Origin of the sequence: Hymenobacter terricola, from assembly GCF_017921975.2 — a bacterium.
GTDB classification, from domain to species: Bacteria; Bacteroidota; Bacteroidia; order Cytophagales; family Hymenobacteraceae; genus Hymenobacter; species Hymenobacter terricola.
This window is the reverse complement of the sequence record NZ_JAGEMO020000039.1, coordinates 1-55141: the sequence shown is the minus strand read 5'-3', so window position 1 is coordinate 55141 and position 55141 is coordinate 1. Positions and strand designations below refer to the sequence as shown.

Below are 55141 nucleotides of genomic sequence, written 5' to 3'. Positions count from 1 at the left end.
GCATCCGTTCCACCACCGGCGTCATCGATCTGGAAATGTCCGTACCCGAAGGCTTGGGCGGTAAAAAGGGAGCTACCAACCCTGAAGAGCTGTTTGCCGCCGGCTATGCTTCGTGCTTTCAGCAGGCGCTGCTCGTCACGGCCCAGCGCGCCGGCGACACCCTTGATAAGGAAAGCTCGGTGCAGTGTTCTGTAACGCTGTTTCAGGAGGGCGAGGGCTACGGTTTGAGCGCCATCCTCGACGTGGATTTGAAGAAGTTTGACGAAGGCAAAACCATTGACATGGTGCGCCAGGCCCACAAAATCTGCCCCTACTCGGTAGGCACCCGCGGCAACATGGACGTGGAACTGCGCGTGATGGGCAAAGCCATTCCAGTGGAAGCCGAAGAAAATGCCGGAGTAGCCGGAAAATAGTTAAAAGTTGAGCGTTAAAAAGGCCCGCCTGGATTACCAGGCGGGCCTTTTTAACGCTCAACTTTTAACTGATGCCTAAGCGGCTGCCAGCACTTCTTTCACGCGGGCAGCGGCATCCTTCAGCAGCACGGCCGAAACCACTTTCAGGCCGCTTTCGTCGATGATGCGAGCGCCTTCTTCGGCGTTGGTGCCTTGCAGGCGCACGATGATGGGCACGCGGATGTCGCCGATGGCTTTGTAAGCCTCCACCACGCCGGCCGCAACCCGGTCGCAGCGCACGATGCCGCCGAAGATGTTAATCAGGATGGCCTTCACGTTCGGGTCCTTCAGGATGATGCGGAAACCCGCTTCCACCGTCTGGGCGTTGGCTCCACCCCCCACGTCGAGGAAGTTGGCGGGTTCGCCACCGCTCAGCTTGATGATGTCCATGGTGGCCATGGCCAGGCCGGCGCCGTTCACCATGCAGCCCACGTTGCCGTCGAGCTTCACGTAGTTCAGGTTGTTCTGGCTGGCTTCCACTTCCAGGGGGTCTTCCTCGTTGATGTCGCGCAGGGCGGCCAGGTCCTTGTGGCGATAGAAGGAGTTTTCATCCAGGCTCACTTTGGCGTCAACGGCCAGAATTTTGTTGTCCGACGTTTTCAGCACCGGGTTGATTTCGAACATGCTGGAATCGGTGTCGTCGTAAGCCTTATAAAGAGCGGTTACGAACTTCACCATTTCCTTCTGCGCCTCGCCTTCCAGGCCCAGGTTGAACGCGATTTTGCGGGCCTGAAAGCCTTGCAGGCCCACCGAAGGGTCCACGTGCTCGTGGTGAATTTTCTCGGGGTGCGACTCGGCCACCTCTTCGATGTCCATGCCGCCCTCGGTGGTGTAGATGATGACGTTTTTGCCCAGGGCACGGTCCAGCAGCACGCTCATGTAGTATTCCTTCGGCTCCGACACGCCGGGGTAGTACACGTCCTGCGCCACCAGCACTTTGTGCACCAGGCGGCCTTCGGGGCCGGTTTGTTTGGTGACGAGCTGCATGCCGAGGATGTTGCCGGCAATTTCTTTCACCTGGTCCAGGTTTTTGGCCAGCTTCACTCCGCCCCCTTTGCCCCGGCCCCCGGCGTGAATTTGCGCCTTGATAACGTACCAGCTGGTGCCGGTTTCGGCGGTGAGCTTTTCGGCGGCAGCCACGGCCTCCTCGGGCGTGTTGGCCACGATGCCTTCCTGCACGCGCACGCCGTATTTTTTCAGGATTTCCTTGCCCTGATATTCGTGAATGTTCATAAAAATGAAAAAGGGGTGGATTTAGCTACGCTGACCTTCGGTTGCTGGCGCGAAAGTACGGCGGCCCGGCGTCATTGCGCATACCACCGCGTCAATACCGTCTCGGCGGGCTTGTGCTGGGGCGTGAAATCGGCGTGGCGGCGGGCCGGGCCGTCGGCTTCCAGGCCGGGGTACCACTTCCAGATAAACATGCCCTTGAGCCACGGCAGGCCCCAACAGGCCCGAAAAAGTGCCTCGTAGCAGCGGGCCTGGGTGGCTTCATCGGGCGTGTCGAAGGCGGCCATGCGCTCGGGCCATTCCCAGGGCCGGACGGCGGCATCGGGCGTGGTTTTGTAGCCTACTTCGGTGAAGACCACGGGCTTTTTGATTTTCTTCTGCCAGGCTGCCAGCTTCTGCAAATGCGGCTGCCAACCGCGCAGCAGCGTATCGAGCGGCGGGCTGGTGGCCGTGTTCAGCGGGAAATAAGCCTGAATGCCCACGTAGTCCAGCGCGTCCCAGAACCGGATTTGCTCGTACTCGCCGCTCCAGTTGGCAGCGTAGGTGAGCGGGCCGTGGTACACGCGCCGAATCTGGCGGATGAGCCCGCGCCAGGCCTTTTCGTGGGCTGGCTCGGTGGCGTGCAGCAGCTCAGTGCCGATGCACAGGCCGTCGAGATGGGCCGTTTCGGCCAGCTGGGCATAATGCAGCATGAAGCCGGCGTAGCTGGCAAACCAGGCGTCCCAGTCGGTGTTGTTGGTCATGTTGATGTCGCCGGGCCAGGAATTGTGGCCCCGCACCCACAAGTGGGGCTTCAACAAAGTGCGGATGCCGTGCTGCCGGGCCAGTTGGGCCGTGTACGTCAGCCCAGCGTCGCTTTCGCCCCACATGCCACGCCGGCCGCTGGGCCGCTCCGTATGCACGCGAATAGTCGGCTCGGCGGCTTCGCCCTGCCAGCCAAACGGCATCTGGGCAATCCAGGTGATGTGGTCGCGGACCAGCGGGGCCAGCTCGGTGGCGGTGATGGAGTCGCCGCCCACCCAGCTCACGCCGCGCAGGCGCGTGCTGTCGAAAGGGCTGGCCGGCACTGCCGGGCGGGCGGCTAGCTCGGCTTCCAGCTGGGGGGCGCTGGGGGGCGGCGCACTGCCGCGCAGGTGGCGGGGCCACCACCACAGCGCCAGCAGCGGCACCACGCCCAGCAAGGCCAGCGGCCACCAGCGCCGCCACGAAAAGAAGGAAAGCATCATGAATAATAATTTCCAGTCACCGGCCAAACGGTATCTACGCCAACCGGCTGGCTGCGTATCAGTCGCGGCGCGGCTCCGACGGGATTCTGCGTAGCTTTGCCGCTACGCACCCATTCACGTCTATCGCTGCCCGCCCTTGCTGCAAGCTATTAACATTCACAAGAGCTACAACGCCCTGAACGTGCTCAAGGGCATCGATTTGACGATTGAGAAGTCGGAAATCGTGAGTATTGTCGGCTCCTCGGGGGCGGGCAAGAGCACGCTGCTGCACATTCTGGGCACGCTCGACAGCCCCGACTCGGGCGAGGTACTGTTCGATGGCGAGTCGGTTAGTTCCCTGGGGCGCAACGATTTGGCGCGGTTTCGCAACCGGCACATTGGCTTCATTTTTCAGTTTCACAACCTGCTGCCCGAATTCACGGCCCTCGAAAACGTGTGCCTGCCCGCCTACCTGGCCGGCCGCTCCGAAAAAGAAGTGCGCGTGCGGGCCCGCGAGCTGCTCGGCATGCTGAACATGGAATTTCGGGCCGACCACAAGCCCAGCGAAATGAGCGGCGGCGAGCAGCAGCGCGTGTCCGTGGCCCGCGCCCTGATTAACTCGCCCGAAATCATCTTCGCCGACGAGCCCAGCGGCAACCTCGACACCAAAAATGCCCAGGAACTCCACCAGATTTTCTTTCTGCTGCGCAAAGAGCTGGGCCAGACCTTCGTCATCGTAACGCACAACGACCAGCTGGCCGAAATGGCCGACCGCAAGATTGTGATGCGCGACGGCCATATTCTGGAAGGCGGATAAGGGTTTGGGGTAGCTTAATAAAAAAACGTCATGCTGAGCGGAGCCGAAGCATCTCGCGTGCAGGAGTAAACCCAGTCGATTGGATTGCTACCACACGCGAGATGCTTCGGCTCCGCTCAGCATGACGGCCTTATAATCAGACCTATTATCCTCACGGCGCGGCGACGAACCACAAGTCCCCGGAATCCAGCAAATCGTGGCCTTCGGCGTGGCCGCGGGTGGCGTTGTCGCCGGCGTAGTAGTAGAGCGGGTGGCCTTTGTAGGTGAGCTGCTCGCGGGTAGCGGTGGTGGTGCCGTAGGGGCCGGTGGTGGTGCTGGGGTCGCGGGTGATGGTGGCGAAGTCGCTGGCGTGCAGCGTGGAGGGCACGGCCGGCACACTCATGTACAGCGCGGGCCAGATGGCGGCGCAACCGCCCGTGCAGTTGGTGGGCTGCGTAGCGGGGCTGGTATTGTCCTTGGCAAAAAAGTACAGCGTGCGGCCCTGCGTGTCCACCAGGTAGGTTTTATTGGCCACCACGTGGGTGGCTTTGTCTTCGACTAGCTTACTGGCCAGCACCACGCCGTAGCCGGGATTGACGACGTGCCAGATGCCGCCGATGGCGTTGCCGCCAGTGACGCCGGGAGCCTCACGGGTGTACACGCCGGCAGCGGCCGGGGCGTAGTAGTAGAGCGGCCAGCCTTTGTAAGTGGTTTGCGGGCGGCCATCGGTGGTGGTTTTGGTGGCGAAATCCTCGGCTTTCAGGGCTTTGGGCACTTTGAGGCTGGCTTCGTAGTACACGGGCCAGAGGGGGCTGCAGGTGGCGCTGGTGCAGGCATTGGTGCCGTCCACGTCGCGGGCGAAAAAGTAGAGGGTCTTGCCATTGGCATCGGTGAGGTAGGGGCCGAGGGTGGCGGAGGTGGCCACTTTCACGGTGGCCACGGCGTCCTGGTCGTCGGCGGGAGCGGTGGTAGAGTCTTTTTTGCAGCTCACGACGCTCAGGCTCAGGGAGCCGAGGAGCGCGAGGCCCAGCCCAAGGGCGCGGAAGCGCGACAGGAGGGAATTGGCTGATTTGGTCATGACAGGGAATCTTTAGCTTTAGAAAAGAAGGAAATGGCTTGCCTGGGTGGCCAAAAACTGGGCACAGCAAGGCCTGAACCGCCCGGAAGCCGGGCGGGGGTAAGGAGCTTCGCAGCGGCGAAACCAGCATGAAAAAGGGACGGCGTAAACGGTCAGCCGGTAATGAGCAAGCAGCGGAAGTCGGCGCCGACCTCCCACCGCCCGGCCACGAGCCGGCCAGAGCAACAAACTGCGGTGCCGGTCGCGAACCGGGCTAGCGCATCTGCGTCAGGGATACAAACCTGTACTCGGAGGAAGGCGAAAAAAGGTTGTTTCGCGTCATTAAAAAACCTGTGCCGGCCGGGTGGCTGACCTCCGGACATTTCCCAAACCCGGGGAACCAAATTGCGGCGGCCGCTTTATAAACTCCTCACTTTGCTAAAAACCCATCATCCCAACCTAATTAGCTTTAGTAAAAACCGAACAAATTTTACTATTGCTGATAAACACCTGAAATACAGCAATAAAATTTACTAATATTTCTGGCTTTTCTGGCACGTTTCTTTCTATCTTTGGGTTATAGACCCGAACATCAGTTGGACACATTAAAAAAAAAGCACCGCCATGAACGAGGCCCCCAAAACCACCAAGGACATTACCAAAAAAGTTAAAGCCGAGAGCTACGACATTGCGCGCTCCGACGAAACACTGGACCTGGCGAAGGACCTCGCCAAGTTCATTAAGGAAAACAAGCTCACCACCAACGTCCAGGGCAAGGAGTTTGTGAACGTGGAAGGCTGGCAGTACGCCGGCTCGCGCCTGGGCATCGTGCCCATCGTGGAGCACGTCATCAACGTGAGCAGCGCCGAGGAAATGAAGTACCAGGCCAAGGTGACGCTGTTTGACCTGCGTCACGGCGCTACGGTGGGCGCCGGTTTCGCCGTGTGCTCGAACAAGGAGAGCGGCAAGAAATTCTACCAGGAATTTGCCATCATGAGCATGGCCCAGACCCGCGCCATCGGCAAAGCCTACCGCAACTGCCTGGCCTGGATTATCCGCGCCGCCGGCTACGAGCCTACGCCCGCCGAGGAAATGGACTACAACACCAACACGCCTGTTGCGGCTCCCGCTCCGGCCGTTGCAGTGGCCCAGGCCGTGCCCGCCATGCAGGTAGTGCCCGCCGAGGCACCAGCCGTGGCGGCGGAAGCCGCTGCTGCCCCCGTGCAATACGCCACGGCTTCGCAGAAGGAGGAAATCATCCGCCTGCTGAACCACCCGGTCATCACCCGCCCCGAGAAAACCAAGATGCTGCTCAACATCAACCGCCTCGATGAGGAGCGCGCCATTCAGGCCATCGCCAAGCTGCGCAAAGCCATCGACGACCGTGAGAACGGCGAGAAAGCCGCCGCTTAATCCTTTTTCTTTCACATTTCTGCCCGCCCGGTGCCGTAAGGTACCGGGCTTTTTTTGTTGACGGATTAGAAATCCACCGTTTTCGTAAACGAGTAAGGCTTGCCTTAGAACGCAACATCAAACCGGCCCGATTTGACGGAGATGGTACCGCCGCTTCGGTCCAGCGCGGAAAACTCAAAGGTGCCGGCCATCACGCGGGCGACAGTATCAATGCGGGTGAGCGTGATGAGCCCCCCGTGCGTGGACGAGGTATAAAATCCGCCCGAACTGCGATTAAGACTGCCGTAGTTGCCCGTGGAGGTTTCAGCCAAGGAGTAGGTGCCTGGCCGAAACGCGTCGCGCAAGGCTAAGTACATCTGCCCCTGTTCGCCATACGCTTTTACGCCGATTTCACGTCGGTAAAAATAGCCCTGCAACGGGGTGACAGGCTGAAAAACGTTGTGGCTGGGCGTAGGTATGAATACTTCCCCATCCAAGAGGCAACCAAACGTGTTTTTCCCCTCTTGCGTAGCCTTGGGCAACGGGTTGCCGTCGTCTTTTTTGCAGCTAACCAACAGGACCAGCAAGCAGAACAGCACCTTTTTCATCGCGTTAAGGGAAAGAGCATCGCGGAAAATCCCACCGAACAAACCTACGCTGAGTCACCTTGGGGAGCAAGGCTAAAAAGACCTACATTAGACTTCGTATTTGATAATTTAAGACTGTATATTGTTTTAATTCAACAGGTTATCGTTATAAAAAGGGATATTATTTAGAATGAACCGTGTTGCACTGGCTAGGGTGAACCAGAATAAGAAACATACGCTCCTTTTGGTGAACCGCTGCAAATGGGAATTTTCAGCTTGGCGAATGTACCCGATTATCCAGATTGAGTTTAAGAAACTCGTTCACTTTTCAAAGTTTACGAAACTCGAAGCAGGAATGAGTTTCGTGAACTCCTTAGCTAATGCGCTTTCTGGTTCTTTTCGTTGACGTAATAGACTACTGAATTGCGGTAAGAAGGAAAGCAACTGGTGCATAAAAACGAGGCAGTACCTTCGCCCTATGTCCTCCGCTCCTACCGAAACCTCGCCACTGGCTCTATTGAAGGAGCATTGGGGCCACACGGCGTTCCGGCCGGGGCAGGAGGATATTATCAATTCCGTGCTGGGCGGGCACGATACGCTGGCGCTGCTGCCCACCGGCGGCGGCAAGAGCATCTGCTTCCAGGTGCCGGCCCTGGCGTTGCCCGGCATCTGCATCGTGGTGTCGCCGCTCATTGCGTTGATGAAGGACCAGGTGGACAACCTGCGCAAGCGCGGGCTGAAAGCAGAAGCCATTTACGCGGGCATGAGCCACCAGGAAATCGACCATGCGCTGGATAATTGCGTGTATGGCCGCAACGTGAAATTCCTGTACGTGAGCCCCGAGCGGCTGCTCACGGAGCTGTTCCAGGTGCGGGTGGCAAAGATGAACGTGGGCCTGCTGGCCGTGGACGAAGCCCACTGCCTTTCGCAGTGGGGCTACGATTTCCGGCCGCCGTACCTGCGCATCGCAGAACTGCGGGAGGCCCTGTCGGCGGATGTGCCGGTTATCGCCCTTACGGCCACGGCCACGGCGCAGGTGCAGGCCGATATCGTGGAGAAGCTGAAGTTTCGGCCGGGCGCGGGCGTGTTTCGGCAGAGTTTTGCGCGGCCCAAGCTGTCGTATTCAGTGCTGCATACCGAGGACAAGCTGCGCCGGCTGCTGGAAGTGGTGCGCGGCGTGGGGCCCACCAAAACCGGCATCGTGTACGCCCGCACGCGGCGCCAGACGGAGGACACGGCGGCGTTTTTGCAGCTGCACAAGTTCTCGGCGGCGGCCTACCACGCGGGCCTGCCCTCGGAAAAGCGCACCCAGGTGCAGCAGGACTGGATTGCGGACAAAGTCCGGCTCATCGTGGCCACCAACGCTTTCGGCATGGGCATCGACAAGCCCGACGTGCGCCTCGTGGCCCACCTCGACGCGCCCGATACGCTGGAGGCCTACTACCAGGAAGCCGGCCGCGCCGGGCGCGATGGGCAGTACGCCTTCGCCGTGCTCCTGGCTGGCCCGAACGATGCCGACGAGCTGCGCCGCCGCACCAACCAGGCGTTTCCACCTTTGGATACGGTGCGGCGCGTGTACCAGGCGCTGGCCAACTACTCGCGCACGGCGGTGGGCGGCGGCGAGCTGGCCGCGTTCGACTTCGACTTGCAGCAGTTTGCCGAAACCTACCGCATCAAGGCGGTGGACGCGCACAATTCGCTGAAGATTTTGCAGCGCGAGGGCTTCGTGCAATTGAACGAGGCCGTGAACAGCCCGGCGCGGGTGCACCTGATAATGAACCACCAGGATTTGTACGCCTTCCAGGTGGCCAATGCCCAGCACGATTTGCTGATAAAGGCCCTGCTGCGGCTGCACGGCGGCGAGCTGTTTGCCGATTTCCAGGCCATTTCGGAAAATGCGCTGGCCACGCACCTACGCCGCAGCGTGGTGGAAGTGCGCCAGCAGCTGCGCTACCTGCACACGGCGGGGATTCTGCACTACCAGCCCCGGCAGGAGTCGCCGCAGGCCATGTTCACCACGCCGCGCTTTGATGCGCCCAAGCTGCCCATCGACCAGGTGCGCATGACCGCCGCCCGCGACCTGGCCCGCGCCAAAACCAACGCCGTGGGCCACTACCTGGCCGGCACCCGCTGCCGCCAGATACTGCTGCTCACGTATTTCGACGAAGCCGACCCGGCCCCCTGCGGGGTGTGCGATATTTGCCTGGCGGAGAAAAAAACGGCCCAGGCCACTTCCGAGGCCCCTTCGCTACGCGAGCCGCTGCTGCAACACCTGCGCCAGGCGGCGGCGTCGCCGAGGGAATTGCTGGCCGCGTTTCCGCCTAAGGATGCGGCGGCCATTACCGCCGCCGTGCGCGAAATGGTGGACCGGGGCGAGCTGGCCTACGCGGCCGATGGGCGGCTGGTGGTGGCGTGACCTCACACTTTGGCCGTTGCGTGCTGCCGGATTTCCTCCTCAATCAGCTCTTTATAGGGGTAGAAATCGACCTGCATGGTGTGGCGCGGGGACGGGCCGTAGCGGCGGGACAGAGCGGCTTTGTCGGCGGCAATGCTTTGGCGCATGGCGGCGGGCGACGGCAGTTGGCACTGGCCGGTGAGCAGCTGGGCCACCCATTTGGCCTGAATTTCGGCCAGGGGCATGATGGCTCCCAGCGGCTGAATGAAGGCCAGAAAATAGAGGCCGGGGTGGTCGGGGTGCACCACGCGGCGGTACAGTTCCAGATTATTTTGGGCCTCCACGTTGAGGAAATCGGGGGCGAAGAAGGGGAACGAGACTTTATAGCCGGTGGCGTAGATGAGCAGGTCGGCGGGCAGGGTGCTGCCGTCTTCGAACAGGATTTTATCGCCTTGCAGCTCCCGGATGTTGGGCTTGAACTGGATGAGGCCACGGCCGGCCAGGTTCAGCAAATCCTGCGAGAGCGTGGGGTGCTCCATGAGCAGGGCGCGCTGGGGGCGCGGCACGCCGTACTGCTCCTGGTTGCCGTGGGCCAGCCAGAGGGCAGCTTTCAGCACGAGGCGTTGGAGGGCCAGGGGGAGCTTGCTGGTAAAGGGCGAGGCCAGAGAATCGAAGGGCATGCCCCAGAGCCAGTTGGGCAGGATGTGGGCGCCGCTGCGGGTCGAAATGGTGACCTGGCCGCCGTACTGGCGGGCGGCTTCGCAGGCAATGTCGACGGCCGAGTTGCCGATGCCTACGATGACGACGTTGCGGCCCGCCACCTGGTCGGGGGTGCGGTAGAAGTGCGCATGCAGGGTTTCGCCGGTAAAGTGGCCGGGGAAGGGCGGCTCGGGGTAGCGCGGGCTCCAGTGGTGGCCGTTGGCCACGATGACGGCCCGGTAATCGTCCTCGTGCGGGGTGCCGGCGCGGGGCCGGGTGGCCACGCGCCAGGAGCCGTCGGGGTTGGGGCGCACGCCGGTGACTTCGGTGTTGTAGGTAATCAAATCGGCCACGCCGAAGTGACGGGCATACTCTTCGAAATAGCGGATGATGTGCGAATGGTGCGGAAACGTGGGGTACTGCGCGGACATGGGAAAGTCCGAATAGCTCATGATTTCGCGGTTGGTGTTGATGTGCAGCGAGCGGTAGGCCGACGACAGGCCGTTGTCGTTGCCGTAGCGCCAGTTGCCGCCCAGGGCCGAGCCTTTCTCGAAGCAGTCGAAGGGCAGGCCGGCTTCCTTTAGGGCCTTGGCCGCCGTGAGGCCCGTAGAACCCGCGCCAATGAGGCAGATTTTTTCCGCTGCTGACATGGTAGAAAGATAGCCAAAAACGGCCGGCGCCGCAACGCGGCGGCACAACTCCCGACGGAGGTGCCGCCGCGTTGCGGCGCTGGTTTTCGGGGGAACTGCGGCTAGATACCGGCGGCCATGTAGGCCTGGAAGCCGCCCACCAGGTTGCGCACGTTGGTGAAGCCCTGCTGGGTGAGGTAGGCCTTGGCCGAGGCCGAGCGATTGCCGCTCTTGCAGTGCACGATGATTTCCTGGTTCTTCCACTCGTCGATGTCGTCGAGCTTTTCGGGCAGGGAGCTGAGGGGAATGTTTTGCGCGCCGGGCATGCGGGCTTCCTCGTATTCCCAGGGCTCGCGCACGTCGATGATGGTGGGCGTTTCGCCGGCTTGCTGGCGCTGGTGGAGTTCGATGGGGGTGATATCGGCCATGGGGAGTGGGTAAGGAGAAAGATGGGGAATAAGGAGGGCGAAAGTACGGCCGAAGTCTTATTGGTTTGGTAATGGGCGGACAGTCAGCGGCGCACGGCCAAATTCCTATCTTTGCGGTTTACCTCCCCTCTCAATCTTTTTCATGAAACACTTTTTCGCTTCGTTGCTGGTAGCATTGGCGCTTGTGCCCGCAGTGCTGCAGGCCCAAACCGTGCCGCCCATGCCGCCCGCGCCGCCCGCCGGCTTGTCGGGCCAGGCCCTGCGCACCTGGTACATCGACAACTGGTACACCGGCAAGCGCGTGGAGCTGAGCTACGCCACCGCCCGCGGCAAAATGTATAACTACGCCGACAACTACAACAACCTGGTGACCTGCGTGTACTCGGGCTACCAGGAAACGGTGCCCTACAGCGCCACCAACACCAGCACCACCGTGGTCAGCCGCATCAACTGCGAGCACACCGTGCCGCAGTCGTGGTTCAACCAGACGGTGCGCATGCGCTCCGACATGCACCACCTCTACCCCACTTACGACACCTGGAACAACCTGCGCGGCTCGGACCCCTACGCCGAAATCCCCGACGCCACCACCCAGACCTGGATGCGCGGCCTCGTGAGCCAGGCCACCATCCCCACGGCCAACCTGGCCGAGTGGAGCGAGGACACCAACACCCAGTTTGAGCCCCGCGAAGACCACAAGGGCAACGTGGCCCGCTCCATCTTCTACTTCTACACGATGCACGCCAATCAGCCCGACCTGATTGCGACCGGCCACAACAGCATCAGCGCCGTGGCCGACATCAACACGCTCTACGCCTGGCACCTCGCCGACCCGGTGGACGCCCACGAGATTGAGCGCAACAACCGCGTGGCCGCCAGCCAGGGCAACTTCAACCCCTACATTGCCTACCCCGCCAGCGTGGCCGTGGCCTGGGGCCTCGCGCCGCCCGGCCCGGTGTTCAGCTTCGCCGCCACCGGCGGCAGCCTCGTGGAAGGCAACGCCGGCACCAGCACCTACACCTTCACCGTGAACCTGGCCCCGGCTGCCACCACGGCCACCACCGTGCAGGTGAGCCTCGATGCCGCGAACTCGACCGCCACCCTCGGCACCGATTTTGCCTTCACCTCGCCTGCTACCGTGACTTTCCCGGCCGGCAGCACCTCCCAGACGGTGACCGTGACCGTGAACGGCGACACCCAGCCCGAAGCCGACGAAACCGTGGCCCTGACCCTGGCCAGCGCCAGCACCGGCACCAGCGTGGGCAGCCCCGGCACCCACACGCTCACCATCACCAACGACGACGGCCCCGCGCCTACCGTGGCCTTCGCCTCGGCCGGGGGCACCATTCCGGAGGGCAACGCCGGCACCAGCACCTACACCGTGAGCGTGACGGCCGCCGGCACCCTGCCCACCGGCTCCTTCACCGTGCCGGTGAGCGTGGACGTGGCCAACAGCACCGCCACCACGCCTTCGGATTATGTGCTGAACACCACCAGCCTCACCTTCAGCAGCACGGCCCTCACCCAAACCGTGAGCGTGACCGTGAACGGCGACGTGACGTTTGAGCCCAACGAAACGGTGCGCCTGCGCCTGGGCACGCCCTCGAACGCCACCGTCATCGTGGGCCCGCCCAATGCCCACACCCTCACGATTCTGAACGACGACGCGGCCCCGGCCGGCTCGCCCTGCACCAAGCCCTACTTCTCGCAGTACGTGGAGTCGCAGGTGGGCAACACCAAGGTGCTGGAGATTTATAACCCCACCCTGGCGCCCATGCCGCTGGCCGGCAAGCGCGTGGTGCTCTACAACGCGGGCTCGACCACCCCCAACTTCACCCAGGCGCTGACTGGCAGCATTGCCCCCGGCGATGTGTACGTGATTGGCAACAGTACCGTCGTGACCGACGCGGCCACCCAGGCGCAGGTCGATTTGAATTCCAACGTCTGCTACTTCAGCGGGGCGCATTCCATTGCCCTGTTTGATGGCACCGACACGCTCGACGTGATTGGCGTGATTGGCCAGACGCCGCCCACCGGCGGCTGGGTGGTGCCCAACGGCTCGACCACCAACAACACCCTCGTGCGCCAGCCCACCACCAGCCAGGGCGGCCGCTGGAACGGCCCCAACGGCAGCGTGACCTGGAGCGCCGGCGGCGTGGACAACTACGCCGGCGTGGGCAGCTACGTGAGCTCGGCCTGCTTCATCCCCACGGCCACGCGCGCCGCCACCGTGCTGCGCAACGCCCTCGAAATCTACCCCAACCCCGCCACCGAAACCGTGCAGCTGCGCCTGCCCGGCGTGCCCTCTGCCCGCCCCGCCACCGTGGAAGTGCTGGATATGCTGGGCCGCTCCGTGCGCCAGCGCGCCGCCCAGCTCAGCGCCACCGATGCCGTGCAGGTGGACCTGCGCGGCCTGCCCGCCGGCCTCTACGCCATCCGCGTGCTGTGCGCCGAGGTGGAGTACACCGGCCGCGTGGTGGTGCAATAGCGCCGCCGGTCAGGCCCCAGACCTATGAAGTGAAAAGCCCCTGTTCATGCGAACGGGGGCTTTTTCGTGAATAGCGACCTGTTTTTTGTCCCTCCCGGGCTCTCCCAGAACCCGGCAACTCGCCCCCGGACCGACGGGTGTCAGGCAAAGGCGCCGTCCCCCGCCGATGGCCCGTAAGGCCTCATACAAAAGAGCTGGCAAGCCCCTTACGGCTCGTAGGGGGCTCTGCCAACGAGCCGGCACCCTGCCAACGGGCCGTAAGGTGCCCTGCGAGAGGGCCGTCAGGCACCTTACGAGCCGTAGGATGCCTGGCGGCTCTCTCGCAGGGCACCTTACGGCTGGTGGCTACCGGGGCGGCAGCGCCAGCGAGCCGCCCGTCTCAGGCCAGCAGGTCGGCGTACTCGTCGTGGTGGCGCTGCACGAAGCCGGCCATGAAGGTGCAGGTGGTCTTAACTTTCAACTTATTGTCGCGGGCGAAGGCCAGGGCGGTGCGGGCCAGCTCCTCGCCCACGCCCTGGCCGCGCAGGGCCTCGTCCACGAAGGTGTGGGTGAAATCGATGAGGCCCTCGGCGGGGCGGGCGTAGGCGAGCTCGGCTTCGTGGCCGTCGCGGGTGGTGGTGAATTCCTGGTTTTCGGTGTCGTGCTGAATGGCCATGTTGATGCGCGTTGGGGATGGGAGTAAAGTAAGCTCCGCGCTCGGAAATGAACGGCGGCGGCCGAATTGCGTACAGGAAGAGAAAGACGGGCCCGGCCCGTTTGGTTTTACACCTTTTTCTTCTTTCCCCATGGATACGCAAAACCCTCCCCTGCTGCCGGCCGACGATTCCCGCCCCTACGACCAGCAAGACCGCGCCGCCACCGCCAAGCTCAACCCCAACGACCCGGCAGTAGAGGCCGCCAGCCCCAATTACGGCGAATTCGGCGGCGTGCCCGCTTCTGGTCCCCTGGCGGCTACCCACGCCCCGGTGGCCGCCAGTCCCCCCCCCGGCCGGAGCGGCGCCAACGACAACCCCGACGAGTTCAGCGAATTTCGCAACCGCGAGAAGGACGCCCAGAAAGCGCCCGATAACCCGGAGGACCAGCCCGGCCACGTTGAGCAGAACCAGGACCCCGCCGCCGTGCGCGCCGCCCAGCATGCCGACACCGACGAGCAGCGCGCCGCCTGGAGCAAGGACGACCCCCGCTACGCCGGCGGCGGCACCCACAACACCCGCGAAGAGTCCGCCGACAATAAATAATTTGCAGTGAGCAGTTATCAGTGAACAGTGAACAGTGAGCAATTAATAGCTCCTGCTTGCCATCTCCTGATAACTGCTCACTGTTAATTGTTCACTGTTAATTGTTCACTGTTCACTATTAATTGCCCCCATGTCCACAAACCCTAACAACCCCGCCGCCGATGAGCCTTCCGAAGACGGGGCCTCCACTCCCATGCTCGACGCGGCCACCCACGGCCAGCAGCTGGACGACAACAACTCCTCCGGCCAGGAAAAAGCCGACGAGATGGACGACTCCCTCCGCTCCGAAACTCAGGAAATAAACGCGGCCAATGGCCCCGCTCCCGCCTCTTCCGATAACCTCCCCAAGGAGCTCACCGACCCGAGCGACCGCGCCTTCACCCTGCCCGAAGAGCAGAGCTAAGACACGTTAGTAATGTGACAAAGCCCCGGCACTGCGCAGTGCCGGGGCTTTTTTGTAGGGGCGCGGGCCACGGCAAGCGCCTCCCCTACCACCGCCAGCTCAGCTGCGCGCCGCCGTACCAGGCCCGCCCCGGCGCCGGCTGGAAGTACCGCCCACCAAAGGCATTCAAATCATTGCCGAGGCTGTAGCTGCGGTTCGTGGCATTGTCGATGCCCGCGTAGATATTGGTTTCGAGGTGCCCGGCCAGGATGCGCCGCCACCCACCCCGCGCCCCGAAAACCCAGTAGCCGGCGGCCTCTTCGGTATTGGCGTCGTTGAGCACCACGCGGGCCTGGTGGCTCAGGCTGGGGCTGAAGTAAAGGCCCTGGCGCTCGCTGAAATCGAGCCCCTCGCTGAGCGTGTGCGGCGTGGTGCCGGTGAGGCGGTTGCCGCTCAAATCGGCGCTGCCGCTGGGGTAGCTGCCGAAGCGGAAGTCGTTGTAAGCGTAGCTGGCCCAGGCGCGCAGGCCCGGGGGATTGGCGCCAGCCTCGGCCGCCGCTGCCTGCCACAGCCAGCCGCTCAGGGCCGCTTCGAGGCCGCGCTGGTGGGTGCTGCCGGTATTGCGGAACACCACGATGCCCTGGTCGGTGGTGCTGCTGACGATGGTTTGGCGCAGCTCCAGGTCAAATACATTCACCTCGTAGCGCAGCTGGTTGCTGAAGAAATTGCCGCGCGTGCCCACCTCGTAGCTGGTGCCGCGCTCGGCCTGCAAGTCGCCATTCAGGCTGCCATCGGAGGTGCGGATTTCGTCGGTAGTCGGCGGTGAGAAACCGGTGCTCACGCTGGCGTACACCGACAGGTTCGGGCTAAACTCCCGGAGCAGCGCGATTCGGGGCGACACCTGGGGCTGGAAATCGCGGGCAAACCGGTAGGCGTTGGGTTTCGCGACGGCGTCGCTCACCCGCTCGATGCCGTAGTGCAGGCGGTTGTAGCTGGCGGCCACGGTTAGGAGCAGGTCGGCCGGCAAGCTGTAGTCGGCCTGGGCGAAGACGAAGCCGGTGGTGGTCGTGATTTCGTCGTCGTAGCGCAGCGCGCCGGGCGTGCCGCCGTTGTTCACATAGCTGCGCCCGTCGGTGAAGCTGGCCTGAAACTCGCCGCCGCCCTGCAGCCGCAGCACCCGCCCGGCCAGCGCGGTGCGGTAGCTCAGGGCCGTGCGCCCGCCCGCGCCCACCGCCACATTGCTCTCGTAATCGACCAAATACGGCGTGTGAATGGTGGTGCCGCTGCCATAAAGCGTGGTCTGCAATTCCAGCTTATCGGTAAACTTATACTCGTGCGTGAGGCCCAGCAAGCCCGTGCGCGAGGCATAAAAGGCCTGTTGCGCCACCGTGCCGGGCGCAGTGGCCGTGCCCGGCCGCGCCTGCCGCGGGTCGGCCCCGAACTGGGCGCGGGTGAGGCCGCCGGGCAGCTGGTAGCTGATGTCGGTGTAGAGCAGGTGGGCCGCCAGCGTGGTTTTGGGCGAGGCCACGGTGCGGGCATCCAGCGCAAAAACATCGCGCCGCAGCGCGCTTTGCTGGCGGTAGCCGTCCAGCGATTGGTGGGCATATTGCGCACGGATGCTGCTGGTGGCGCTGCCCGTTTCGGCCGTGACAGTGCTGCGGCGCAGCCCGTAGCTGCCCACGGTGCCACCCGCCGAAACCCGGCTGCTGCCCGCCGCCACTTCCGGCGTGCCGAACAGGGCCACGCCGCCCGTGCCCGCGCCGTACACGCTGCCGGCCGGCCCCTTCAGTATTTCTATTCGCCCAATGATGGCGGGGTCGAGCAGGTTCAGCGGGGTGCTGCCGCTGGCGTCGGTGTAGGGAATGCCGTTGTAGTACACCTTCACGTTGCGCACCCCGAAGGGCGAACGCAGCGTGCTGCCCCGGATGCTGAGCCGGTAGCTGGCCGTGGCCCGCTCTTCCAGCCGCACGCCGGGCAGCGTGTTTACCACCTGCGTGAGCGCGGCGGGGCTGAACTGCTCAATCGTGCGGGCATCAATTACGCCCACGGCGGCGGCGGTGCGGCGCAGCGGCAACTGCTGGCCGTAGCCGGTCACGGTGGCTTCGGGCAGGGCCACGGCGCGGGTGGTATCGGGCCGCGTTTGGGCGCGGGTGGGTAGCTGCGGCAGCCACAGCAACAAAAACAGCAGGTAACGGTGGGGCATGATTTGCAACGAAGGCACAACGACGCAGACCAGCGGGGTACGGGAATTGTTGCCGAAAGACAGCGTATCCGCACAAATTTTCGCGGCCGTAGAGACGCATAGTTGCGTCTCGTCGTTGAACGATAACGCCGTCCCCACGACCAGCATGTTCACCAACGAGACGCAAATACGCGTTTCTCCGCCGCCCGCTTTCCCCTGCGCTCATGCACCTCCACCTGCCCCGCCGCCACCGCCGCAAGCTACTGTTCCCGCCGGGCCTGCTGGCGCTGGCGGGCCTGCTGTGGCTGGGCTGCGTAGCCCTGAGCAGCCACCCGGAACAGCTGAAACGCCATAGCGTAATGCAGCTTACCATGCCGCCGCTGTCTTCCTCCGACATCATTTGGCCGATGCCGCACGCGTATGGCTATGCACACCGCGAGCCCCAGCTGCGCTACTCCACCCTGCCCCACCTCCGCACCTGGTTTACCGTGGAGTTCGGGCAGGGCCCGGCCCTCGACAACCGGGCAGCTCACGAAATAAAAATGGCCCTGCGCTCGCTGGCGCTGGGTTCGGACGACCTACCGACCAGCAACGGGCTGCGCGTTGTGTTTGGCGCTCATGCCCGCTACGCCTCGCTGGTGTTGGTGCTTGACCTGATGAACCAACACAACATCAGGAAGTATTTTTTTGATGCCCGGGATTTTCGCAATCGCACCTCATTTTACGCCTTCAATGGCAGCCTTCACCGCCAGCGCTGGACGGACCCGCTGCTGAGCACCCCACCCTCACCGCCGGCCGCACTCGACGAGCTTCTACTTCCGCCAGCGCCACTCCCACAGCCGGATTTGTGGTCCCGTCTGACCGCCACCAATTGGTGGCCCCAAACCCAGCAGCTTTCCAAAAGCTGGCAATTGCTGGCCCGCCCGGAATGGTCCTGGGTGCTGCACTTCCTGATGCTTCTCACCGCCTGCTCGGCTTGGCGCAGTGCTACGTTTGAAATCAGATTCGCCCGCTACGGCAAGGTGCCGAACAGCGCCTGGCGCAGCACCTCGTCGCGCTGGTAAATATCGGGCAGGAAGCGGAGGCGGCCTTTTTCGGCGCTGCAGGTGGCGTAGCGAATGTAGACGGGCATGGGGCGGGTGAAAGTCACGTCCTGGGGGTCGGCCTCGCGGGCTTCGGCGGGGCTGGGCAGCGGGTCGCGGCGGCCTTCACGGCGCAGCAGGTAGGCCGCCAGCTCACGCGGGTGCTCCAGCCGGATGCAGCCGTGGCTCAGGGCCCGGTTGGGCAGCGCGAACAGCCGGCGGTAGGGCGTGTCGTGCAGGTACACGGAGTGGGCATTGGGAAACCGAAACACGATGCTGCCCAGCGCATTATCGAAGGCAGCCGACTGGCGGATGTTGTACACGAAAGTCTGCTCCGTGACCCGTTCCCAATCGATGCGCCAGGGGTTGCGCCGGCGGTTGCGGCCGTCGTACAGCTCCAGGTTATTATCGTTCAGAAAACCGGGGTCTTCCTTGAGGCGGGGCAGCATTTCCTGCGAGGCAATGGAATAGGGCACGTTCCAGGTGGGAGCCAGCGTGAAGTACTTGATGCGGCTGCTGAGCGTGGGCGTGGGCGTTTCGGGCTTGCCCACAATCACCCGAAAGCGGCGCAGCACCGAGTCGCAGGCCACCACCTGCAGCTCGAAGGCGGGCAGGTTAATCAGCAGGTACTCGTCGTCCCGGCCGATGGGCTCCCAGCGCCAGCGCTCCAGGTTGAGCGCCACTTGTTCATACCGGGCCTGGTGCCGGGCCACCGAATCGGGCGAGCCCAGCCGGGCCAGCCAGCGGGCCAGTGCCTGCTGCAGCTGGCGGTATTCGCGGTTGGCGGGCTGGCCGGCCAGCATGGCCTGCGGCACCCGGCCGGCGACCAGGGCGGCACGCAGGGCCATGGCCGGATGCTGGCCCGCTTTTTCGCGGACCAGGGCGGTGTAGGGGCGCAGGCGCCCGCGCCGCAGGTCACGCATGAAGGCCAGCACCGCGTCGCTGAGGTACACGTCGAACCGGGCCAGCCGGCGGGCCCGCGCGGCCGCATCGGGGGCCGAAGCAGCGGCCGGGGCCAACGAGTCGCGCAGGGCCAGCAGGCGCGGCAGGCCATAGTCGGTGGGGCGCAGGCCGTGCTCGGGGGCGCGGGCCAGCAGCGCCAGGGCCGCCGCCGCATTGCCGCCGAGGCTGTCGGCAGCCGTCCAGGCCGGCGCGCCGGCCAGGCGGTACAGGGCGCGCACCTCGGCTCCGGCCTGCAGGCCCAGGCGTCCATCGGCGGCGCGGGCACCACCGGCCGAGGTGTCGAGCTCGGCCTGAATCAGGGCGGCCACCGATGGCACCGGCGGGGGCTCGGGCAAAGCCGGGGCGGCCGCCACTACCGGCTCCTCGGGCGGCGCACTGGTCAGCACCGGCCGCGACACAGCTCCGCAACCTGCCCCGGCCAGCCACAGGCCCAGGCAACCTCCAAGCAAGCACAGGTTAACGCGTAGAGGTGTTGGCACTAAGGCGGAGCTTAACAGCGAGTTGTATATAAATATAATCAATAATCCGCTGGGCACCCACTCATTAGAACGTTGCTTCGCTGAGGCCCCCAGCCTTTGGCCACGCCGTATTTTCTTAGCATCGGCCAGCCGCCGGGCTGCTATCTTAGCCCATCGCAGCCTGGTGGCCGGCGCGGGACATCTGCCCGGCTGCCGATGACTCCCGCCCTGCCCTTTCCCGCCCCATGCCTGCCCTCCCGCCCAACCTCCGCAACGCGCTTTTCCAGCTTTCCCAGAAAGAAAAAGACCAGCTCCTGGCCAGCCTCGTGGCGCAGGATGCGGTGCTCACCGAGCAGCTGGCCTTCCGCCTGCTCGAAGGCCCCGATGCGCTGGAAAACCGCCGTGCCGCCCTGCGTGCCCAGGTCGATGACCCCGTGCGCGGCTACCACCAAACGCCCAACGACCTGCTCGTGATTCTGCGGCAGCTCCAGGCCCGGCTGGCCTACCACGCCCGCATCACCGACGATGCCTTTGGCGAAATCGAGCTCAGCTGGCGCCTGCTGGCCAACGTATTCCGGCACCAGCCCGAGGCCACGGCCCGCCTGCACGGCCCCACCCAGCCACTCCTCCAGCACCTCACCAGGCGCACCCACGAAGCCCTGAAACAAACCGCCCGCCTCCACGAGGACTACCACCTGGAGCTGGCCGAAACCGCCAACGCCGTGCTGGCCGCGCTCTGGCAATCCGGGGCCGCCCCACTGGCGCGGGAGTTGGGCATCCCCAGGTCATTTGGCGATGAACAATGAGCAGCTATCAATCAACGGCAAACCATTCACCGTCTGGCAACTGCTCATTGTTCGTTGCTCGCTGTTAATTGCTACCTGACCTCACAGCGCCCGGAAGACGATGGGCATGGTCAGGGTAACCCACACGGGCTGGCCGTGGATTTTGCCGGGGTTCCACCAGGGCATGAGGCGCACGAGGCGCAGGGCCTCTTCGTCGAGGCCGGAGCCGAGGCCGCGCACCACACGCGGGTCGTGCAGGTGGCCTTCGGGGTCGACGGTGAAGGTGAGGTACACTTTGCCCGAGAGGTTGCGGTCGAGGGCCGCGGCGGGGTAGTTGAGCTTGCTGCCCAGGAACTTGAGCAGGGCCGCGTCGCCGCCCGGGAAGGTGGGCATCTCGTCGGCGGTGAAATAGATGGTGGGGGCCGCCGGGGCCGGCTTGGTGGTACTGGCACCGCCGTCGGTTTGGGGCAAGACAACCGATGAGGCCGTTTGGGCATCAGCTCCGCCAATGGCTCCGGCCATTAGTCCGCAGATAAGCGCAAAATAGCGAAGCATAAGCTGAGGCCGGATAAAGTTCTATTTTACAAAGCTACCAGCGCCATTCAATGGCCCGGCTCACCCAGAATTATCCTTTTGTTACGCTAATGGTGGCAATACGGCCCGCGCCAACTCGGCGGCGAGGGTATCTTTTCCAGCCGAACCACAGTACACTACGTTGCATTCGTTGTATTTGCCCCGCCCGTCCCATGTCCGCTCCGAACCCGCGCGCTCCCCATTTATCCGAAGCTCAGCTGCGCCAGGCGCTCGACGGGCTGGATGCCAAGATAAAGACCCTGCACAACCGGGCCCACGCCACGGCCGCCGGCTCGGCCAATACCTATCAGCAGCACGCCGAAGCCCTCGAAGCCAAGCGCGCCCAACTGGCCGAGCAGCTCAACCAGGCCCCCGCGCCGCCCGAGGGCCCCGAACCCGGCGTATGGAAGCAAATCCGGCACGGCATCGATTCGCTGGACGACGACGTGCAGGCCCTGCTGTAAACCGGTTCGGCACGCAGCGCGGCAACACCTAATCCATCATAAAACAACCTTCCAGACACTCTCAACTTCTTCATTGCCATTGACATGAAAAAATTCCTTCCCCTCGCCTTGTTTATGCTTTGCATTGGGCTCACCAACCAGGCTGCTGCCCAATCGAAGCCCAAACTGCGGCCTAAACGCGCGTTTGCCCACAATTCGGAAGCACGCAGGGGCAAAAACGACAAAGCCCATTTCCGAAGCGAAAGCAAGCGCCCCATTATCGACCTGACGCCTCACAAGTCAACCACATTCAAGACTGCCAAAGCCAACAAGCCCTACAAATTCAGCAAGGGCAACGGCTTTGGCAAAGCCAAGTAGGGAATTGCCACTGCCTGCAAAAGCCCGGCTTTCGTCTCGGCGAAGGCCGGGCTTTTGCAGTTTGGCTCGGCTCGGAACAGCTTGCGGCCCGGCACCGCATTTTTTCGCTGATTTTTCCCGGCGCCGGGCCGTCCGCGCACCGGGAGCGCTGCGTATGGGGCTATCTTTACTACCACGGTAACCTATAGCTTTCTGCCTGATGAAAAACACGTTACGTATATTGTTATTCTTTTCATTAATTGGATTGGCTGGCCCGCTGCGCGTGAGTGCCGCGCCGCCCACCGTGCCCGGCCGCCTGGTGCTGAAGCTGCGGCCCGGCCAGTCGCAAGCGGCTTTGGAAGCCGCGTTTAGCACGCTCGGGGCCTTTGGCTTTCAGCAGAAATTTCCGCACGCCCTCGCCCCCAGCCCCGAAAGGCCCGGCAGCGTGGAGCTGCGCGGCATCTTTCAGTTTCATGTTCCGCCCGCCCTCACCCTGGCCAAGGCCCGCGCCGTGCTGCTGGCCACCGGCGCGGTGGAGTACGTGGAGCCGCTCTACATCCGCGAGCCGCTGTATCAGCCCACCGACCCGATGGCGGATTCCACCAATACCAACATCGCCACCGGCCAGTTTTACCTCAAGCAAATCCAGGCCTACCGCGCCTGGGACGTGACCCGCGGCGACAGCTCCATCGTCATCGCCATCACCGACGGCGGGGTGCGCCTCACCCACGAAGACCTGCGCCAGCAGATTAAGCACAACTACGCCGACCCGATTAACGGCATTGACGACGACGGCGATGGCTACGTGGACAATTTCACCGGCTGGGACCTGGCCGACAACGACAACGACTCCGGCTACGACATCACCATCATTCACGGCACGCTGGTGGCAGGCATCGCCGCCGCCCGCACCGACAACGGCCTGGGCATTGCCGGGCTGGGCAACCGGTGCCGGTTTTTGCCACTGAATATTTACCCCAACACGCCCACCGGCGTTTTTGCCGGCATTGAGGCCGTGGTATATGCCGCCGACCACGGCTGCCAAATCATCAACATGAGCTGGGGCGCGCCGGGCGGCTACTCGCGCCTGGAGCAGGACGCCATGAACTACGCCGCCGTGAACCGCGACGCCGTGCTGGTGGCCGCCGCCGGTAATACCAGCGCCGACATCCTGTTCTACCCCGCTTCCTACGACCACGTTATTTCGGTATCGGGGGTGCAGAACACTGACCAGAAAAGCCCCAACGCCACCTTCAACCACCGCGTCGATTTGGTGGCGCCGGGCGTGAGCATCCTCACCACCCAAGGCTACCACGCCGCCACCTCGACCGGGCCGGCCGATGGCGACTACATTGCCGTGGGCGGGACCTCGTTTGCCGCGCCGCTGGTAGCGGCGGCGGCGGCGCTGGTGCGGCGGCAGTTCCCGCAATTCACGGCGGCGCAAGTGGCGGCCCAGCTGCGCCAAACCACCGACAACATCGACGGCCTGCCCGTGAACGCCGCCTGGGCCGGCCGCATGGGCACCGGCCGCCTCAACGTGCTGAAGGCCCTCACCCAAACCACCCGCCAGGAAGCCCGCGTGCTCACCAGCACCTTCGCGCCGGCCCGTGCCACCTATGCCCCCGGCGACACCACGCGCCTGACCGTGGACGTGCAGAACCTACTGCTGCCCGTGGCCGGGCTCACGGTCACGCTCACCTCGCTTTCGCCCTACCTCACGGTGCAGCAGGGCAGCTTCGCGGTGGGCAGCCTGGCCACGCTGGGCCGCGCCACCAACGCCGCCACGCCCTTCCGGGTGGCCGTGGCTGCCAGCACCATCCCGCTGAACACCACGGCCACGCTGCGCTACCGCCTCACGGCCACCGGCGGCTTCCAGTACGACCAGTACGTGGACCTCGTGCTGAACCCCGACTATGTGGTGCTCAACGCCAACGACCTGGCCGTGACGCTCACCAGCCGCGGCAACTTGGCCTACGACAACCTGACCGGCACCATCGGGGCGGGCGTGACATACCGCGCCAGCGGCAACATTTTGAGCGAAGGCGGCCTGCTGCTGGCCGCCAGCCCCACCCGCGTATCGGACCGAATTCGCGCCAGCGGCTCGCAGTCGCGCCAGTCGTTTTTCTCCCTGAACCAGGCCACGCGCCAGCAGCCCGGCCCCCGCGCCGCCCAGGAAGCCCGCGTGGCGTTTCAGGACACGGTGCCGGTGGCGGGCAGCCGCGTACGCAGCGTGGGCGTGGCCGTGCGCCAGCGCGCCTACGCCTGGGACACGCCCGGCCGCCGCGATTTCGTGGTGCTGGAATATTCGCTCAAAAACATTACCGCCGATACCCTGAAGCCGCTTTATGCCGGCTTGTTCACCGACTGGGACCTGCCTACTCCCGACGGAGCGGGCAAAAACGCCGCCGCCTGGGACAGCACCCGCACCCTGGGCTATTGCTACCCTTTGGGCATATCCTCGGCGGCCATCTCACCCCCCGTTTATGCCGGCGTGCGGCTGCTGCGGGGCGGGACCCCGGCCGTGTATTCCATCGATAGCAGCGCCCCGGCCGGCAGCCCCATCCGCCTGGCCGACGGCTTCTCCCTCGCCGAAAAATTCCTTGCCCTGAGCAGCGGCACCGCCCGCGCCCAGCGCACCGCCGGCCTGCCCAACGGCGCCGATGTGGTGCAAGTAGTGGGCACCCGCCTGGCCAAACTTGCCCCCGGCGATTCCACCACGGTGGCCTTCGCGCTACTGGCCGCTCCTACCCTGGCGCAGCTGCAAGCCTCCGCCGATGCGGCGGCGCAGGTTTATGCTACGCTGCTGCCCACACGGCTCACGACGCTGGCCGCCGGCTTCAACGTGTACCCCAACCCCAGCACCGGCTTGCTGCGGGTGGAAGTACCGCCAGCTTTTGGGTTGGCCGAAGTGCGTGTGCTGGATGCGCTGGGCCGCGTGGCTATGCACCAGGCCGCAAGTGGAAGCTCCGTTAATCTGAACGTTGCCAAGCTGGCACCGGGGCTCTACACCGTGCAGGCGCAAGGTGTCGGCGGCCTACTGGCCCGGACGGTAGTGGTGCGCTAAGGCTCAGTGCAACTCCCATAGCTCATCCCAACCGGTAGTGTACAGGGGCGAGCAATGGGCGGCCCGGCCGGCCCAAACGGGCATTTTGGGCTGGCCTGCTGAGTTTTTGGCAACCCCCGCCGCCGCCAGCCGCACCAGCTGCCAGCCAAACCGGGCGTTGAGCGCGTCCAGGGTTTCCATCAGCTGCTGGCTGCGCGGCAATGGGGGCCGCGAACAGACCCAGCTGCGTTTGGCCAGCGGGTTCCAGGCCACTGAGCAGCACCCCGGCGCGATGGCAGGCCACGCCGGGGCGGCGCAGGCGGTGCAAGCCTTGCAAGGCGGCTTGCGTGAGGGCGCTGCTGTCGTTGGTGCCCACGGGCAGGCTCACGGCAGCGGTGTGAGTTTTGGGGCCGGCAGTTGGCGCGTACTTATCCGTGCCCAAAATCACCGTCACCAAGTGCGCGGCCAGGCCAGCACCCGTCACAGTGCCCATTTCCTGCAGCTTGTGGGCATAGCGCCGGCCCACGCCCCAGATGCTTGCTACGGGCGCCTGGGCCAGGGCTTCTTCCCACTGGGCGGCGGTTTCGAGCAGCAGCACGCCGTTGGCACCCTGCTTGCGGGCCAGTCGGTTAGCCAGTTTAGCCAGCGTTTTGGTGGGCGCGATGCCGACGCAGACAGGAATGCCGGTATCCCGCTTCACCGTCTTTCGCATCCGAATGCCATAGGCCAGCAAATCGGGCGCCAGCAGGTTCATGCCCTGCAAATCCAGGAAGGCTTCGTCGATGGAATACACTTCCACGCCCGCCGCAAAGCCGCCCAGCACCCGCACTACGCGCCGGCTCATGTCGCCGTACAGGCCATAGTTGGTCGAAAACACCCGCACCTGGTGCTACTCCAGCAGCGGGCGCGCCAAATGGTACGGCTCGCCCATTTTCAGGCCCAGGGCCTTGGCTTCGTCGGAGCGCGAAATCACGTTATGGTCAGCCGGGGAATCGCTCCCCCGGCTGCCACTTCAGAACCGTGCGTGAGACTTTCACCTCACACGGCTCCTCGTTGTGCACCGCTACTGCGGGCTGCCATACTGCCGTCCTGCTTTGTCTTTTGGTCATGACAGTGCCGGTGCAGCAGTTGCAGGTTCGCCGACTCCTCCTTTCCGCCGCATATTCGGGGTACACGGTGGTCCTTTTCGAGTACATCCGTGTCCGTGAAGCAGAGCTTACACCACGCACATCGCCCCGCCTGCCGTTTGAGCAGCGCACTGGTGCGCCGGTCCAGGCCGTGGTACTCCCGCAGCCGGGCGCCCCAGTACACCCACTTGCCATCGAAGGGGGAGCGACTGCCCGCCACCTTGACGTGTCGTTTAATACGGTTGACGCTGTGCGTCCGCAGCCGCACGCCTTGCGGCGTGTCGAATTTCCAGCTGCCTTGTTCGAGTCGCCAGTATTTGTGCACGATGCGGCGTTTGTGCTTGCCGCTGTGCCGACGCGTGGCCAGCGGCGGAGCTTGTGGTGGAGGCTGTAATCCAGCCGGGAGAAGACGTCTTTGGCCACCACGCCCGCGTAGTAGGTGCACCAGCCCCGTATCACCGGGTTCAGTTCCCGGATGAGGGCGGCCTGGGGCGAGTCCCGCTGCCAGTACACGATTTCGTGTAGTCGGCGGTCGTGGCGCTGCTGCGCGGTGCGGGAGGGTTTAATTAGCGTCTTGTATCCCAACGGGATGCCTCGGGGGCTTTTTCCCGTGTGGGTGCGCCCCACCGGGAATTGCCGGACACTCATGCCCAGGAAATCAAACCCGGCCGGGTGTTCCGGTGCGTGGTGCCGCGTGTGCACCACCCGCGTTTTGGCCGGTTTCATGGCCAGTCCCAAGGGCGCCAACCAGTCCGCTAGTATTTCCCGACACGCTTCGATAACGGCGCGGTCTTCGTGGAGGACCACGAAGTCGTCAGCGTAGCGAATCAGGGTTGCTTTCGGACTCAGGCGGGTGGGGCTGATGCGCTTCTGTCGGAAGTGCGTCTGGATGACCGTTTCCATGCCGTGGAGGGCGATGTTGGCCAGCAGCGGCGAGATGACACCCCCTTGGGGAGTGCCGGCTGCCCCCGGCTGAAAGACCTCGCCCTCCATCACCCCGGCCCGTAGCCAGCCCTTGAGCAGGCGACGAAACAAGGGCATGGTGGCCACTTTGGCTAAGAGCCGCGCGTGGTCGATGCGGTCAAAACACTGCTCGAGGTCGGCGTCCAGCACCCATTTGGCCCGCTGGTTGATGCCGTTGTAAATGGCCCCGATGGCGTCGTGCGCCGACCGGCCGGGCCGGAAGCCGTAGCTGTTGGGCTCGAACCGGGCTTCCCATTCGGGTTCCAGCGCCAGCTTGACCAGGGCCTGCAAGGCCCGGTCCCGCAGGACGGGAATGCCCAACGGGCGCTTTTCGGTGGAGCCCGGCTTGGGTATCCAGACCCGCCGCAGGGGCTTGGCCGCGCACCGAAACGAGCGCCGACGGCTGAGCCGCAGGCGCTGGTTGTCGGTGAGCGACTTCACCCCGTCGATGCCGGCCGTGCGTTTGCCTTGGTTGTCCTGGGTGACTTTGCGAACGGCCAACAACTTGGCCGCCCGGGATTTACTCAATAGTTTTTGGAGTTGGCGCACCTGGCGGGTATCCCCCCGGAGGCTGGCCTGATAAATGCGCTTTTGCAGTCTGAAAACCGTGCGCTGGAATTGCTTCCAGGGCAAGGCCTTCCATTCCTCCATCTGTGGCGTCACAGTGTCCATCGTCTTGACTGCTACTGACTGCATTTATCGATACACAACGGGCGCAAGTGGGCGTATCCGCCGGCTTTCCCGGCGGCGTTGGCTTTTTGCGCCATCCTGCCACGGGCCGGCGTATAGCTGGCGGCCCACTGCCGAAGCAGAGCCGTTCCGTGGTTTCCTTGTTCCATCTGTCTGTTTCACGAAAGGGTAGCGTCCCACGTGGTCACCGGGTTGTGCTGTGAATGAGCGGCCGTGGTCGGAAACGCATTACCACGGCCCGACAACCGTTCCCTTTTGGGCAAGCTTGTCATACTGGCTAAGCTTGTTCAACGTAACGATGAGTAGTGGATTCAGAATTCTTACGCATGCTTTCACACTTGCGGGGATAACCGGCCAGTCTCCGGCGTACCCGCGTTCTTTCCCGCTTCACCCACCCGGATTGCCACGCCGGGTAAGTGGGGAAAGCGTTTTCGCCCGCTCATCAGGGCGGCAGCAAATTGAACGCTGCACCAGACAGATGGTTATTCTTTAGCCCGAGCTAAAGAACGCCTGCTTAGTTAGTTCACAGGCAACAAGTCGCGCACACCCGTCATTATTCGAGAGCACTAACACGGGCCGGCCCGCCAGCTGCGGCGCGAAAACCTGCTCGCAGGAAACGTAGTCGAGTAGGCGGAGGGCATTGCTGCCCTCCACCCCTCCAAGAACCGTACGTGAGAGTTTCCCCTCATACGGCTCACGCCTCACCAATACCCGGCCTTCGCCGGACGCGGTTTCTCTACCTGAATCCCTTGACTATGCACCTTTCGGTGGCAATCGGGGTGCAACAGTACCCGGTTTTCCGACGTGTCTTTGCCGCCGAGCACCCGGGGCCGCAGGTGGTGGTTGTGCCAGCCCGTTTGCTCCGTGATAAGCTCGGCGCAGACGGGACAGCGCCCGCCTTGCTGCTGCCAGAGATACGCCAGTTGCCGCCGACCCCGAAAGGTCTGCTGCATTTGCTGGGTCAGCCGTTGCTCGAAATACAGTTCCCATCAGACGTCAAACGGGTTGGCTTCCTCTTTGAGGGAGATGTGCCGTCGGATTTTCACGTCCGACAGGGCAAACAGGTGGGGGCGAATCATGCTGCCGTCCTGTTTGACCGCCTCGCCGCTAAAGACCCAGATGCATACCCGGCATTCAGCGTTTTCGGACACAGTCAAAAATCAGATATTATACTTTTGCTCAACAATGAATTATCAGTTGCTGCTACCGAACGCCGACTACCCGATAATCGCCCAGCGAATGGATGACGTGCGTGACCACGCCCCACACCGCCAGGCCCGCGTCGCGGTCCACGGCCAGGGGCGGGTAGCGGGCATTTTCGGCCACCAGCCAGGGCTGGCCGGCGCGCAATTGCAGGCGCTTGATGGTGTGCTCGCCCTCCACCACGGCCACCACGATGCTGCCGTGCCGGGCGCGCAGGGCCCGGTCCACGGCCACGAGGTCGCCGGGGTGAATGCCGGCTCCGGTCATCGAATCGCCGCTGACGCGGGCCAGAAACGTGGACGCCGGGTTGCGAAACAGGTGACGCGTGAGGTCGAACGGGGCGTCGAGGTCGTCGTCGGCCGGCGAAGGAAAACCCGCCGGCACCGGGCAACCGAACAACGGCAATTCCCGAGTGTCTACCAAAGAGGCCGAAATAAAATCGTGAAAGTGTGCAAGCATACGACTGCCCCAGCGTCTATGTAAATGCGCTTAGGAGATGCTATTTGCTAACTAATTTAGTAAATTGTTTTCTGCACTACTCCAAATCCGAAAATAACGCCCAGTCGTACATCAGGCTGCTTCATGGGAAAATCATGTTGATTCAATATTTTAGGTTATATTCTCTCTGAAAAAGCCTAAAAAATATTTTTTCCAACTTTTTTAGTTTACATAAAATCCTTATCTTTGGGTATGTCAAACGTAAAGCTCCCCACGCCGCTGCCCCTGCAGCAATTTGCCCGTTGTGTGAACGATGCGCAACGCCCAGCCGACTACGTTGGCGACTGGCCCCAGGCCGGCCGGGTGTACGCCGTGCGCGTGCTGCCCCACGTGCGTACCGGCCAGCCTCAGGTCCATGTGCTTGGTTTTTATGCCGAACGCCCGTATGGTGCCTTCGCCGCCCACCGCTTCGAGCAAGTGGCGGACGTGTGGTTGAATTAGGCCGCGCCGGCCGGTTTGCTGTATTCCTTTTGGCCCCGCTGGCTTCGTTGCCAGCGGGGCCGGTTTGTGTTCGGGCTTTTGGAGGTAGAGACGCAATAGGTTACGTCTCGTCGTTGAACGACCGGAACCACGTCGCACCGCACAGTTATAACAACATCAGCAACGACGAGACGCAACCTATTGCGTCTCTGCTTCAGCGGCCGTAGACGTGGAAAATCCCTTTGTCGGAGGGCGTCCAGAGGCAGGCTTTCTGGCCGCAGGCTTTCAGGGCATTGTTGGTCCAGGTGTTGCAGGTGTAGAGGAAGCTGTACACGCGGTGGGCTTCGTAAAAGGCGTCGTCGGGGCCATAGCTGTGGCCGGCAATGTGCTGGACGCGGCCGGCGGCATCGAGCGCGAAGCTTTGCTGGATGTAGGCGATGAGCCGGGCGTATTCGGCCGGGCTGAGGTGGAGCGGAATGGTTTGGGAACCAGCCTCCAGGCGGTGGAAATAGGTGGCGTGCATGGCCGCCGAGCCCAGCCAGAACGCCGCCACGAAGGCGGTGCGAAACTTGAGGTCGGCCCAGGTGGGCGTGTCGAGGTAAAAGCCCTTATCGCCCCAGCCGAAGGCGATGTAGCGCATGGTAGTGTCCTGCGACGGGATGTTGGCGAAGGGCAACTGCTGGCTCCAGTCCATCTGGCTGGTTTTGATGGGCAGCACGATGTCGGTGTGCACGCCATTGGTGTGCAGGAACACGGGCACGGTGAGCGCGGCATCGGGCCGCTCCCTGGCCACCGGAATGCGCGAGAGCACGAACGCCGCCGCCACGTACAGGATGATAATGCCGACGAGGGAAATCAACCCGTAACCGGCGATGCGGGCGGTTTGCTGGACGACTGGGTGCATAATCAAACGAATTAAACCGCTACTGGTCGCTGTGCGCCGAGCCGGCCCGCTGCGTGTCGCGCGTGTTTTTCTGCACCGCGATGGCCGCGAATAAGCTCAGCAAAAACGACATGGCGTAGAAGCCTTTTTCGCTCAGCAGCAGCGCGGCGTTCCACAGCCCCACGGTGAGCAGCAGCAGGCACAGGATGGTGGAAAACCAGCTCAGGCCGTAGTAGATATTGGTAACGGGAATGCCCTCCAGGCGGTCGCGCACGCTCTTTTGCAGGGAAATGGCCGAGAACAAGCCGTACATCAGCACCGTAAAGTAGTAGCCCTTTTCGTTGAGCGGCATCTGCGCGTTCCACAGGCCAATGTTGAAGGCGGCCAGGCCGGCCAGAAGCGCCACCCAGGATGCGGCGATAAAAGCATTGGACGGTTGCGGTTGGGGGTTCATGGCAAGCAAAACGGTTGAGTTTAGGCCGCCAAGTACGGCAGAAATCCTGGACCACGGCCCCCGGCCGGCGCGTGGTTTTGCCCGGCTGCCGGGCCATGGATTGGGTAGGCAGCGCATTTCCAAGCGGCCCTCCGCTGCCGCCCACCCCGATTAAGCCGGGCCTTTGGCTATACTAAATCACAGTACCAGAACCCAGTATCGAACGGACTGGGGTCGGTTTGGTCCCCGCATTCGTAGCCGGAATCGTCGGATTTGGGCGCGGGCGCGGTGTATTTGCGGTACACGATTTCACCTTTTTCAAATGGAATGGGCTGGCTGAACAGCGGGCCGTCGAACACGAAGGTGTGAAACTCGCCGTTTTCGCCGCAGGGGTCCACGGTGGCGGGCAGGTCGTGCAGGAATTCCTCGTCAACCACCCGGCCCACAAAGCTGCGGTCCAGGTATTTTTCGTTGACGCAGGTGGTGATGGTTTTGAATCCCAGGCCGATGAACTCCCGAATGAGAGTCGCCGTGGGCACGCCCCAGAGCGGGAAAACGGCCTGCAACTCCAGTTCGGCCAGCTTGTTTTCGCGGTACTGGCGCAGGTCTGCCAGGAAAATATCGCCAAAGATGGAAGCCGTGGCCCCGGCGCTTTTCAGCTCCCGCATGGTGCTGGCCATCAGCTGCTCGTAGGCTTCCATGGAAGGCATTTCGGGGAGGAACAGCTTGCGGCAGGGCAGCCCGAGGCTGGCGGCCTGCTGGTCGAGCAGGGCCGTGCGCACGCCGTGCATGGAAATGCGCTGGTAGGGCTCGCTCACGGTGGTCAGCAGCGTTTGCACGTCGTATTGGCCGCTTTGCAGCACCTTGTACAGGGCCAGAGCCGAGTCTTTGCCGCCGCTCCAATTGAAAATTGCTGGTTGTTTCATGCGCCGGCAAAGTAATGGCCTGCGAGCGGAAGCAGCCGCGGCGGAAGGCGTGAAATCCATGCTCAAAGTGTATGAGCTGGGCGGCAGTGACAAGAACAAGGCGATGGAAAACCTGCGCGCCGTGGTCGACGGAGGCGAGCTGAACAACTGACTGAAAAGCAAAATCAGCACCAGGTAAGTGGCTTGAAACAGGCCTCTTGGCGGCACTACGGCCCACTTTGAGCAAATCAGCAAGCAACTTTTCCGGCTTTAAGGCCGAAAAGAAGGCTATGTACTTCACCGTTATCACCCCCACGCACCAGCGCCGGGAACTGCTGCCCGAGGCCGTGGCCAGCGTGCGCGCCAGCATCAATGCCCCGCTCGATTTCTCGTTTGAGCACCTGGTGTACGACAATGGCTCCCGCGATGGCACGGCTGCCTACCTGCGCGAAGCCGCCGCCCAGCCCGGCCCTCCGCTGCGCCACTGGCACTCGCCCGGCCGCCAGCTGGCCGGGCTGGCCCGCAACCAGCTCATCCGGGAGGCCGCGCCCAATGCCTGGATTGTGCCGCTGGACGACGACGATATCCTGCTCCAGCGCACGCTGCATCACTACGCGGCCCAGATTGGCGCCAATCCCGGCCGGCCGTGGTTCGTGGCCGATTTCCTGCGGGTGAACGAGCATGGCCAGTATCTGCCCGGCGAAGACTACTACGCCTGGCCGTTTGCAACGCCCACCGAGATGCTCCGCGCCATTTTTCGGGCCGAGCATTTCATTCAGGGCAATGTGTGCTACCGCCGCGCCTTCTTCGATGAAGTGGGCGGCTACGATGGGGAGTTAGAAATGGCCGAAGACCTGGACCTGTACGTGCGCTTCCTGTTGGCCGGGCAGCTGCCGGTGGTGTGCCCGCACGTCAGCCACCTGCACCGCTTCCACGCCCACAACGTGAGCATTGGGGTGGACGCGGATAAGCACAACGCCGATTTGCGGGTGATTTACCAGAAATATGCCCCGCAATTGCAGGCGCTGGGCATTTTGGAGCCGGGGCAGTAGGCCCAGCTGCTTCCGGTGAGGGCAACAGCAGCGGCCGAAAGCGGGCTTTGGCCTCATGGAAAACAAATATTATTATATTGAATATAAATTATTATATTTAGTATAACAATTCACCCTTAACATTTTTAGCCATGTCTCGCTTGCGCCTCTTTTTTTTGCTGCTCTCCGGGCAGCTTGCCCTGTCGCTTGTCGGCAACGCTCAAACCAAATCGGCCGGCAGCTCCACCGTTCTCAAGCCCGGAAAATCCATTTCCCAAACCCTGCAGAGCGGGCAGGCTTTCGACTATCAGGTAGCGCTCAAGGCCGGGCAAGCGCTGAAGGCGACGGTGGAGCAAAAGGGCGTTGATGTGCTGGTGACGGCTTATGGTCCCGATGGCGCCAAACTGGCCACCTTCGACTCGCCCACCTCAACGGCTTACAAAGAGTTTGTGACGGTGCTGGCCCCCACCACCGGCCGCTACCGCCTCAGCGTGACGAACTTTGACCCCAAGGCGCCCGCTGGCACCTTCGTGATGACGCTCGACGGCATTCTGACGCCCGCCCAATACGCCCAAAGCCAGGCCGACGACCGCAAGCGGGCCGATGCCGTGGCGGCCTACCTGCAAGCGCCCCACCCCGATAAAACCGCCTACGAACAGCGCGAGGAAATGCTCCGGCTCGACCCCACCGCCTACATGCTGGCCGCCACAGCGGCAGAAACCGCCACCGCCCGCTGGCTGGAAGGCACCTGGACGGCCAATCAGAAGCTTTTCGCCACGCCCACCGAGCCGGAGATTGTGTTTCCGCCCCGCACCACGGGCCTGCGCTTCGACGCCCAAAACCCAACCATGCTCCAGATTGACCCGCGGGGCGACGGCAAGTTTGAGCCCTTCCTGGCTTTCGAGCCCCACAGCCGGCAGTGGGTGCATGCCGCCCTCAACACCGACGAAGTGGGCACGAGCTGGAGCCTGCTAAAAGGCCCTGACTGGCAAAACGACCAGCTGGTGCTGCAGGGCGAAACGGCCCTGATGGGCATTACGGCCCAGCGCCGCCAAACCTGGACCAAAACCGACGACCACAACCTGCGCGTGCTCTCCGAGGAGCGCAAAGGCGACGGAGCCTGGGCCCCCGTGAGCGAAACGCTCTACACGAAAACCATGCTCGGCAACCTCACCACGAAATAGCCCCGGCGAGCTGGCCCCCGCTGTCCACCCAGGCCGCGCTCCTACCCTGGGGCGCGGCCTGGCCTCGTTAAGGGCTATGTGGAAAGTATTGAGTCGCTTATTTTTGGGCTTTTGCCCATCCCGATGTCCACGCCCGCGCCCCAAGTAGAAGAAGAAGTGTACAGCATCCCGGCCGCGTACCGGAAGATGGAAAATACGCACATCCTGTTCTGGCTGCTGAAGGACATTGCCTGGTGCATGGTGTGGCGGCCGCTGGGCCTGCTGATGGTGGTGCCCACGCTGGGCATTTCCATCGTCATCGCCTGGCGCACCCGCTCCTATCCCTCGGAGCTGGCCCACAACCTGGCCATCGTGTTCTGGATTACGGCCAACTCGTACTGGATGAGCAGCGAGTTTTTTGGGTTCGATACCGCGCAGGTGGCGCCCCACGTCACGGGCAAGCACCTGGCGCTGGTGCCCTTTCTCATCGGGCTGGGCATTTTGCTGTACTACTACCTGGTGCAGAAGCCCCGCGAGACGCGGGAAACGCAGGTAGCTACGTTATAGCTCAGTGCTGGGGCGGGCGTTTATCGGGCGGGCTTTTTCCCGGCCGAACCCGGGGCCTGATTGAAAGCCGCCAGAACATAGCGGCCAATCAGCTCATCCGAAGGCGACTGCTGGTTGTAGTTGCCGCCAGTCACCACGACAACCAGCTTTTGCTGCGGCCACACCGAAATGCGCTGGCCACCGTTGCCCTGGGCCATTGCCCCGTAGTAGCGCGTCCCGTTCACGTCCAGGTACTTTAGCCACCACAGGTAGCCGTAGCCCACGTTTTGCACCACTGAGTGCTTGGCTAACGACGTTGTGACCCAGGCCGCCGACACCACTTGCCGGCCCTGCCACTGGCCATTATTGAGGTAGAGCAGGCCGAATTTGGCCATGTCGCGGGGCCGCAGCGACAGCTGGCAGTACGTCTCGGCGCTGGTCGAATCGGGCCGGAAGCGCCAATCAAACTTCGTGATTCCCAGCGGGGCAAACAGGTTTTTTCGGGCAAAATCGACCAGCGGCATCCGGGCCTGCCTCTCGATGATGCGGCCCACGGTAATGGGATTGCCCGAGCAGTACATGCCCTTGCCGCCGGGCTGCTCGCTCATGGGCAGGTCGAGGGTAAATTTCACCCAGTCGCGGGAGTAGTCCATGGTGGTTTCGTTGCCCTCGGAATGCTCGTTGGCGATGTCGCAATCGAGGCCGCTTTGGTTGGTCAGCAGGTTCTCAATGGTGATTTGCTGCTTCGTAGCCGAGTTGTTTTTGAGGGTGTATTCGGGGAAGAACGGCACGACGGGCGCCTGCACGCTTTTGATAATTCCCTGCTCGATGGCAATGCCCGTGAGCGCCGAAACAAAGCTTTTGGTGGCCGAGCGCAACGGGTGCAGGCTCTCGCGGCTGTATTCGTAGAAATATTCTTCGAACACCAGCCGCCCGTCCTTAATAATCAACACGCTGTGGATGTTGGGGTAGGTGCCGTCCACGATTTTCGTGGTCATAGCCGCCAGCAGCGCCGGGTCGAGGCCCGACGGCGGGAGGGTGCCCACGGGCAGGCCGTCGGTGGTTTTGGGCGGGGGCGTGTAGCGATACGCGAAGGGATGGGCGGCATCAACCAGCCGGGGCACCCACATCCGGGCGGGAAAAACCACGTCCCGGTTCAGCAGCCGAAACGTTTGGTGGTGCACCGAATACGACACCACGCGGCCCCGGGCATCGCGCTGAAAACGCACGGTGTCGTTGGTCGGATTGCGGAAAATGTCGGCACCGATGGCGGAAAGCTTGTAGCGGGCCTCGCCGATGAGGGCATACAGGAGCAGCTCGCGCGGGGAAGCCGCCACCCGCAGCGTGGTCCGGTTCAGGTACTCATACTGGCCCTCGTATTCCTGCAGCTGCGGCAGGGTGCGGGCCGCCTGTGCCTGGGCCCCGCGGGCCAACGAAATTACCAGAAGCAATAACAGCCACTTTTTCATGGGCACGGGGGTGAGTGGGACGGATGGAAGCCAGTGCGCCGGCACGGCGCATACGAAGGTAGCCGCCACTGCCTTATGCGCCGCAACCGCAACACCCGGCCCGGCCACCCCACCCGGAAACCGCCGCAGCGTAGCTTTGAGTATCCCACGCCACCCCGCTCGCCCATGTCGCCCGAAGAACAGCAAGCCCACGCGGAGCTGCACGCCTGGCAGCAGCAGATGCAGCGGCCGCCCTCGCGGCTGAACCGGTTTGCGCGCCGGGTGCAGGCCCACGTCAGCGCCCTGCTGCCCGAGACCCTGCTGCCCGAGCGGGCCCACCAGGCCATCACCGCCACCATCCGGCAGCTGGTGCGCGGCGTCCTGTTTGGATCCAGACTCACCACCGGCGCGCCCCTGACCAACGCCCCCTTCGCCACCCGCGAAGCCGAAGTGCGCGCCCGCATCCGCGACTACCGCACCATGGCCACCGCCGAAGGGGCCGTGACCGGCGCGGGCGGCTTCCTGCTCGGCCTCGCCGATTTTCCGCTGCTGCTCAGCCTCAAGCTCAAGCTGCTCTTCGACACGGCCGCCCTCTACGGCCACGACGTGCACGACTACACCGAGCGCCTCTACCTGCTCCACGTTTTCCAGCTCGCCTTTGGCAGCCCGCACACCCGCGGCCACGCCTACCACCGCCTGGCCAACTGGGAGGCCTACCGCCTCAACCTGCCCCTCGACCCCGCCGAGTTCGACTGGCGCACCTTCCAGCAGGAATACCGCGACTACCTCGACGTTGCCAAAATGGCCCAGCTGGTGCCCGTAATCGGGGCCGCCGCGGGGGCGGTGGCCAACTACCAGCTCATCGGGCAGCTCGGCCACACGGCCATGAACTGCTACCGCATGCGGCATTTCGCCGCCCAAGCAGCGCCGCCGCCGGCTACTCGCCGGGCAGATTGACCCGGTCGCCGTGCGCTTTGGGCTCCGAAATCACGAGGAAGTGCAGGTCGGCCGGCCCGTGGTTGCTGATGCGGTGCGGGATGCCGGGCCGAATGTGCAGGCTCTCCTGCGCCGCCACGCGCACGGTTTCTGCCGCCACTTCAAACGTGGCCTCGCCGGCGAGGATGAAAAATACCTGCTGCGCCCGGCCATGAACGTGGCGCTGCTCGGCCGTGCCCGGCGGCATCCGCTCCTGAATCACGCTGAGGGAGTCGCTTTTCAGCAGGTGCCAGCCGTCGCAGTGTTCGCCCCAGGTGTAGTGTTCGGCAGTTTGGGTGGAAGTTTTCATGCCCGGAAATTAGCGCTGGCTTTCCATTCGTAAGAACGTCATGCTGAGCTTGCCGAAGCATCTCTCCCGCGAGGGCAACTAGTTACTGCTGCGGTCGAGATGCTTCGGCAAGCTCAGCATGACAATGTTCTGCTAGCGAGCCGGCGGGCGCATGGTTTTGGCCCGAAAAAACTCGTCGGCTTTGCGGTTGAATTCATCCGCGTGCTCCTGCAAGGTGGCGTGGCCGCTGCTGGGCACTATCCACAGCCAGGCGTGGGGCAGGTTGCGGTAGATGGCCACCGTGTGCTCGGGCACAATCACGTCGCGGTCGCCGGCAATGATGAAGGCCGGCACCCGAATGCGGTGCAGCGCCGCCAACGGAATATTCGGCTGAAACACATCCAGGCAGAATATTTTCCAGTCGTTTTTTCGCTTGGGGTCGGTGAATTTCGGGTTGCGGTTTTCCTGGTAACCCTGCTGCTGCTGCCGCCACAGGCCCGGCAGCAGCGCCGTTGAATCGGGCCAGAGGTTGGCGCCCGTGGCCACCAGCTTCTTCACCTTTTCGGGGTGGCGCAGGGCCAGCACCAGCGCGTTGATGCCGCCGTCGCTCCACCCCAACACGTAGGCCGAGTCGATGCGCAGGCTGGTGAGCAGCGCATCAAAGTCATCGGCCATCATCTCAAAGCTCAGCGAATCGCCGGCGTCAATGGATTTGCCGTGGGCCCGGCTGTCCACCGCAATTACCCGGTAGCGCTGGGCGAAATAGGGAATGTTCTTCGCAAAGGCCGTGAGGTTGTCGCCGTTGCCATGCAGCAACAGCAGCGGCGGGCCCTGGCCGTAGGTTTCGTAGTACAGCTTCACGCCCCGCACCAGCTGGTAGTGCCCGGCGGCGGGGTTGTGGCCGTATGGAATTGCGGGTTGGGCAACCGCTAGCTGCCCCAATTGCAGCACTACTAGTAAAAAAAAGAATGCTTTCATGGCCAGTAAATCAGGTTAGCTCCACGAATACCTTATTGCAGCAGTTTAAAGTCGACATGGTAGTGGTCGTCGTGCGCCTCGTTTAGTACCGGTGTTAGGTTCTGAGCAAAATAAATACCACTCGCCTTTAATTTCTTCCCCGATTCAGTTGCAAACAATTCGTCTTTCAACTCAATTTTCAGAATAATTTTGCTAATCATTAACCCATTTTTTCGGGCATGTTTTTCCAGCAGCAGCAAGTGGGCCGCCAGCACTTCAAAATCTATTTTAACCGCTGAGTTCAGCGTTGATTTACCCGTAGCATCAAAACTTAATAAATACCGAAATAAACCCAAGCCATTGTAATACTTGGGTCGGTCGTGCCATACCAAAGGGCTCATGAAATCAATGCTCAAGCCATTTTGGTGGGTGCGGTGCGGAAATGGCCGGCCACCTTTGCGCCGGGCACTTTCCATGTAAATAAACGTCCGACCAGGACAGCGCTCTTCCATAGCCTGGTAGGCCGCCAGCACCGTGCGGTACACCCGCGAATTTGTGTACTCCCGTCCAAGTAGGTAATAGCTAATCCAGCTGTAGCACTGGAAATTTTTACCGGTGCGGGGCAGTAAGTATCCGTTCTGCAACGAACCCTTGTTGTAGTCGCCCAACGACAAACTTTCACCTGTATTGCGATGCGTGAGTTGCGCAAAAGCTGCTCCGGTGGCCAGTATGCACACAAGCAATAATATTTTAAATTTCATTGTACGCGTGATAGGAACGCAAGAAATCTACCTACAAGCAGATGGACTGTTTGACCGCCCAATTCCGCACTAATGTAACCAAAACGGCCGCCCCAGTTTCCTGAGGCGGCCGTGGCTACTTAGGCTCCGAAACCGGAGACTTATTGCGGCTCAAACTAGGCGACTACGGCGCCACTTTCTTTCAAGCGAATCAGGTTCAGGGCCGAGCCGGCTTTGAACCACTCTATTTGGCCTTCGTTGTAGGTATGGTTGAGCGTGATGAGGTCGGTATCGCCGTCGTCGTGGTGCAGACGGGCTTGCAGGGGCTTGCCTTCCTGGAAATCCGTCAGGCCGAGGATGTCGATGGTGTCGCCTTCCTCAACCAGGTCGTAGTCGGCCTTGTTGGCGAAGGTGAGGCCGAGCATGCCCTGCTTCTTCAGGTTGGTTTCGTGGATGCGGGCGAAGCTCTTCACAATCACGGCGCGCACGCCGAGGTGGCGGGGCTCCATGGCCGCGTGCTCGCGCGACGAGCCTTCGCCGTAGTTCTCATCGCCTACCACCACCGTGCCGACGCCCATGCTCTTGTAGTTCCGGGCGGCCTGGGGCACGGTTTCGTAGCCGTCGCCCTGGCTCACGAAGTCGCGCACCTCGTTGGCCTTGCCGTTGTAGGCGTTGGTGGCCCCGATGAGCATGTTGTTGGAGATGTTGTCGAGATGGCCGCGGTATTTCAGCCACGGGCCGGCCATCGAAATATGGTCGGTCGTGCACTTGCCCTGGGCTTTGATGAGCAGGCGCAGGCCCATCAAATCGGTGCCTTCCCAAGCCTTGAAGGGCGTGAGCAGTTCCAGACGGTCGGAGGTGGGGCTCACCAGCACCTGCACGCCGCTGCCATCGGCGGCGGGGGCCTGGAAGCCGGCGTCCTCCACGGCGTAGCCACGGGGCGGCGCTTCCACCCCCACCGGCTCGTCGAATTTCACGGGGCCGTTGGTGCCTTGCAGCGTGTCGGTGAGGGGGTTGAAGGTCAGGTCGCCGGCGATGGCGAAGGCCGTCACGATTTCGGGCGAGGCCACGAAAGCGTGGGTGTTCGGGTTGCCGTCGTTGCGCTTGGCAAAGTTGCGGTTGAAGCTCGTGATGATGGAGTTCTTGCGCTTGGGGTCGTCGGTGTGGCGGGCCCACTGGCCGATGCACGGGCCGCAGGCATTGGCCAGCACCACGCCGCCCATCTCGGCGAAGGTGTCGAGCAGGCCGTCGCGGGCCACGGTGTAGCGCACCAGCTCCGAGCCGGGCGTGATGGTGAATTCAGCCGCCACGTGCAGGCCTTTTTCCACGGCCTGGGCGGCAATGCTGGCGGCGCGGGTGATGTCCTCGTAGCTGGAGTTGGTGCAGGAGCCGATGAGGCCGACTTCCAGCTTCTCGGGCCAGCCGTGCTCTTTCACGGCGGCGGCGAACTGCGAAATGGGCCAGGCGGCGTCCGGCGTGAACGGGCCGTTCACGTAGGGCTCCAGCGTGTTCAGGTCGATTTCGATGAGCTGGTCGTAGTATTTCTCGGGCTGGGTGTACACCTCGTCGTCGGCGCGCAGGTGGGCAGCCACGGCGGCGGCGGCATCGGCGATTTCGGCGCGGCCGGTGCCGCGCAGGTAGTCGCCCATCTTCTCATCGTAGGCAAACACCGACGTGGTGGCCCCGATTTCCGCGCCCATGTTGCAGATGGTGCCTTTGCCGGTGGCCGAAAGGCTTTCGGCCCCTTCGCCGAAATATTCTACGATAGCGCCGGTGCCGCCCTTCACGGTCAGGATGCCGGCCACTTTCAGAATAACGTCCTTGGCCGACGTCCAGCCCGAGAGCTTGCCGGTCAGCTTCACGCCGATGACTTTCGGGAACTTCAGCTCCCAGGCCATGCCGGCCATCACGTCCACCGCGTCGGCACCACCCACGCCGATGGCCACCATGCCCAGGCCGCCCGCGTTGGGGGTGTGCGAGTCGGTGCCAATCATCATGCCGCCGGGGAAGGCGTAGTTTTCGAGCACCACCTGGTGGATAATGCCCGCGCCGGGCTTCCAGAAGCCGATGCCGTACTTATTGGACACCGAGGCCAGGAAGTCGTACACTTCCTTGTTCTCGGAGTTGGCTTCGGCCAGGTCGGCCGTTGCGCCGTCCTTGGCCTGGATGAGGTGGTCGCAGTGCACGGTGCTGGGCACGGCGGCCGTGGGTTTGCCGGCCTGCATGAACTGGAGCAGGGCCATCTGGGCGGTGGCGTCCTGCATGGCAACGCGGTCGGGGGCGAAATCGACGTAGGAAACGCCGCGCTCGTAGGCCTGCTTTACTTCGCCGCCGAACAGGTGGGCGTAGAGAATTTTCTCGGTGAGGGTGAGCGGGCGCGCCACGGCGGCGCGGGCCGCTTCGATGCGGGAACCCATGCCGGCGTACACCGCGCGAATCATTTCCAGGTCGAAAGCCATAGGATGCGTGTTAATAATGAGTGGTTGCGCAAATGTAGCACCCACGGGAAGTTGGACCTAGCCAAAATGCGCGAATGCGGGTATCGATAGGGTTAACGTGGGTTTGGGGAGCGGTGTTCCGACTTTAGCCCGTAGAGGGCACCGAAGGCTGTGCAGATGATGCAGAAGTTCGGACGGCCTATTTCGGGGGCACGCCGGCCGGCCTATCCGGGGCGTAGATGGCCCGGAGTAGCTGGCGGCCGAGCACCGGGCGGTAGTGGTATTCTTCGTAATAGTTGCCCCGCTCCCGGGTAAACTGGTTGACGCCGCTGAAGTCGTGGACGCGGCCGGCCCCGAACAGGCGCACCAGCAGGGCCACGTCGGCCGGGTTGACCCGCTCCTGCTGGTAGAGCGGGCTGAGGACGAAGTGGTAGCTGGTGTGGTTGCGCTCGAAGATGTTGCGCACGGCCACCAGCTGCCGCAGCTGCGCGGCCCCGATGACGGCGGGTGCGATGGTGGCCGTGGCCGGGCGGGCGGTCAGGTTGCGGTTGCGGGCGTAGAAGCCGGCTGAGTCGGCGCGGATTTCCTCGTCGAGGTCGGGCAGAGTCAGGTCGTTGGTTTGGGGGTCGTAGTGCACGCGGCGGCGCTCCAGCATGGTGGCCATGTCGGGCGTGTAGCGGCCGGTGAGGCGGCGCTTGAGGTATTTGGCGTAGAAGTGGTTGGAGAAGTAGGCTTTGAAAAACGTGAGCTGGAAGCTGAAGGGCCGCTCGCCGGTCAGCCGGGGGTCTTTGCGGGCGAGAAGGGTTTTCACGTCCCGCGTCTCGCCGAGCAGCGACGGGTCGCAGATAATCAGAACGTTGCGGAGTCCGGGGCTGTGGGCTTCCAGGAATCGCAGCTTCTTCCACACGCCGAAAAGCGACTCGCTGGAAGCATCGAAGTGGAACGCGGCCGTGTCGTGGGTGTAGCGGCTCCAGTCGCGGATGCGGAAGGCCAGCGTGCGCGAATTGCCCAGAATGAACGACTGGTAGCGGCGCTGCTGGTAGGTATTCAGGTACATCTGGGTGCTCACGTAGTCCCGGTTGGGAATCGTGATGAGGTTGTCGGAGAAGGTAGGATAGTGGTAGAGCACCCAGAAGGGGTCGAGCACGAAGTAGGAAACCACCAGCGCCCACGCGGGCAGGCTCAGGATAAATACTTTGCCCAGCAGCTGGCCCACGCGGGAGGAAATTGCCATCGGCCTAGAACTGGAAGTAGATGAACTGTACGGTTTCGAACGCACCGAGCAGGGCAATGTAGCCGACCAACCCATAGTACAGGGCCCAGCGCACGGGCGTGGCCTGCCGCGTAATCCAGGCGCCCACGGCCACGCGGGCCTGGGCTTTTTCTACCAGGAACAAGGCCGCCAGGGCCCCGGCCAGCGCCAGCCACTCATCGGCAGTGTAGATGGGCAGCACCGTGGCCAGTCCGTGCCAGGTGGTGCCGTTGCGCTCGGCGGAGGCACCATCGGCGAGGTGCCGGATGATATAGAAGGCCTCGGCGAAGGTGTTGGCACGGAAGAAAATCCAGGCGAAGGTGACGAGGGCGTAGGTTGTGAGGATGCCGACTATTGGGCGATTCAGCCACGCAAGGGGCGGCCGGGCGGTCAGCCGCTGGCGCAACGGCTGGGTGAGGCGGCCGAAAACCTGGTAGCCGCCGTGCAGCGCGCCCCAGGCCAGGAAGGTCCAGCTGGCGCCGTGCCACAGGCCGCTTACCAGGAACACGAAAAACAGGTTGAAGTAGGCCCGCGGAATGGCCACGCGGCGGCCGCCGAGCGAAAAGTACAGGTAGTCCCGGAACCAGGTAGAGAGCGAAATGTGCCACCGCCGCCAGAATTCGGCAATGCTGCGGGCGAAGTAGGGCCGGTCAAAGTTCTTCATCAGCCGGAAGCCCATGACGCGGGCCGTGCCCAGGGCCATATCAGAATAGCCGGAAAAGTCGCAGTAAATCTGGATGGAGAAGCCCACGGTGGCCACCAGCAGCGGCAGGCCCCGGAAGTGGCCGGGGGCGTTGTACACTTGGTTCACGAGTGAGGCCAGCCGGTCGGCAATCACGACCTTTTTGAACAGGCCCCAGGCCATGAGGCGCAGGCCGCTGGTCACGTCGTCATAGTTGAAAAACTTCCGCTCGTGCAGCTGGGGCAGCACGTTTTGGGGTCGCTCGATGGGGCCGGCCACCAGCTGCGGGTAGAACATGACGTAAAGAGCATAAATGCCCAGATGCCGCTCGGCCGGGTAGTTGCCGCGGTACACTTCAATGGTGTAGCTCAGGGCCTGGAACGTATGAAACGACAGGCCAATGGGCAGAATGATGTTGAGCAGCGGCCAGGCAGCGGGCGCGCCGGCCAGGTGCAGCAAGCCGTTGACGTTGCCAACGAAGAAGTTGTAGTACTTGAAAACCGCCAGCACGCCCAGGTTGGCCACCAGGCTCATGGCCAGGTAAAACTTGCGCTGCCTGCCCCGCGCCTGCTCGATGAGGATGCCCGCGCCGTAGTCAATCCCGATGGTGAACACCAGAATCAGCAGGTAAGCCGGGATGAAGGCCATGTAGAACCCGCAGCTGGCCAGCAGCAGATGCAGCCAGCGCCACCGGTGCGGCAGCAGAAAAAACAGCACCGTCACCACCGGAAAAAACAGTAGGAACCCGAAGGAGTTGAACAGCATAATTCGCCGGCTGGGGAGGCACCGATACGGCCGCAAAGCTAGCGGCTTCTCTCCCGTGGCCATTTACGCCGCTTAGTTGTTATGCCCCGTTGGCAAGGCCAGCGTTCTGTTCGCATTTTTGCATTACCATGAATACACTTTCTCTTCGCCTGCTGGCTACGGCCGCTTTCGGGTTGAGCCTCGCGGGCTGCTCCTCCAATACTGCTACTTCTGAGACGGCCGCGGTGGGCAGCTCCGCAGCGGCCCCGGTGCTCACGCCCGGCCCCTGGCGCGGGGCGTTGGCCACGCAGGGCCAGGAAATCCCGTTTTTGTTCGAGGTGAAAACCGAAGCCGGCCAGCCGGTGGTCTACCTCATCAACAAAGGCCTGAACGGCGAGGAGCGGCTGCGCTGCGAGGACATCAAATCGGCCGGCGATTCCACCACCATCCGCCTGCACGCCTTCGATGCCGCGCTGGTAGTCCGCGCCGATGGCAAGGACAAGCTGAAAGGCACCTGGGTGAAGTATGACTCGAAGACGCCGTACCGCGTGCCGATGGCGGCAGAGGCGGGCAACAAGCCTCTATTCAACACATCATCGGGTAAGGTTCAGTCCTATACTGGCACTTGGCGAGTCACATTTAAGGGCGATGATGGTGAAACATACCCCGCAGTTGGTATTTTCAAACAAGACAATACCGAAATAAGAGGCACTTTCTTGACCACCACTGGTGATTACCGATATCTTGCTGGTCAAGTTGTTGGTACAACGATTCATCTGTCCACTTTTGACGGTAGTCATGGGTACTTGTTCACCGGTGTGGCACCGCTCACCAAGTTTAAAGGCGTTGAACCAGTTGGCATAATTACAGGTGACATAAAAGGCGACTACTACTCCGGCAAATCCGGCCATGAAACCTGGACGGCCGTGCTCGACCCCAAGGCCAAGCTGCCCGACGCCGATACCCTCGCCTACCTCAAAAAAGGCGAGTCGCGGCTGGATTTCAAGTTCCCGAATGTGATAGCGGGCGGGGCTGTCTCCCCCACCGACCCCAAATACCGGGGCAAGGTGGTGGTGCTGCAAATCCTGGGCTCGTGGTGCCCCAACTGCATGGACGAAACCAATTTCCTGGCCCCGTGGTACGCGAAAAACAAGGCGCGCGGCGTGGAGGTAATCGGCCTGGGCTACGAGCGCAGCGGTGATTACCAAGTGGCCGCGCCCAAGCTGCGCAACATGCGTGAGCGGTTCCACATGGGCTACGACGTGGCCTTTGCGGGTGTGGCCAACAGGGACTCGGTAGCGAAGTCGCTGCCGCAGCTGGCCAAGTTCCTGGCCTTCCCCACCACCATTTTCCTGGATAAGAAAGGCAACGTGCGGAAGATTCATACGGGCTTTGCCGGGCCGGGCACGGGCAAGTATTATCAGGAGGAAACGGCTGGCTTCGAGCGGGAAGTGGACAAGCTGCTGAAGGAATAGGCGCGGCTGAAGCGGTGGAAATGAGAAAAAACCGGCCCTCGCCAAAGCCCCGTTCGCTACCTTGGCGGCCGTTCTACGTAGGCATGACAGGGCTTCGCTGAAGCTCCACCTTTTTCCTCATTCCCCCTTCATCTTCACCCGTTTCATCCATGAAAAACATTCTGGTTCCTACCGACTTTTCGGCCGAATCGCACGCTGCCTTCGAAGTGGCGTTGCAGCTGGCCAAGCACACGGGCGGCCAAGTCACGCTGCTGCATGTGCTGGAAAGCCCCGAGGCCACCACGGCCAACTTCAGCGCCTTCGGCGGCCCGGTGAACGGCAGTGAGCTGCCCAACAGCGACGGCGGCATCGACGAGCTGTTCACGGTGAAGCTGATGGAGGTGACCAAGCGCCGGATGCACACGCTGCGCGACGAGGCCGCCGCCCTGGCCGACGGCGTAGCGGTGCAGGACACCGTGGAAGTGGGCCGTATCGGCGACGGGATTCTGGCCGCCATCGAGCGCCACGGCATCGACCTGGTGGTGATAGGCGCCCAGGGCCACGGCGCCATGGAGCACTTCTTCGTGGGCTCGAACACCGAACGCCTGATTCGGCTGGCCAACGTGCCGGTGCTCACCGTGAAGCACCAGCAGGCCGCGTTTGAGGTGCGCACCATCGTGTTTCCGTCCGATTTTACCCAAGAGGCCTCCCGGGCCATTGCGGGCTTGCAGCAGGTAGTGGCGGCCTTCCCCAACGCCACGGTGCACCTGCTGCACGTGGTATCCGACTCCGATAGCCACACCACGCAGGAGCACCTGCAATCCTTCGCGCACCAGGCGCAGCTGGCTAATTTCCAGACCGGCGTGGTGACTGCCGACAGCACGAGCGCCGGCATCGAGCAGTTTGCCAAGCAAGTGAACGCCGATTTGGTGGTGATTCCGACCCACGCCCGCTCCGGCCTGAGCCGCTTCTTCCAGACCAGCATTGCCGAAACCGTGGCCACCCACGCCTTCCCGCCCGTGCTCACCTACCACTTGCAGTAGCCGCAACGGCAAATCAGCGGCGCACCCGGGGCAAAGGAGCCGCGGCTAAAGCTTGCCCGCACACGAAGGCCGTGACGCGGCGGCCGTACCGGAAATATTCCGATTACGGCCGCCGCGTCACGGCCTTCGTGCTGGCGAAAAACCCGCCCCCACGGCACAGGCGGCAGCTACGCGGCGGCGAGGGCCGCCGGAACGCAAAAAGAGTAACATTTGAATTAAGCAAAGTAGTCGCTTTCCAGCGGATTATCGCTACATTAGTTCTCATTCGCGAGGGGCTAAGCGGTGGCAGACGCGGCCGCGTTTCCCGGGGCACCTAATTTTCTCAGCCATGAAAAGCATTCTGGTTCCCACTGATTTTTCGCCCGAAGCCCACTATGCCTACGAGGTGGCCTTGCAGCTGGCCCGGCACACCGGCGGCCGCGTGGTGCTGCTGCACGTGCTGGAAGGCCTCGAGGATTCAGCCGGTGGTTTCAGCAGCTCGGGCAGCACGGTGGCCGGCCCGGGCATCGACCAAATCTTCCCCATTAAGCTGATGGAGGCCACCAAGCGCCGCCTGCACAACCTGATGGGCGAGGCCACGCGGCTGGCGGCCGACGTGCCGGTGCAGGAGTCGATAAAAGTCGGCCCCATCGGCGAGGGCATTCTGAAAGCCATTCAGCGCCACGACACCGACCTGGTGGTGATGGGCGCGCGGGGCCACGGGGCCATGGAGCATTTCTTCGTGAGCTCGAACACCGAGCGCACCATTCGGCTGGCGCCCTGCCCGGTGCTGGCGGTGAAGCACCAGCAGGCCGAGTTTGAAGTGCGCACCGTTGTGTTCCCGTCCGATTTTACCGACGAAGCCACACGGGCCATCGACAACCTGCGCCAGGTGCTGGCCACTTTCCCCGATGCCACCCTGCACCTGCTGCACGTCGCTTCCGGCACGCACAGCGCCGCCACCACGCAGCACATGCAGGAATTTGCGCAACACGCCCAGTTCCCCCACATGCAGATGGGGGTGGTGCAGGCCGGCAGCACGGTGGCCGGCATCGAGCAATATGCCCAGCAGGTCAACGCCGATTTGGTGGTCATTCCCACCCACGTTCGCTCCGGCCTGAGCAGCTTTTTCCGCACCAGCATTGCCGAGGCCGTGGCCACCCACGCCTTCCCGCCCGTGCTCACCTACCACTTGCAGTAGGCGCTGCGCCACCGCCACCAGAGGCCTGCCGGCCCAGCCGCATGGGTGCCCAAGCGTTTCAGGATGCCATGCGGCTCCGGCGACGGGCACCCTGAAAGCATCAGGCAGCCATGCGGCTGAGGCGACAGGCGCCCTGACGCTTTCAAGAGGCCATGCAACTCCGGCGAAGGCCTTCCTGGCGCTTTCAGGGGCTTATGCTGTTGGCCGCAGCCGCAGCCGCACCTGAAAATCGTGCTTCGGCCGCAGCGTGATGAGCGGCTGCATGGTCACGGGCGGCTGGCCGGGCACCCATTCCAGGTCGAACTGCCGGAGCAGCTCCAGCGTCACGAGCTGCATTTCGGTGAGGGCAAACTGCATGCCGATGCACAGGCGCGGGCCGCCGCCGAAGGGCACAAACGCGTTGGGCTGCACCGGCGGGGCCTGGCCCGGCGCAAAGCGGCCGGGACGGAATTCCTGCGGGTTGGGCCAATACTTTTCGTCGTGGTGCAGGCCGTGGAAATACAGCGAAAACAGGGTGCCTTTGGGAATGCGCAGGCCGTTGTACTCGTCGTCGGCCAGGGCCACGCGGTCCACCATCCAGGCGGGCGGGTAGCGGCGCATGGTTTCCTGCACCGCGTGCAGGGCGCTGCCAAGGCGCGGCAAGTCCTCGAAAGTGGGCGGCCGCCCGGCCAGCACGGTGGCCATTTCGGTCTGGACAACCACGGCTTCGGACGGGTGGTGGGCCAGCAGGTACGTGAGCCAGGTGAGGGCGTTGGCGCTGGTTTCGTGGCCGGCCACCAGCAAAATCAGGGCTTCGTCGATGAGCCGGTCGGGGGTCATGGGCTCGCCGGTGTCCTCGTAGCGCACGTCGAGCAGCATTTGCAGCAGGTCGTCGGGCGGGGTGGCGCCGGGCCGGGCGTTGGCCTGCTGGCGCTGGGCAATGAGGCCGGCCAGCAGCGTGCGCAGCTCCGCGGCCAGCGCATCGTGGTACTTGAAATGGCCTTTAAACCGAAACCACGGCTTGAGGTACGGCTGCCGGATGGAGCGCACGAAAAACGCCTGAATTTCGGTAATCAGCCCCGCCAGCCGGTCCAGCTCGGCCTCCGGGAAGTTGGTGCTGAACACCGAGCGGGCGATGATGCGGAACGTGAGCCGGGTCATCAGCGCGTGGACTTCCACCGTGGCCGCGCCGCCCGCTTCGGCTGCCCGGGCGGCCAGCGGCGCCAGCGTTTCGGCCGTGATTTCCTGCATCAGGCCCGTGAGGCCGGCCACCCGCTGCCGATGGAAACCGGGCTGAATGAGCCGGCGCTGCCGCAGCCAGTCGGGCCCCTCGTTGGTGAGCAGGCCGTGGCCGATGTAGCGCGAAAACCCCTGCGTGAACTTCGATTTGGCGTAGTTGCGATGGTTTTTTTGCAATACGTGCTGGGTCAGGCCGGGGTCGCGGGTGAGGATGCTCTTCTCCACCCCGCCAATAAACAGCTCCACCGTGTCGCCGTAGCGGGCCAGGGCCTCGTTCAGCACCGGCAGCGGGTCTTTGGCCAGCGCGAAGGAGCGCAGCAGCGAGCGCCAGCGCGGCAGGCGCGGCAGCACAACCGGGATTTTACCTATTTTTTCGGCACCTTGCAAGTCTCCCATAGCCCGTGGCCGCAACCAGATGCAGCCCGCAAAAATAACCTCCGGCCGCGGCCCACTTATCTTTTTCGACCCCACCGCGTAAACTCAACCGGGCCACGGCCCACCGCTTTCTCTTCATTTCCCCAAACACCTCTCCTTTTATGTGGATTCAGCAACAACCCAACTCGCCCGCTCCCCTCAACGACCTGCAGGGCCGCGCCGTCGGCCTCAAATTTGAGTGCGAGAAATGCCACACAGAAGTCTTCACCGACCTCATGGGTGTGCCCGCTCCCAACGACGAGGCCGACCTGCCCGAGCACGCCGACAACCACGAAATCGAAGAAATAAAGTGCCCCGGCTGCGACATCACGCACTCCCTGGAAATCGACAGCACGTTCGACGGCGTCACGTTCAAAGTGAGCCACGCGAAGGAGGTAAGCTACCAGGTAGCCGACAAATAAGACCACAGATTGAACGGATTTCAACGGATTGGGACGGATTCTTTGTGGGCCCTCCTTCTCACTTTGACCAAAGAAAAAGCCGCTTTATTTAAGCGGCTTTTTCTTTGACTTATAAACAGAATTGGCGAATAACAGCCACGGCGCGGAACCACAAATAATCCGTCCCAATCCGTTAAAATCCGTGCTAATCAGTGGTCCTATTTCTCCCGTTCAATCGTGTAATTAATTAACTGCTCCAACGACGTGCGGCTGGGAGATTCCGGGAAGCTGTGCAGGATTTCCAGGGCTTCGTCGCGGTATTTTTTCATCGTGGTAATGGCGTAATCCAACCCGCCCGATTTCTTCACGAATTCAATTACCTGCTGCACCCGGTCGCGGTGGCCTTCGTTGTTTTTTACGTTGAAGATAACCTTGCGCTTTTCCAGCCAGCTGGCCCGTTGAAGGGCATAAATCAGCGGCAGCGTCATCTTTTTCTCTTTGATATCGATGCCCACTGGCTTGCCGATTTCGGCCGTGCCGTAGTCGAATAAGTCGTCCTTAATTTGAAAGGCAATGCCAACTTTTTCGCCGAATAAGCGGGCGCGTTCAATCGTTTCTTTATCGGCTCCGACGGACGATGCGCCCACGGCCGTGCACGAGGCAATCAGCGACGCCGTTTTCTGGCGAATAATGTCAAAATAAACATCTTCGGTGATGTCTAATTTGCGGGCTTTTTCTATTTGCAGCAATTCGCCTTCGCTTAATTCCCGCACCGCATTGCTCACGATTTTCAGCAGGTCGTAATCGTCGTTTTGCAGCGCCAGCAACAGGCCGCGCGACAGCAGGTAATCACCGACCAGCACGGCAATTTTGTTTTTCCACAGCGCATTGATGGAAAAGAAGCCCCGGCGGTAATTGCTCTCGTCCACCACGTCGTCGTGCACCAGCGTGGCGGTGTGCAGCAGCTCGATGAGGGCCGCGCCGCGAAAGGTGGCTTCGGGCAGCGGGCCACCGGTGGCGGGCTCGGCGCGGGTGGCGCGGGCCGTGAGAAACACAAACATCGGCCGGATTTGCTTGCCCTTGCGCTTCACGATGTAGCCCATAATCTTGTCGAGCAGCAGCACCTTGGTGCGCATCGACTGGCGGAACTTGTGCTCAAACTCTTCCATTTCGGCCGCGATGGGGGCCTGAATCTGGGCGAGGGAGAAGGGGGATTGTTGGGGCATTGCGCCGGCAATGATACGGCACAACCGCGCAGAGGCCCATGCCCCGCCCCCAACCTTTTGCGCCCGGAACGGATTATACCTCTACTAACGGCCATTGGGCTAGCCCTCTCCCCTACCTTCGCGCCATGCTTACTCATTCGTCCTTTTTGCTTACCGGCACGCGCCACGGCAGGCCTTTTGAGGCCGATGCCACCTACCGGCCCGATGGCCAGCCCAAGGCGGTGGTGGTGTTCGTGCACGGGTTCAAAGGGTTCAAAGACTGGGGCCACTTCCCACTGCTGGCTGATTTTTTTGCCGAGCGCGGCTTTGTGTTTGTGAAGCTGAACCTTTCGCACAACGGCATTGTGGTGGGCGGCACCGGCGATTTGGAGGATTTGGAAGCCTTTGGCCGCAACAATTTCAGCATTGAGCTGGACGACATTGGCCAGGTTCTCGACGCGCTTTTTACGCCGGGCGCCACGCCCCTGCCCGCCGCCGAAACGGACCTGAACCGCCTCTTCCTGGTGGGCCACAGCCGGGGCGGCGGTCTGGTGCTGCTGAAAGCCGCCGAAGACCGGCGCGTGCGGGCCGTGGCCACCTGGGCCGCCATCGCCGAAGTGCACCCGCAATGGCCCCAGCCGGTGTTCGACGAATGGCAGCGGGCCGGGGTGCTGCACGTTCCCAACACCCGCACCGGCCAGGAGCTGCCCATGCACTACCAGATTGTGGAGGACTACCACGCCCACCGCCCGCGCCTGGACATCCCGCACAACGTGCGCCGGAAGCTGCGCCAGCCCCTGCTCATCATCCACGGCGACCAGGACGAAACCGTGGCCGTGGACGCCGCCCACGCCCTCCAGCAGCTCAAGCCCGATGCCGAGCTGCTGCTGGTGCCGGGGGCCATGCACATGTTCGGCGGGGCGCATCCCTGGCCCGAAAAGACCTTGCCCGAGCCGGCCCGGCACGTTGCTGAGGCCACGGCCGCGTTCTTCCAGCGCCAGGCGTGAGCGCCACGAAAACCGCCTACTTGCTGCTGGGCAGCAACCTGGGCGACCGGGCTGCGCTTCTCCGCGAAGCACGGGCCTATCTGGCCGCCACGGCGGGCGAAATTGCAGCGGCATCTGCCTTGTATGAAACGGCGGCCTGGGGCCGCGAAGACCAGCCGGCTTTTCTCAACCAGGCCCTGGCCCTGCGCACCACGTTGCCGCCCGGCCTGCTGCTGGCGCACTGCCTGGCCGCTGAGCAGCACGCCGGCCGCGAGCGGAGTGAGCGCTGGGGCAGCCGCACCCTCGACGTGGATATTTTGCTGTACGGCTCCGAAATCATCGACCAGCCGGGCCTGACCGTGCCGCATCCACGGCTGGCCGAAAGGAGGTTTGCCCTGGTTCCCCTGGCCGAAATCGGCGGGCAGGTGCAGCATCCGGTGCTGGGCCTGACGGTGGCGGAACTGCTGGCGCGGTGCCCCGACCCGCTGCCCGTGCAGCCGTGGCTGGAGGAACAGCTTTAGAAGAAGCTGATGCGGTGCAAACCGCTATAAATCATTTGTTCGCGGCTGGCCACATCAACACGGGCAGCTTGCGCAGCGACAGCGCATTGCTTCCCGACCGGCCCGCCGCATAGGCCACAAATATGCCCATTATGCCTAGCAGCAGAAGCTGCGGCCACCGCCTTGGCGCGCTGTTTTTCGCAGCCAGCGCCCCACCCAGCCGACGCAGGGCCAGGAGCAAAACCGGCCCATAAAGCACGCTGGCGTAACGCTCAGAGTCGTAAAGGCCCGAGGCGCTGCGGGTGAAGGTGGTGGAAATCAGCATCAGCAGGATGAAGACAAAAACACTCATCCACACCACCCGCGGGAAGGCAGCCAGCCAGGGCGACACGGGGCCGAAACCGGGCGCTACTTCCAGGGCGCGCGGCGGCCGGGGCCATAGCCAGGCCAGCAGCCCCAGCAGCCCCAACGCCCACAAAACGGGCACCTCGGGCCGCCACGCCGCCGGCACAGGCAGCAGCCACCGGCCCACCAGAAACCCGTAATCGGCGGCAGAATCAAAAAACTGCGCCCATCCCCGGTTGAGGCGGTACACGCTGGGAGCCGCCACCAGCAGCGCATAGAAATGCCAGAGAATCCCTCCCACCACGCTAATTGCAAAATGGGCAACCAGCAACAGGCGCTGCTTCGGCAGCAGCTTTCTCCATTCCGGCAGCAGGCCCAGTGCAACACCCGCCAACAGGAAGAAGCCCGCCGTGCGCTGCAACGGCAGCAGCACGCCCAGCCCCGTGGCCAGCGCCCCCCAGCCGGCCCGGCGTATGCGCAGCCACCGGAATAGTGCCCCGGCATACCCCGCAAATAAGGCTAAAAACACGGTTTCGGCCCACACAAACTTGCTCACCAGCAGCCATGGCGTACTCAGAGCCAGGGCCCAGGGCAGGACAACCGCCACGGCGCGGGGCAGCAGCGAACGCCCCAGCTGGCTCCATGCCAGCAGGCTTATTACCAGGCAGCTGCCTTGCAGCAGCCGCGCCGCGCCCAGGCTGCCGCCCAGCGCCAGCAGTGCCGGGTACAGCGGCGGCCAGTAGCGGTAGGCCGAGCCGTCGGGGTTGAGCAGATGGCCGGCCGTGCGCAGGGTGCCGGCCGCGTGCAGGTAGTAGCCGGAGTCGCCGGTGCCGGCCAGGCCGGGGCCGGTGGCCGTGGCAAACAGGGCCAGCTGCACCAGCGCCGCCAGTCCTACCGACCACCAAAACCATCGCGCCTCATGGGCCGATTCCAGCGTCCCCCGCACCACTTAGCCGATGATGGCCGTGGGCACAATCTTCTTCACAAGCCCTTGCAGCACCTTGCCGGGGCCGCACTCCACGAATTCGGTGGCCCCATCGGCGGCCATGGCCTGCACCAATTGCGTCCAGCGCACGGGGGCCGTGAGCTGGGCCAACAGATTGGCTTTGATTTCGCTTGGGTCAGTATGAGGCCGGGCGTCCACGTTCTGATACACGGGGCAGCGGGCCGCGCCGAAGGTAGTTTTCTCGATGGCTTCGGCCAGGGCGGCGGCGGCGCTCTGCATCAGCGGCGAATGGAAAGCCCCGCCCACGGGCAGCAGCAGGGCGCGCTTGGCCCCGGCGGCTTTCAGGGCTTCGCAGGCTTTGGCCACGCCTTCCGTAGTGCCGGAAATGACGAGCTGGCCGGGGCAGTTGTAGTTGGCGGCCACCACCACATCGCCCGCGGCGGTGATTTCCTGGCAGATGCGCTCCACCGTGGCATCATCAAGCCCCAGAATGGCGGCCATGGTGCCGGGCTGCTCCTCGCAGGCAGCTTGCATGGCCTGGGCGCGGCGGGCTACCAAGGGCAGGGCATCTTCAAATTTCAATACGCCGGCTGCTACCAGGGCCGAGAACTCGCCCAGCGAGTGGCCGGCCGTCATGGCCGGCACCAGCTCGGGCCGGGCCACAAACTGAGCCACCGAATGCACGAAGATGGCCGGCTGGGTCACGTCGGTGCGGCGCAGGTCCTCGTCGGTGCCCGTAAACATGGCGGCGGTGAGGCTGAAGCCCAGGATGTCGTTGGCCTGAGTCATTAGGGCGCGGGCGTCGAGGTTTTGGTCGAACAGCTCGCGGGCCATGCCCGGAAACTGGCTGCCCTGGCCTGGGAATATCACGGATATAGACGGATTCATCGGATTTCGCAGATTGATTTTTTGGAACGGTGGGTGGGATTGGGGCGGGTTGATTTCGGACCCTAAAACCCGAACCGGGGCGCAAGCTGCACAAAAACCACCATTGGCCCAAAAAAACGGAGCGGACCATCTGGCCCGCTCCGCACTGCAATTAATCCGTGAATTTCGAATAATCCGGCTAAATCCGTGATTTAGCGCACAATCTCAACCCAGCCTTTGTAGGTGCGCCGGGTGTTGGCGAAGTCGGCGAACTCCACTTCGGCCAGGTAATAGTAAATGCCGTCCACCACCTTGGCCCCAATGCCGTTCG

52 protein-coding genes and 2 pseudogenes (1 of these 54 cut by a window edge) are annotated in these 55141 nt (G+C 63.1%); 24 read left to right on the top strand and 30 right to left on the bottom strand.

Going from position 1 to position 55141, the window contains the following annotated elements; genetic code table 11:
• A protein-coding gene (locus tag J4G38_RS19340) for an Ohr family peroxiredoxin (RefSeq protein ID WP_210518893.1) crosses the window boundary here: on the top strand, nucleotides 1–413 show its 3' portion. Its footprint begins 55 nt before the window's first position; the window shows 413 of its 468 coding nt (coding positions 56–468); the start codon falls outside the window, past its left edge; the stop codon is at nucleotides 411–413.
• Between the two features lie 75 nt (nucleotides 414–488).
• Here the strand turns inward: J4G38_RS19340 and sucC are convergent, their stop codons facing one another.
• Both sucC and J4G38_RS19330 read right to left on the bottom strand, forming a co-directional pair.
• Entirely contained in the window at nucleotides 489–1685 is a 1197-nt protein-coding gene (gene sucC / locus J4G38_RS19335; protein ID WP_210518895.1) for an ADP-forming succinate--CoA ligase subunit beta, read from the bottom strand.
• Between the two features lie 71 nt (nucleotides 1686–1756).
• Nucleotides 1757–2908 carry a glycoside hydrolase family 113 gene (locus tag J4G38_RS19330; protein ID WP_210518897.1) on the bottom strand — a complete coding sequence of 384 codons (1152 nt, stop codon included), beginning with the start codon at nucleotides 2906–2908 and terminating at the stop codon, nucleotides 1757–1759.
• A gap of 136 nt (nucleotides 2909–3044) precedes the next feature.
• On the opposite strand from J4G38_RS19330, the gene J4G38_RS19325 reads away from it, so the two are divergent.
• Nucleotides 3045–3704 (top strand): ABC transporter ATP-binding protein, encoded by a 660-nt coding sequence (locus J4G38_RS19325; RefSeq protein ID WP_046244990.1) that lies wholly within the window; start codon nucleotides 3045–3047, stop codon nucleotides 3702–3704.
• A 151-nt stretch (nucleotides 3705–3855) separates the two neighbouring features.
• On the opposite strand, the gene J4G38_RS19320 is transcribed toward J4G38_RS19325, so the two are convergent.
• Nucleotides 3856–4761, bottom strand: coding sequence for a COG4315 family predicted lipoprotein (locus J4G38_RS19320; protein WP_210518899.1), 906 nt, complete (start codon nucleotides 4759–4761; stop codon nucleotides 3856–3858).
• Nucleotides 4762–5364: 603 nt separating this feature from the next.
• On the opposite strand from J4G38_RS19320, the gene J4G38_RS19315 reads away from it, so the two are divergent.
• A complete protein-coding gene (locus J4G38_RS19315; RefSeq protein ID WP_210518901.1) occupies nucleotides 5365–6153 on the top strand; it encodes a hypothetical protein in 789 nt (262 codons plus the stop codon).
• Between the two features lie 104 nt (nucleotides 6154–6257).
• On the opposite strand, the gene J4G38_RS19310 is transcribed toward J4G38_RS19315, so the two are convergent.
• Nucleotides 6258–6740 (bottom strand): DUF6252 family protein, encoded by a 483-nt coding sequence (locus J4G38_RS19310; RefSeq protein ID WP_210518904.1) that lies wholly within the window; start codon nucleotides 6738–6740, stop codon nucleotides 6258–6260.
• A gap of 457 nt (nucleotides 6741–7197) precedes the next feature.
• On the opposite strand from J4G38_RS19310, the gene J4G38_RS19305 reads away from it, so the two are divergent.
• Complete coding sequence (locus J4G38_RS19305) at nucleotides 7198–9135, top strand: RecQ family ATP-dependent DNA helicase (RefSeq protein ID WP_210518906.1); 1938 nt, start codon at nucleotides 7198–7200, stop codon at nucleotides 9133–9135.
• Nucleotides 9136–9137: 2 nt separating this feature from the next.
• On the opposite strand, the gene J4G38_RS19300 is transcribed toward J4G38_RS19305, so the two are convergent.
• Both J4G38_RS19300 and J4G38_RS19295 read right to left on the bottom strand, forming a co-directional pair.
• Nucleotides 9138–10463, bottom strand: a complete 1326-nt coding sequence (locus J4G38_RS19300) for an NAD(P)-binding domain-containing protein (protein ID WP_210518908.1) — start codon at nucleotides 10461–10463, stop codon at nucleotides 9138–9140.
• Between the two features lie 101 nt (nucleotides 10464–10564).
• Nucleotides 10565–10870 (bottom strand): rhodanese-like domain-containing protein, encoded by a 306-nt coding sequence (locus tag J4G38_RS19295; protein WP_210518910.1) that lies wholly within the window; start codon nucleotides 10868–10870, stop codon nucleotides 10565–10567.
• Nucleotides 10871–11012: 142 nt separating this feature from the next.
• On the opposite strand from J4G38_RS19295, the gene J4G38_RS19290 reads away from it, so the two are divergent.
• A complete protein-coding gene (locus J4G38_RS19290; RefSeq protein WP_210518911.1) occupies nucleotides 11013–13358 on the top strand; it encodes an endonuclease in 2346 nt (781 codons plus the stop codon).
• Nucleotides 13359–13737: 379 nt separating this feature from the next.
• Here J4G38_RS19290 and J4G38_RS19285 read toward each other — a convergent pair whose 3' ends face one another.
• Nucleotides 13738–14013 carry a GNAT family N-acetyltransferase gene (locus J4G38_RS19285; RefSeq protein WP_210518912.1) on the bottom strand — a complete coding sequence of 92 codons (276 nt, stop codon included), beginning with the start codon at nucleotides 14011–14013 and terminating at the stop codon, nucleotides 13738–13740.
• Between the two features lie 130 nt (nucleotides 14014–14143).
• Between J4G38_RS19285 and J4G38_RS19280 the strand changes: the two genes are divergently transcribed.
• Nucleotides 14144–14596: a hypothetical protein gene (locus J4G38_RS19280; protein WP_210518913.1), complete on the top strand. Its 453-nt coding sequence runs from the start codon at nucleotides 14144–14146 to the stop codon at nucleotides 14594–14596.
• 130 nt (nucleotides 14597–14726) lie between these two features.
• Nucleotides 14727–14999 (top strand): hypothetical protein, encoded by a 273-nt coding sequence (locus J4G38_RS19275; RefSeq protein ID WP_210518914.1) that lies wholly within the window; start codon nucleotides 14727–14729, stop codon nucleotides 14997–14999.
• Nucleotides 15000–15084: 85 nt separating this feature from the next.
• On the opposite strand, the gene J4G38_RS19270 is transcribed toward J4G38_RS19275, so the two are convergent.
• On the bottom strand, nucleotides 15085–17181 hold the full coding sequence (locus J4G38_RS19270; RefSeq protein WP_210518915.1) for a TonB-dependent receptor family protein: 2097 nt from the start codon (nucleotides 17179–17181) through the stop codon (nucleotides 15085–15087).
• A gap of 203 nt (nucleotides 17182–17384) precedes the next feature.
• Between J4G38_RS19270 and J4G38_RS19265 the strand changes: the two genes are divergently transcribed.
• The gene (locus J4G38_RS19265) at nucleotides 17385–18224 is read left to right on the top strand and encodes a hypothetical protein (RefSeq protein ID WP_210518917.1); all 840 of its coding nucleotides are present in this window, start codon (nucleotides 17385–17387) and stop codon (nucleotides 18222–18224) included.
• On the opposite strand, the gene J4G38_RS19260 is transcribed toward J4G38_RS19265, so the two are convergent.
• The gene (locus J4G38_RS19260) at nucleotides 18173–19654 is read right to left on the bottom strand and encodes a L,D-transpeptidase family protein (protein WP_210518919.1); all 1482 of its coding nucleotides are present in this window, start codon (nucleotides 19652–19654) and stop codon (nucleotides 18173–18175) included. The two genes, J4G38_RS19265 and J4G38_RS19260, sit on opposite strands and share 52 nt — an antisense overlap.
• Before the next feature lie 254 nt (nucleotides 19655–19908).
• On the opposite strand from J4G38_RS19260, the gene J4G38_RS19255 reads away from it, so the two are divergent.
• Complete coding sequence (locus J4G38_RS19255) at nucleotides 19909–20469, top strand: hypothetical protein (RefSeq protein WP_210518921.1); 561 nt, start codon at nucleotides 19909–19911, stop codon at nucleotides 20467–20469.
• 81 nt (nucleotides 20470–20550) lie between these two features.
• On the opposite strand, the gene J4G38_RS19250 is transcribed toward J4G38_RS19255, so the two are convergent.
• Nucleotides 20551–21003 (bottom strand): energy transducer TonB, encoded by a 453-nt coding sequence (locus J4G38_RS19250; RefSeq protein ID WP_210518923.1) that lies wholly within the window; start codon nucleotides 21001–21003, stop codon nucleotides 20551–20553.
• 191 nt (nucleotides 21004–21194) lie between these two features.
• Here J4G38_RS19250 and J4G38_RS19245 point away from each other — a divergent pair, with 191 nt between their 5' ends.
• From J4G38_RS19245 to J4G38_RS19235, 3 genes are all read left to right on the top strand, one after another.
• Nucleotides 21195–21485: a hypothetical protein gene (locus tag J4G38_RS19245; RefSeq protein WP_210518925.1), complete on the top strand. Its 291-nt coding sequence runs from the start codon at nucleotides 21195–21197 to the stop codon at nucleotides 21483–21485.
• A gap of 84 nt (nucleotides 21486–21569) precedes the next feature.
• Entirely contained in the window at nucleotides 21570–21842 is a 273-nt protein-coding gene (locus J4G38_RS19240; RefSeq protein ID WP_210518927.1) for a hypothetical protein, read from the top strand.
• 199 nt (nucleotides 21843–22041) lie between these two features.
• Complete coding sequence (locus J4G38_RS19235) at nucleotides 22042–24885, top strand: S8 family peptidase (protein ID WP_210518928.1); 2844 nt, start codon at nucleotides 22042–22044, stop codon at nucleotides 24883–24885.
• Between the two features lie 3 nt (nucleotides 24886–24888).
• On the opposite strand, the gene J4G38_RS29220 is transcribed toward J4G38_RS19235, so the two are convergent.
• The 6 genes and pseudogenes from J4G38_RS29220 to J4G38_RS19205 form a co-directional block, all read right to left on the bottom strand.
• A complete protein-coding gene (locus J4G38_RS29220; RefSeq protein ID WP_226163569.1) occupies nucleotides 24889–25065 on the bottom strand; it encodes a DUF4113 domain-containing protein in 177 nt (58 codons plus the stop codon).
• A gap of 46 nt (nucleotides 25066–25111) precedes the next feature.
• Nucleotides 25112–25741, bottom strand: a pseudogene (locus J4G38_RS28735) (Y-family DNA polymerase); the annotation flags it as partial.
• Nucleotides 25742–25902: 161 nt separating this feature from the next.
• A complete protein-coding gene (locus J4G38_RS29215) occupies nucleotides 25903–26175 on the bottom strand; it encodes an HNH endonuclease (protein ID WP_226163571.1) in 273 nt (90 codons plus the stop codon).
• Nucleotides 26176–26363: 188 nt separating this feature from the next.
• Nucleotides 26364–27605: pseudogene (gene ltrA / locus J4G38_RS19215) on the bottom strand (group II intron reverse transcriptase/maturase); the annotation flags it as partial.
• Nucleotides 27606–28345: 740 nt separating this feature from the next.
• Nucleotides 28346–28597, bottom strand: coding sequence for an HNH endonuclease signature motif containing protein (locus J4G38_RS19210; protein ID WP_226163567.1), 252 nt, complete (start codon nucleotides 28595–28597; stop codon nucleotides 28346–28348).
• A 250-nt stretch (nucleotides 28598–28847) separates the two neighbouring features.
• The gene (locus tag J4G38_RS19205) at nucleotides 28848–29306 is read right to left on the bottom strand and encodes a LexA family protein (RefSeq protein ID WP_210518934.1); all 459 of its coding nucleotides are present in this window, start codon (nucleotides 29304–29306) and stop codon (nucleotides 28848–28850) included.
• Nucleotides 29307–29537: 231 nt separating this feature from the next.
• On the opposite strand from J4G38_RS19205, the gene J4G38_RS19200 reads away from it, so the two are divergent.
• Nucleotides 29538–29786, top strand: a complete 249-nt coding sequence (locus J4G38_RS19200; protein ID WP_210518936.1) for a hypothetical protein — start codon at nucleotides 29538–29540, stop codon at nucleotides 29784–29786.
• Nucleotides 29787–29979: 193 nt separating this feature from the next.
• On the opposite strand, the gene J4G38_RS19195 is transcribed toward J4G38_RS19200, so the two are convergent.
• The 3 genes from J4G38_RS19195 to J4G38_RS19185 all read right to left on the bottom strand — a co-directional run bounded on the left by J4G38_RS19195 (nucleotide 29980) and on the right by J4G38_RS19185 (nucleotide 32007).
• Entirely contained in the window at nucleotides 29980–30669 is a 690-nt protein-coding gene (locus J4G38_RS19195; RefSeq protein ID WP_210518937.1) for a TIGR02117 family protein, read from the bottom strand.
• Between the two features lie 19 nt (nucleotides 30670–30688).
• Complete coding sequence (gene yiaA / locus J4G38_RS19190; RefSeq protein ID WP_210518940.1) at nucleotides 30689–31102, bottom strand: inner membrane protein YiaA; 414 nt, start codon at nucleotides 31100–31102, stop codon at nucleotides 30689–30691.
• Between the two features lie 167 nt (nucleotides 31103–31269).
• On the bottom strand, nucleotides 31270–32007 hold the full coding sequence (locus J4G38_RS19185) for a Dph6-related ATP pyrophosphatase (RefSeq protein ID WP_210518942.1): 738 nt from the start codon (nucleotides 32005–32007) through the stop codon (nucleotides 31270–31272).
• Between J4G38_RS19185 and J4G38_RS19180 the strand changes: the two genes are divergently transcribed.
• The 4 genes from J4G38_RS19180 to J4G38_RS19165 all read left to right on the top strand — a co-directional run bounded on the left by J4G38_RS19180 (nucleotide 32006) and on the right by J4G38_RS19165 (nucleotide 34747).
• On the top strand, nucleotides 32006–32158 hold the full coding sequence (locus tag J4G38_RS19180) for a hypothetical protein (RefSeq protein ID WP_210518944.1): 153 nt from the start codon (nucleotides 32006–32008) through the stop codon (nucleotides 32156–32158). The genes J4G38_RS19185 and J4G38_RS19180 overlap by 2 nt on opposite strands.
• Nucleotides 32159–32276: 118 nt before the next feature.
• The gene (locus J4G38_RS19175; protein ID WP_210518945.1) at nucleotides 32277–33038 is read left to right on the top strand and encodes a glycosyltransferase family 2 protein; all 762 of its coding nucleotides are present in this window, start codon (nucleotides 32277–32279) and stop codon (nucleotides 33036–33038) included.
• Nucleotides 33039–33169: 131 nt separating this feature from the next.
• Nucleotides 33170–34201, top strand: a complete 1032-nt coding sequence (locus tag J4G38_RS19170) for a PPC domain-containing protein (RefSeq protein WP_210518947.1) — start codon at nucleotides 33170–33172, stop codon at nucleotides 34199–34201.
• Nucleotides 34202–34324: 123 nt separating this feature from the next.
• The gene (locus tag J4G38_RS19165; protein ID WP_210518949.1) at nucleotides 34325–34747 is read left to right on the top strand and encodes a hypothetical protein; all 423 of its coding nucleotides are present in this window, start codon (nucleotides 34325–34327) and stop codon (nucleotides 34745–34747) included.
• 20 nt (nucleotides 34748–34767) lie between these two features.
• Here the strand turns inward: J4G38_RS19165 and J4G38_RS19160 are convergent, their stop codons facing one another.
• Nucleotides 34768–36195 carry a serine hydrolase domain-containing protein gene (locus J4G38_RS19160; protein WP_210518951.1) on the bottom strand — a complete coding sequence of 476 codons (1428 nt, stop codon included), beginning with the start codon at nucleotides 36193–36195 and terminating at the stop codon, nucleotides 34768–34770.
• A 75-nt stretch (nucleotides 36196–36270) separates the two neighbouring features.
• On the opposite strand from J4G38_RS19160, the gene J4G38_RS19155 reads away from it, so the two are divergent.
• Nucleotides 36271–37131 carry an EcsC family protein gene (locus tag J4G38_RS19155; RefSeq protein WP_317198215.1) on the top strand — a complete coding sequence of 287 codons (861 nt, stop codon included), beginning with the start codon at nucleotides 36271–36273 and terminating at the stop codon, nucleotides 37129–37131.
• Here the strand turns inward: J4G38_RS19155 and J4G38_RS19150 are convergent.
• From J4G38_RS19150 to J4G38_RS19125, 6 genes are all read right to left on the bottom strand, one after another.
• Complete coding sequence (locus J4G38_RS19150) at nucleotides 37112–37459, bottom strand: cupin domain-containing protein (protein ID WP_210518952.1); 348 nt, start codon at nucleotides 37457–37459, stop codon at nucleotides 37112–37114. The genes J4G38_RS19155 and J4G38_RS19150 overlap by 20 nt on opposite strands.
• Nucleotides 37460–37591: 132 nt before the next feature.
• Complete coding sequence (locus J4G38_RS19145; RefSeq protein WP_210518954.1) at nucleotides 37592–38416, bottom strand: alpha/beta fold hydrolase; 825 nt, start codon at nucleotides 38414–38416, stop codon at nucleotides 37592–37594.
• A 32-nt stretch (nucleotides 38417–38448) separates the two neighbouring features.
• Nucleotides 38449–39156, bottom strand: a complete 708-nt coding sequence (locus J4G38_RS19140) for a penicillin-insensitive murein endopeptidase (protein WP_210518956.1) — start codon at nucleotides 39154–39156, stop codon at nucleotides 38449–38451.
• 155 nt (nucleotides 39157–39311) lie between these two features.
• Nucleotides 39312–41594, bottom strand: a complete 2283-nt coding sequence (locus tag J4G38_RS19135; RefSeq protein ID WP_210518958.1) for an aconitate hydratase — start codon at nucleotides 41592–41594, stop codon at nucleotides 39312–39314.
• Nucleotides 41595–41772: 178 nt separating this feature from the next.
• On the bottom strand, nucleotides 41773–42807 hold the full coding sequence (locus J4G38_RS19130) for a hypothetical protein (protein WP_210518959.1): 1035 nt from the start codon (nucleotides 42805–42807) through the stop codon (nucleotides 41773–41775).
• 4 nt (nucleotides 42808–42811) lie between these two features.
• On the bottom strand, nucleotides 42812–44272 hold the full coding sequence (locus J4G38_RS19125) for an MBOAT family O-acyltransferase (protein WP_210518960.1): 1461 nt from the start codon (nucleotides 44270–44272) through the stop codon (nucleotides 42812–42814).
• Nucleotides 44273–44400: 128 nt separating this feature from the next.
• Between J4G38_RS19125 and J4G38_RS19120 the strand changes: the two genes are divergently transcribed.
• From J4G38_RS19120 to J4G38_RS19110, 3 genes are all read left to right on the top strand, one after another.
• Nucleotides 44401–45726: a peroxiredoxin family protein gene (locus tag J4G38_RS19120; protein WP_210518961.1), complete on the top strand. Its 1326-nt coding sequence runs from the start codon at nucleotides 44401–44403 to the stop codon at nucleotides 45724–45726.
• Nucleotides 45727–45875: 149 nt separating this feature from the next.
• Nucleotides 45876–46748, top strand: coding sequence for a universal stress protein (locus J4G38_RS19115; protein WP_210518962.1), 873 nt, complete (start codon nucleotides 45876–45878; stop codon nucleotides 46746–46748).
• A gap of 328 nt (nucleotides 46749–47076) precedes the next feature.
• Nucleotides 47077–47928: a universal stress protein gene (locus J4G38_RS19110; RefSeq protein WP_210518963.1), complete on the top strand. Its 852-nt coding sequence runs from the start codon at nucleotides 47077–47079 to the stop codon at nucleotides 47926–47928.
• A gap of 192 nt (nucleotides 47929–48120) precedes the next feature.
• Here the strand turns inward: J4G38_RS19110 and J4G38_RS19105 are convergent, their stop codons facing one another.
• Nucleotides 48121–49542 (bottom strand): cytochrome P450, encoded by a 1422-nt coding sequence (locus J4G38_RS19105; protein WP_210518964.1) that lies wholly within the window; start codon nucleotides 49540–49542, stop codon nucleotides 48121–48123.
• Nucleotides 49543–49682: 140 nt separating this feature from the next.
• On the opposite strand from J4G38_RS19105, the gene J4G38_RS19100 reads away from it, so the two are divergent.
• Nucleotides 49683–49982, top strand: a complete 300-nt coding sequence (locus J4G38_RS19100; protein ID WP_210518965.1) for a hypothetical protein — start codon at nucleotides 49683–49685, stop codon at nucleotides 49980–49982.
• 197 nt (nucleotides 49983–50179) lie between these two features.
• On the opposite strand, the gene J4G38_RS19095 is transcribed toward J4G38_RS19100, so the two are convergent.
• Nucleotides 50180–51187, bottom strand: a complete 1008-nt coding sequence (locus tag J4G38_RS19095) for a polyprenyl synthetase family protein (RefSeq protein WP_226163565.1) — start codon at nucleotides 51185–51187, stop codon at nucleotides 50180–50182.
• Between the two features lie 125 nt (nucleotides 51188–51312).
• On the opposite strand from J4G38_RS19095, the gene J4G38_RS19090 reads away from it, so the two are divergent.
• Nucleotides 51313–52173, top strand: coding sequence for an alpha/beta hydrolase family protein (locus tag J4G38_RS19090; RefSeq protein ID WP_210518967.1), 861 nt, complete (start codon nucleotides 51313–51315; stop codon nucleotides 52171–52173).
• Nucleotides 52170–52673 (top strand): 2-amino-4-hydroxy-6-hydroxymethyldihydropteridine diphosphokinase, encoded by a 504-nt coding sequence (gene folK / locus J4G38_RS19085; RefSeq protein WP_210518969.1) that lies wholly within the window; start codon nucleotides 52170–52172, stop codon nucleotides 52671–52673. Before J4G38_RS19090 ends, folK begins: the two co-directional genes overlap by 4 nt.
• A 31-nt stretch (nucleotides 52674–52704) precedes the next feature.
• On the opposite strand, the gene J4G38_RS19080 is transcribed toward folK, so the two are convergent.
• Together J4G38_RS19080 and fabD are read right to left on the bottom strand one after the other, a co-directional pair.
• Nucleotides 52705–53943, bottom strand: coding sequence for a hypothetical protein (locus tag J4G38_RS19080; RefSeq protein ID WP_210518971.1), 1239 nt, complete (start codon nucleotides 53941–53943; stop codon nucleotides 52705–52707).
• A 3-nt stretch (nucleotides 53944–53946) separates the two neighbouring features.
• Entirely contained in the window at nucleotides 53947–54831 is an 885-nt protein-coding gene (gene fabD / locus J4G38_RS19075; RefSeq protein WP_210518973.1) for an ACP S-malonyltransferase, read from the bottom strand.
• Nucleotides 54832–55141: the final 310 nt, after the last annotated feature.

Excerpts from the sequence above, each read along its gene's own strand:
- sucC (WP_210518895.1), bottom strand. The coding sequence starts at position 1,685 with ATGAACATTCACGAATATCAGGGCAAGGAAATCCTGAAAAAATACGGC.
- J4G38_RS19330 (WP_210518897.1), bottom strand. The coding sequence starts at position 2,908 with ATGATGCTTTCCTTCTTTTCGTGGCGGCGCTGGTGGCCGCTGGCCTTG.
- J4G38_RS19320 (WP_210518899.1), bottom strand. The coding sequence starts at position 4,761 with ATGACCAAATCAGCCAATTCCCTCCTGTCGCGCTTCCGCGCCCTTGGG.
- J4G38_RS19315 (WP_210518901.1), top strand. The coding sequence starts at position 5,365 with ATGAACGAGGCCCCCAAAACCACCAAGGACATTACCAAAAAAGTTAAA.
- J4G38_RS19310 (WP_210518904.1), bottom strand. The coding sequence starts at position 6,740 with ATGAAAAAGGTGCTGTTCTGCTTGCTGGTCCTGTTGGTTAGCTGCAAA.
- J4G38_RS19305 (WP_210518906.1), top strand. The coding sequence starts at position 7,198 with ATGTCCTCCGCTCCTACCGAAACCTCGCCACTGGCTCTATTGAAGGAG.
- J4G38_RS19300 (WP_210518908.1), bottom strand. The coding sequence starts at position 10,463 with ATGTCAGCAGCGGAAAAAATCTGCCTCATTGGCGCGGGTTCTACGGGC.
- J4G38_RS19295 (WP_210518910.1), bottom strand. The coding sequence starts at position 10,870 with ATGGCCGATATCACCCCCATCGAACTCCACCAGCGCCAGCAAGCCGGC.
- J4G38_RS19290 (WP_210518911.1), top strand. The coding sequence starts at position 11,013 with ATGAAACACTTTTTCGCTTCGTTGCTGGTAGCATTGGCGCTTGTGCCC.
- J4G38_RS19285 (WP_210518912.1), bottom strand. The coding sequence starts at position 14,013 with ATGGCCATTCAGCACGACACCGAAAACCAGGAATTCACCACCACCCGC.
- J4G38_RS19280 (WP_210518913.1), top strand. The coding sequence starts at position 14,144 with ATGGATACGCAAAACCCTCCCCTGCTGCCGGCCGACGATTCCCGCCCC.
- J4G38_RS19275 (WP_210518914.1), top strand. The coding sequence starts at position 14,727 with ATGTCCACAAACCCTAACAACCCCGCCGCCGATGAGCCTTCCGAAGAC.
- J4G38_RS19270 (WP_210518915.1), bottom strand. The coding sequence starts at position 17,181 with ATGCCCCACCGTTACCTGCTGTTTTTGTTGCTGTGGCTGCCGCAGCTA.
- J4G38_RS19265 (WP_210518917.1), top strand. The coding sequence starts at position 17,385 with ATGCACCTCCACCTGCCCCGCCGCCACCGCCGCAAGCTACTGTTCCCG.
- J4G38_RS19255 (WP_210518921.1), top strand. The coding sequence starts at position 19,909 with ATGCCTGCCCTCCCGCCCAACCTCCGCAACGCGCTTTTCCAGCTTTCC.
- J4G38_RS19250 (WP_210518923.1), bottom strand. The coding sequence starts at position 21,003 with ATGCTTCGCTATTTTGCGCTTATCTGCGGACTAATGGCCGGAGCCATT.
- J4G38_RS19245 (WP_210518925.1), top strand. The coding sequence starts at position 21,195 with ATGTCCGCTCCGAACCCGCGCGCTCCCCATTTATCCGAAGCTCAGCTG.
- J4G38_RS19240 (WP_210518927.1), top strand. The coding sequence starts at position 21,570 with ATGAAAAAATTCCTTCCCCTCGCCTTGTTTATGCTTTGCATTGGGCTC.
- J4G38_RS19235 (WP_210518928.1), top strand. The coding sequence starts at position 22,042 with ATGAAAAACACGTTACGTATATTGTTATTCTTTTCATTAATTGGATTG.
- J4G38_RS29220 (WP_226163569.1), bottom strand. The coding sequence starts at position 25,065 with ATGGAAACCCTGGACGCGCTCAACGCCCGGTTTGGCTGGCAGCTGGTG.
- J4G38_RS19210 (WP_226163567.1), bottom strand. The coding sequence starts at position 28,597 with ATGCAGCAGACCTTTCGGGGTCGGCGGCAACTGGCGTATCTCTGGCAG.
- J4G38_RS19205 (WP_210518934.1), bottom strand. The coding sequence starts at position 29,306 with ATGCTTGCACACTTTCACGATTTTATTTCGGCCTCTTTGGTAGACACT.
- J4G38_RS19200 (WP_210518936.1), top strand. The coding sequence starts at position 29,538 with ATGTCAAACGTAAAGCTCCCCACGCCGCTGCCCCTGCAGCAATTTGCC.
- J4G38_RS19195 (WP_210518937.1), bottom strand. The coding sequence starts at position 30,669 with ATGCACCCAGTCGTCCAGCAAACCGCCCGCATCGCCGGTTACGGGTTG.
- yiaA (WP_210518940.1), bottom strand. The coding sequence starts at position 31,102 with ATGAACCCCCAACCGCAACCGTCCAATGCTTTTATCGCCGCATCCTGG.
- J4G38_RS19180 (WP_210518944.1), top strand. The coding sequence starts at position 32,006 with ATGCGCCGGCAAAGTAATGGCCTGCGAGCGGAAGCAGCCGCGGCGGAA.
- J4G38_RS19185 (WP_210518942.1), bottom strand. The coding sequence starts at position 32,007 with ATGAAACAACCAGCAATTTTCAATTGGAGCGGCGGCAAAGACTCGGCT.
- J4G38_RS19175 (WP_210518945.1), top strand. The coding sequence starts at position 32,277 with ATGTACTTCACCGTTATCACCCCCACGCACCAGCGCCGGGAACTGCTG.
- J4G38_RS19170 (WP_210518947.1), top strand. The coding sequence starts at position 33,170 with ATGTCTCGCTTGCGCCTCTTTTTTTTGCTGCTCTCCGGGCAGCTTGCC.
- J4G38_RS19165 (WP_210518949.1), top strand. The coding sequence starts at position 34,325 with ATGTCCACGCCCGCGCCCCAAGTAGAAGAAGAAGTGTACAGCATCCCG.
- J4G38_RS19160 (WP_210518951.1), bottom strand. The coding sequence starts at position 36,195 with ATGAAAAAGTGGCTGTTATTGCTTCTGGTAATTTCGTTGGCCCGCGGG.
- J4G38_RS19155 (WP_317198215.1), top strand. The coding sequence starts at position 36,271 with ATGCGCCGCAACCGCAACACCCGGCCCGGCCACCCCACCCGGAAACCG.
- J4G38_RS19150 (WP_210518952.1), bottom strand. The coding sequence starts at position 37,459 with ATGAAAACTTCCACCCAAACTGCCGAACACTACACCTGGGGCGAACAC.
- J4G38_RS19145 (WP_210518954.1), bottom strand. The coding sequence starts at position 38,416 with ATGAAAGCATTCTTTTTTTTACTAGTAGTGCTGCAATTGGGGCAGCTA.
- J4G38_RS19140 (WP_210518956.1), bottom strand. The coding sequence starts at position 39,156 with ATGAAATTTAAAATATTATTGCTTGTGTGCATACTGGCCACCGGAGCA.
- J4G38_RS19135 (WP_210518958.1), bottom strand. The coding sequence starts at position 41,594 with ATGGCTTTCGACCTGGAAATGATTCGCGCGGTGTACGCCGGCATGGGT.
- J4G38_RS19130 (WP_210518959.1), bottom strand. The coding sequence starts at position 42,807 with ATGGCAATTTCCTCCCGCGTGGGCCAGCTGCTGGGCAAAGTATTTATC.
- J4G38_RS19125 (WP_210518960.1), bottom strand. The coding sequence starts at position 44,272 with ATGCTGTTCAACTCCTTCGGGTTCCTACTGTTTTTTCCGGTGGTGACG.
- J4G38_RS19120 (WP_210518961.1), top strand. The coding sequence starts at position 44,401 with ATGAATACACTTTCTCTTCGCCTGCTGGCTACGGCCGCTTTCGGGTTG.
- J4G38_RS19115 (WP_210518962.1), top strand. The coding sequence starts at position 45,876 with ATGAAAAACATTCTGGTTCCTACCGACTTTTCGGCCGAATCGCACGCT.
- J4G38_RS19110 (WP_210518963.1), top strand. The coding sequence starts at position 47,077 with ATGAAAAGCATTCTGGTTCCCACTGATTTTTCGCCCGAAGCCCACTAT.
- J4G38_RS19105 (WP_210518964.1), bottom strand. The coding sequence starts at position 49,542 with ATGGGAGACTTGCAAGGTGCCGAAAAAATAGGTAAAATCCCGGTTGTG.
- J4G38_RS19100 (WP_210518965.1), top strand. The coding sequence starts at position 49,683 with ATGTGGATTCAGCAACAACCCAACTCGCCCGCTCCCCTCAACGACCTG.
- J4G38_RS19095 (WP_226163565.1), bottom strand. The coding sequence starts at position 51,187 with ATGCCCCAACAATCCCCCTTCTCCCTCGCCCAGATTCAGGCCCCCATC.
- J4G38_RS19090 (WP_210518967.1), top strand. The coding sequence starts at position 51,313 with ATGCTTACTCATTCGTCCTTTTTGCTTACCGGCACGCGCCACGGCAGG.
- fabD (WP_210518973.1), bottom strand. The coding sequence starts at position 54,831 with ATGAATCCGTCTATATCCGTGATATTCCCAGGCCAGGGCAGCCAGTTT.